Below are 57671 nucleotides of genomic sequence, written 5' to 3'. Positions count from 1 at the left end.
GCAAGCCGCGCGCGGAGTGACGAAATGAGTAAGGAACTTTTGCTGGTAGTGGATGCGGTCGCCAATGAAAAAGGCGTGCCGCGCGAAGTGATCTTCGATGCGATCGAGGCCGCGCTGGCTTCCGCAGCGAAGAAGCGCTACCCCGACCAGGACGTGCTGGCCCGCGTCACCATCGATCACAAGGACGGTACCTACGAAACCTACCGTCGTTGGGAAGTGGTTGCCGATGACGTGGTGATGGAATCCCCGGACCGCCAGGTGCGTCTGATGGATGCCATCGACGAAGCCGACGGCGTGGATGTGGGCGACTACATCGAAGAACAGATCGAAAACCCAGACTTCGGTCGTATCGCCGCGCAGGCTGCCAAGCAGGTGATCGTGCAGCGTGTGCGCGAAGCCGAGCGTCAGCAGGTGGTCGATGCGTGGAAGGATCGCGTCGGTGAGTTGATCACCGGTGTGGTCAAGCGCGCCGAGCGCGGCAATATCTTTGTCGATCTGGGCGGCAATGCCGAAGCCTTCATTCCGAAGGACAAGGGCATTCCGCGCGACGTGTTGCGTCCCGGCGACCGCGTCCGCGGTTATCTGGCCGAAGTGCGTTCCGAGCCGCGTGGCCCGCAGCTGTTCATCAGCCGCGCCGCGCCGGAATTCATGATCGAACTGTTCAAGCTTGAAGTGCCGGAAGTGGGCCAGGGCCTGGTCGAGATCAATGCCTGCGCACGCGATCCGGGCGACCGCGCCAAGATCGCCGTGATCGCGCACGACGCCCGCACCGATCCGATCGGCGCGTGCATCGGTATGCGTGGTTCGCGCGTCCAGGCGGTCTCCAACGAGCTCAATGGCGAGCGCGTGGACATCGTGTTGTGGAACGAGAATCCGGCCAACTTCGTCATCAACGCGATGGCGCCGGCCGAAGTGCAGTCGATCATCGTCGATGAAGACAAGCACTCGATGGACCTGGCCGTGGCAGAAGACCGCCTGGCGCAGGCGATCGGCAAGGGCGGCCAGAACGTGCGTCTGGCCAGCCGCCTGACCGGCTGGCAGCTCAACGTGATGACCGCTGATCAGGTGGCCGCCAAGTCCGAGGCCGAGCAGGCAGCGGCACGCAAGCTGTTCATGGATCGCCTGGAAGTGGACGAAGAAATCTCCGCGATCCTGGTGTCCGAAGGCTTCAACACGGTCGAAGAAATCGCCTACGTGCCGGTTGGCGAGTTGCTGGCGGTCGAAGGCTTCGACGAAGACATCGTCGAAGAATTGCGCGCCCGTGCCCGCGATGCGCTGCTCAACGCCGCGCTGGCAGAAGAAGAAGGCCTGGAAGGAACTCAGCCCACCGAGGACCTGCTGGCGCTGGAGGGGATGGACGAGGAGACGGCAGTTGCGCTGGCCGAGCACGGCGTGCGCACCAGCGAGGACTTGTCCGACCTGGCTGCGGACGAGATCGTCGACTTCGGCATCGAGGGTTTGACCCAGGAGCGCGCCGCGGCGCTGATCCTGGCGGCCCGCGCCGAGGAGATCGCCCGTTTGGAGCGCGGCGAATGAGCCGGCAATGAACCGCGCCCTGACCCCATCAGGGCTTAGAATCAGCGTTTCCCTTGCTGTGGGCGAGGGGGCGCCAACCAGATCATAGGATCCGAATGTCGCAGCAAACCACCATCCGCAAGCTTGCCGAACTGGTCAATACGCCGGTCGATAAACTGCTGGTTCAACTGGCCGAGGCCGGAATGAAGTTCAGCGGTCCCGACCAGGTCGTGACCAGCACCGAGAAGATGAAACTGCTTGGCTTCCTGCGTCGCACGCATGGCAAGGCCGAAACGCCCGCCGAAGCGGCGAGCGAAGCAGCCAAGAAGATCACGCTCAATCGGCGCAAGCTGCAGGAGGTCACTGTCAGCGCCGGCCGCACCAAGACCACGGTCAACGTGGAAGTGCGGCAGAAGCGTACCTACGTAAAGTCCGAGAACGAAGGCAGTGGCCGTGCCACGCCGATGACGCCGGACGAAGAGCGCGCAGACATCCTGGCCAAGCTCGCCGCTTCGCGTCAGCGCAACCTCGATGAGCAGCAGCGCCTCGCCGAAAGCGACCGCGTGCGCGACGAGGAAATCCAACGCAAGCGCGACGAAGAGCAGGCCGCCAAGGACCGCGCAGAAGCCGAGCGCAAGGCTGCCGAGGAAGCCGCTGCGGCTGCCAGTGCGCCGGCGCCGGCGCCGGTGGCTGCTGCGCCGACACCGTCTGCCGCAGCGCCTGCTGCACGCGCACCGTCGTCGCCGTCTTCCGCACCGCGTCCTTCGCGTCCGGGTGGCGCATCGCCGGCCTCGCGTCCGTCAACGCCGGCACGTCCGGACGACCGCAACAACGCCGCCAAGCACAAGACGCGCGGTTCGCACGTCATGGTGGCCGGTGTCGAAGACGACGATGCGACCAAGCGCTTCGCCGGGCAGTTGCATCTGTCCGCGGCCGATCGTGCGCGTCGTTCCAACGTGCGTGGCAAGCCGACCGGTCGTCCGGGTTCGTCGTCCTCGCGCCGTGGCAACGACAACGGTCGTGGCAGCAACCAGGCCAACAGCGGCCCGCACGGGTTCGAGCGTCCCACCGCGCCGGTGGTGCGTGAAGTGGCGATCGGTGAGACCATCACCGTTGCAGACCTGGCGCAGAAGCTCGCGCTCAAGGGCGGCGACGTGGTCAAGGCGCTGTTCAAGATGGGCGTCATGGCGACCATCACCCAAAGCATCGATCACGACACCGCCGCGCTGGTGACCGAAGAACTCGGCCACAAGGCCGTGCGTGCCGACAATGCCGATTTCGAGGACGCGCTGCTGGCGCACGCCGAAGACGCGCAGGGCGACACCACGACGCGTCCGCCGGTGGTCACCATCATGGGTCACGTCGATCATGGCAAGACCTCGCTGCTGGATTACATCCGTCGCACCAAGATCGCCTCGGGCGAAGCCGGCGGCATCACCCAGCACATCGGTGCGTACCACGTCGAAACCGATCGTGGCGTCATCAGCTTCCTGGATACGCCCGGCCATGCCGCGTTTACCTCGATGCGTGCCCGTGGTGCCAAGATCACCGACATCGTGGTGCTGGTGGTTGCGGCCGACGATGGCGTGATGCCGCAGACCAAGGAAGCGGTCGCGCATGCCAAGGCGGCAGGCGTTCCTTTGATCGTGGCGGTCAACAAGATCGACAAGGCCGGCGCGGATCCGCTGCGGGTCAAGAACGAGCTGTTGGCCGAAAACGTGGTAGCCGAAGACTTCGGTGGCGATACCCAGTTCATCGAAGTGTCGGCCAAGGTCGGTACCGGCGTGGACACGCTGCTGGACGCGATTTCGCTGCAGGCCGAAGTGCTGGAACTCAAGGCGGTGGCCGAAGGCCGCGCCAGCGGTACGGTCATCGAATCCTCGCTGGACAAGGGCCGCGGCCCGGTGGCGACGGTGCTGGTGCAGCAGGGCGCGCTGAAGCGTGGCGACTACCTGGTGTGCGGCATTCAGTACGGCCGCGTGCGTGCGCTGTTCGACGAAACCGGCCATCAGCCGGGCTCGGCGGGCCCATCGATTCCGGTGCAGGTGCTCGGCTTGTCCGGCGTGCCGGAAGCCGGCGATGACTTCGTGGTTGTCGACGACGAGCGTTTGGCCAAGGACGTGGCGCAGCAGCGCGAAACCAAGCGCCGCGAATCGCGTCTGGTGGCCTCGGCCACCAACCGCATGGAAGACATCCTGGCCCAGATGGGCAAGGGTGAAGGTCAGCAGGTGTTGAATCTGGTGATCAAGGCCGACGTGCAGGGTTCGGTGGAAGCACTCAAGCAGTCGCTGGTGGCGTTGTCCAACGAGGACATCCGCATCAACGTGATCCACTCCGGCGTGGGCGGCATCACCGAGTCGGATGCGAATTCGGCCGCGGCTTCCAAGGCCACGATCATCGGCTTCAACGTGCGTGCGGATGCGTCTGCGCGCAAGATCGTCGAGTCCAACGGTGTCGATCTGCGTTACTTCTCGATCATCTATGACGTGATCGACCAGGTGAAGCAGGTGGCATCCGGTCTGCTCGGCGTGGAAATCCGCGAAGAGATCATGGGTATTGCGCAGGTGCGCGACGTGTTCCGCAGCTCGAAGTTCGGCGCGGTTGCAGGCTGCATGATCATCGAAGGCGTGGTGAAGCGCAGCAAGCCGATCCGCGTGCTCCGCGACAGCGTCGTGGTGTTCGAAGGCGAGCTGGAATCGCTGCGTCGTTTCAAGGAAAACGTCGACGAAGTGCGCAACGGTAACGAGTGCGGTATCGGCGTGAAGGCGTACAACGACGTCAAGGCCGGCGACCAGATCGAGTGCTTCGAGCGTATCGAAGTGGCGCGTACGCTGTAATGGCGGACGGGGCCTGTGGGCCCCGGACTCCGCTCTGCGGAGTTGTCCAATGCAGGTTCTGCAAGGCGAGGGCGGCATGACCGCCCGCATTCGTTTTTGGCTTCGGTGCCGACTGGCCCTCCGAATCAACAAGGTCCACGACCATGGCAACCAAATCATTCCATCGCACCGACCGCGTGTCTGCGCAGGTGCGTCGCGACCTCGGCACGATCGTGCACGCGGCCGTGCGCGACCACGGCCTGCCGTCGGTCAGCGTCTCCGACGTCGAAATCAGCCGCGACCTGGCGCACGCCAAGGTCTTCGTGACTGCGTTGCAGCAGGAGCGTTCGGCCGAAGCGGTCAAGGGGCTCAAGGACATCGCCGGGCAGCTGCGCACGCAGTTGGCGCGCGCAATGAAGTTGCGCCATGTGCCCGAGCTGCACTTCCATTACGACGATTCGGTCGATCGCGGCGAACGCATCGACAATCTGTTGCGTGACCTGGACGACGTTGGCCCTGGGGCGACGTCCAGTGACGAAGACGCCGAACAGCGCTGAGCGCTGTTACGGCCTGCCGCCTCTGCTGCGGCCCTGATTTCCGCGGGCGCGCACAGCACCCGATTCGAGCATCGATCTTTTGAAACCCCGCATCGCTTACCGCCCGTTGCACGGCATCCTGTTGCTGGACAAGCCGGCCGGGCTCAGTTCCAACAATGCATTGCAGGCCGCGCGCCGCTTATTGCGTGCAGAGAAAGGTGGCCATACCGGTAGCCTGGACCCGCTGGCCACCGGCCTGCTACCGCTCTGCTTTGGCGAAGCCACCAAGATCGCCGGACTGCTGCTCGGGTCGGCCAAGGCGTACGACGCCGAGATCGTGCTGGGCGTCACCACCGATACCGATGATGCCGACGGCGAGCCGCTGCGCGAACGTGCGGTACCCGACGTGAGCGAGGCCGATCTGCAGGTGGCGCTGGCGGCTTTCATCGGCCGCATCCAGCAGCAGGCGCCGATCTATTCCGCACTCAAGCAAGGCGGTGAGCCGCTGTATGCCAAGGCGCGGCGTGGCGAGGTCATTGACGCGCCGGTACGTGAGGTCGAGGTGCAGGCGATCGAAGTGCTGGGCTACAGCGCGCCGCGTTTGACGCTGCGCGTGACCTGCGGTTCGGGGACGTATATCCGCAGCCTGGCGCGCGATCTCGGCGAGGTGCTGGGCTGCGGCGCGCATATCGCGTCGTTGCGTCGACTCTGGGTGGAGCCGTTTCGTGCTCCGCAAATGATCACGCTGGAGGGGTTGGCGACAGCGCTGGAAGCCGGCGCCGAGGCGCAGACGGTGTTGCTGCCGATCGAGGCCGGCCTGGCCGATTTTGCGCGGATCGTGCTCGATGCGGCTCTCGCGGCGCGTTTCCGCATGGGGCAGCGCTTGCGCGATGCCGCATTCCCGACTGGCCAGGTGGCCGTGTTCGGGCCCGACGGAAGCCCCTCGGGGCTGGGCTTGGTGGATGCGGATGGACGCTTGTCGCCACAGCGATTGTTCAATGGACTGAATGAGATTTCAGTATGTTAAGATTTTGTCAACTTGTTCCCTGGGCCGCCCAACGGTACAATTTCGCGGCTCTGATCGGGGCACCTCAGCGCAAAGCGCGCTCATCCCAAGCAAACGGCGAGTCCGGCGGTGCGTCACGCACGTTCCTGTCGACCACGCATCTATCGAGAACACATCATGTCTGTCGACACCCAGAAAGTTATTGAAGACAACAAGCGCAGCGCTCAGGACACCGGTTCGCCGGAAGTGCAGGTCGCTCTGCTGACCGCGCGTATCGAACTGCTGACCGGTCACTTCAAGACCCATAAGAAGGATCACCACAGCCGTCGTGGTCTGCTGCAGATGGTCAACCGTCGCCGCAGCCTGCTCGACTACCTGAAGAAGAAGGACAACGAGCGTTACAAGTCCTTGATCGAGAAGCTCGGCCTGCGCCGCTAATCGAGTCCTACCGCCGCGGCGCATCGATGCGCCGCGGTTTTGTTTTGGTCAATCGCACTCCGTTTTCGCAACACGCAACCTTGGGCCGGAGCCTCCCGGCCGCCCGTTTTCGGCATGGGTCGACGACGGTCCAACGCAGACAGTGACACCTAAGGAAAAACCTCCGTGGCAAAAATCACCAAAACCTTCCAGTACGGCAAGCACACCGTCACCCTTGAGACGGGCGAAATCGCTCGCCAGGCAGGCGGTGCCGTCATCGTCAAGTTCGACGACACCGTACTGCTGGTCACCGCCGTCGCCGCCAAGAGCGCGCGCGAAGGGCAGGACTTCTTTCCCCTGACGGTCGATTATCAGGAGAAGTTCTACGCCGGCGGCCGCATCCCGGGCGGCTTCTTCAAGCGCGAAGGACGTGCGACCGAGAAGGAAACGTTGATCTCGCGCCTGATCGATCGTCCGATCCGTCCGCTGTTCCCGGAGGACTACAAGAACGAAGTGCAGATCATCGCCACGGTGATGTCGATGAACCCTGACATCGACGGCGATATCGCCGCGCTGATCGGCGCATCGGCCGCGCTGTCGCTGGCCGGCACTCCGTTCAACGGCCCGATCGCTGCGGCGAAGGTCGGTTACAAGAATGGCGAATACATCCTCAACCCGACCGTGACCGATCTGAAGGATTCGCAGCTGGAGTTGGTCGTGGCCGGTACCGCCAATGCGGTGCTGATGGTCGAGTCCGAAGCCGAGTTGCTGTCGGAAGAAGTGATGCTGGGCGCGGTGACGTTCGGCCATCGCGAAATGCAGAAAGTCATCAACATCATCAACGAGCTGGCCGTCGAAGCCGGCACCAAGCCGTCCGATTGGGTGGCTCCGGCGAAGAACGACGGCATGATCGCCGCGCTGAAGGAAGCAGTGGGCGACCAGCTCGCTTCGGCTTTCCAGGTGCGCGACAAGCTGCAGCGCCGCGATGCGATTTCGGCGATCAAGAAGGACGTGCTGGGTGCGCTGGCGCCGCGCGCCACGATCGAAGGCTGGGCTGCCGGTGATCTGGCCAAGGAATTCGGCGAGCTGGAATACCAGACCATGCGTGGCTCGGTGCTCAGCACCAAGGTGCGTATCGACGGCCGTGCACTGGATACCGTGCGTCCGATCAGCGCCAAGGCCGGCGTGCTGCCGCGGACCCATGGCTCGGCGCTGTTCACCCGCGGCGAGACGCAGGCGATCGTGATCACCACGCTCGGCACCGCACGCGACGGTCAGGTCATCGACGCAGTCTCGGGCGAGTACAAGGAAAACTTCCTGTTCCATTACAACTTCCCTCCGTACTCGGTAGGCGAGTGCGGTCGTTTCGGTGCACCGAAGCGTCGCGAAATCGGTCACGGCCGTCTGGCCAAGCGCGGCGTGCTTGCCGTGATGCCGAGCCTGGAAGAATTCCCGTACACCATCCGCGTGGTTTCGGAAATTACCGAGTCCAACGGTTCGTCCTCGATGGCATCGGTGTGCGGTAGCTCGCTGGCGCTGATGGACGCCGGTGTGCCGATCAAGGCGCCGGTTGCCGGTATCGCGATGGGCCTGGTCAAGGAAGGCAACGACTTCGTCGTGCTTTCCGACATCCTGGGCGACGAAGATCACCTGGGCGACATGGACTTCAAGGTGGCCGGTACTGCCGAAGGCGTGTCCGCGCTGCAGATGGACATCAAGATCGAAGGCATCACCGAAGAGATCATGAAGCAGGCATTGCAGCAGGCCAAGGCTGGTCGTCTGCACATTCTGGGCGAGATGGCGCATGCACTGACCACACCGCGTCAGGAACTGAGCGACTACGCGCCGCGCCTGCTGACCATCAAGATTCACCCGGACAAGATCCGTGAAGTGATCGGCAAGGGCGGCTCGACCATCCAGGCGATCACCAAGGAAACCGGTACGCAGATCGACATCCAGGACGACGGCACGATCATCATTGCCTCGGTCAACGCGATTGCCGCGCAGGCTGCGAAGTCACGCATCGAGCAGATCACCTCGGACGTGGAGCCGGGCCGCATCTATGAAGGCAAGGTCGCCAAGATCATGGACTTCGGCGCGTTCGTCACCATCCTGCCGGGCAAGGACGGTCTGGTGCACGTCTCGCAGATTTCCAGCGAGCGCGTGGAGAAGGTCGGCGACAAGTTGAAGGAAGGCGATCTGGTCCGCGTCAAAGTGCTGGAAGTGGACAAGCAGGGCCGCATCCGTCTGTCGATCAAGGCAGTGGAAGAAGGCGAAGGCGTTCCGGCTTCGGCCGAGTAATCGCTGCTGTCTCATGCATCGCGTGTGATGCACGACGGAAAAGCGGGCTTCGGCCTGCTTTTTTGTTGTGTGCTTGACCCCTTCTCCTTCCGGGAGAAGGGGCACCAAAGGGGCGGATGAGGGTACGTGCAAAGCCTCGTGATATTCGGAATGTAAGTGGCTTCGCCCGCACCCTTACCCCAACCCCTCTCCTGCAGGTGAGGGGCTTGGATTGCTTCTCAGCTCGGGAGAAGGTGGCGCGCAGCGCCGGACGGGGGGGGGGCGTGCAAAGCCGCATTGGGTGAGGGCGAACAAGGGCTTCGCACCGTACCTTACCCCAATCCCTCTCCCGCAGGAGAGAGGCTTTGAATCCGTCTTTACTCAGGTTGCTGTTGTTACGTCTGCGCAGGCTGCGTCTCCGGACGCGGCGGCACAACGCGCGGGAAGCCTGGCGGCATTGCCTGATCTGTGGGCACGATGCCGGGTGTCGGCAATGGCGCACTCGGCGGCGGTGCGCTCATTGTCGCGTCAGGCCGCAGTTTCAGCAGTGCGGCCCAGTCGCGGCGATTGAAGTCGCACAGTTCTTCGTGCGCGGGCGTGCACTCGCTGGCGATGCCCACGCTGTCTTCATTCTGCTCCTGACTGCTGTCCGATTGCGGCGTTGGCAACACCACGCGACCGGCGCGATCCAGCGGCATCTTGCGCATCATCACCGTGTTGAACACATTGCCGCCGATCAGGTACAGCGTGCGGTCACCGCCGACATTGGCGGCCACCACCACGTCGCAATGCGACTGCCACGGCATCGGTGCGCTGCCGCCGAGGGCAGCCTTCAGGCCGGCATAGCCCAGTGCGGTGCTGCGCCCGCGCAGCAGGCACAGCAGATCGCCGGGCGCAGGCTTTTCGACCGCCGGATCGGTGAACCGGTACGGTCCGGTGGCGCCGTCGTCATAGGCGCTGCGGATGTAATCCAGATGGCGTACGGAGCGATGAAAACCGCTCAGCCCCGACTGTGTCATTACCCAGGAAATGAAAGCGGCCGACCACGGGTTGTCGATCAAAAACGCGCGGCAGTCGCTGGCGGTGTAGCGCGTACCATCCAGTGCCGCGCAGCTGGAAGCGCCGGGGCGGCCGCCCATCGATGCAAGTGTGCCGCTGTCGCGCCAATAGCCTGCAACGCGTTGCCAGGCGACCAGACCATGGTCGGCGAGATAACCCGACTCGGCTTCGGTGACGCCCAGACTGACCACGCGACCCTTGGCATCGATAAACGGGCGTTGCCAGAGACGATGCTCATTGCAGGCGCTGCGCACGATGGCGATCGCAGCGGGGCTGGTGCCGAACCGTGGCGGGATATCGCACACCTCCGCAGCCGCAGCGCTGCTTCCAACACCTGCCAGCAACAAGCAGAGCCACTGGCAAGGTTTTACGCTCATTGCAGATCCTGCACGAAAACAATCGCGGCAGGCTGCCAGAGCCGGCTGCGCGCACGCGTGAAATCAGCGCGTCGGTGGCGGGCCGAGTTTGAGCGACAGATCCACTGCCTGCACGTGCTTGGTGAGCCCGCCAATCGAAATGCAGTCCACCCCGTCTTCGGCAACGGCGCGAATGCCGGCAAGATCCACGCTGCCGGAGACTTCCAGCGGAATGCGTCGTTCGAGCGGCAATGCGGCAACGATACGCACCGCTTCGCGGCGCATGGCCTGGTCGAAGTCGTCGATCAAGATACGCGTGCAACCAACCTGCAGTGCCTCATGCAGTTGCTCCAGCGTTTCCACTTCGACCACCAGCGGCAGCTGCGGTTGCTGCGCGCGTGCGGCATGCACGGCAGCGCTCAACGACCCGGCGGCACGGATGTGGTTTTCCTTGAGCATCACCGTGTCGAACAGGCCGATGCGGTGATTGCCGCCACCGCCGCAGCGCACGGCGTATTTCTGCGCAGCGCGCAGGCCCGGCAGTGTCTTGCGTGTGTCCAGGATGCGCGCGCGCGTCCCGGCCACCGCAGCCACATACGCCGCGGTGGTGGTGGCCGTGGCCGACAGCGTCTGCATGAAATTGAGCGAGGTGCGTTCGGCACTGAGCAGGCTGCGGCTGCGCCCTTGTAGCAGTGCGAGCACCGTGCCGGCAGCCACGTGCTGGCCTTCGTGCACCAGCCAGTCGATGCGCACCTGCGGGTCGAGCGCGCGGTGGGTGGCATCGAACCAGGGGCGGCCGGTGATGACCGCATCCTGCTTGCACAGCAGATAGGCGCTGTCGGCCCGATCGGGCAACAGCGCAGCGGTCACATCGCCGCTGCCGATGTCTTCGGCCAGGGCGCGTGCCACATCGGCGTCGATCGATTCGGCGGGGGGCGTGACCGGCACGTCGGTGTGCACGGGTAGGCTCACTTTTCGGGGAAGTCGGCGATTTGCGTGGTGGCGATGGCCTCTTCGGCCAGCAGCACCGGGATGCCGTCATCGACGCGGAAGATCTGCTTGCGGTCGCGGGTGATCAGTGCCTCACGCAGCGGCTGGGTCTGGGCGGTGCCGTCGGCGCGTTGCAGGGTTCCGCCGGCAATGGTGGCGTTCAGTACTTCCAGGCCCTTGACGTCGAGCAGCGAAAGCGGCTGGCGGGTGTCGGGCGAGCACAGCAGGTCGAGCAATTTGCGATCCATCGAAGTCTTGTCTTGCGTGGAGATTGGCTAGAATACGTCTTTACCGCAGGGCAGGGCCATGACCTCCAACCACTCCGCGCCGCTGGTCGGCATCGTGATGGGCTCCCGTTCGGATTGGGAGACCATGCAACACGCAGCTTACAAGCTTGACGCGCTGGGCGTGCCGTACGAAGTCAAGGTGGTCTCGGCGCACCGTACCCCCGACGTATTGTTCACCTACGCCGAACAGGCTGGCGAACGCGGCCTGCGCGCGATCATTGCCGGTGCCGGCGGCGCGGCGCATCTGCCGGGCATGCTGGCTGCCAAGACCGCGGTGCCGGTACTTGGTGTGCCGGTGCAGTCCAAGGCGCTCAATGGCATGGATTCGCTGCTATCGATCGTGCAGATGCCAGCCGGCATTCCGGTGGCCACCTTTGCCATCGGCAATGCGGGTGCGGCCAATGCGGCGTTGTTTGCGGCGGCCATGCTGGCGCCCGAGCAGGCGCAGATCGGTCAAGCACTGGGGCAGTTCCGCGCCAAGCAGACCGACGATGTCATGGCCTGCGACGACCCGCGTCAATGACCACGGTCGGTATTCTCGGTGGCGGCCAGCTGGCGCGCATGTTGGTGCTGGCCGGTGCGCCGCTCGGCATACGCTTTGCGGTATTCGATCCGTCGGCCAATGCCTGCGCAGGGCAGGTTGCGCCGCTGCAGGTTGGCGCCTTCGATGACGTGGCGACCCTTGCCGCCTTCGCCGAACAGGTGGATGTGATCACCTTCGACTTCGAGAACGTGCCGGCCACCAGCGCGCAGCAACTTGCCGTCCAGGTGCCGGTGTTTCCGAGTCCGGCTGCGCTGGCGGTTGCGCAGGATCGGCTCAGCGAAAAAACCTTGTTCCGCGAGCTCGGCATTCCGGTGCCGGAGTTTGCCGCGATCGACGACCGCGCCGGCCTGGATGCAGCGCTTGCGCAGATCGGTACGCCGTGCGTGCTGAAGACGCGCCGCTTCGGCTATGACGGCAAGGGCCAGTTCCGCATCAAGACGCTCGCCGATGCCGATGCCGCGTGGGACGCACTGGGCGCACAGGCGGCACACGTTGGGTTGATCGTGGAAGCGTTCGTGCCGTTCCAGCGCGAGGTCAGCGTGGTGGCAGTGCGTGGGCGCGATGGCGCATTCCGTGCCTGGCCCCTGACTGAGAACTGGCACGTAGATGGCGTGTTGTCGGCCAGTATCGCGCCGGCGCGCGTGGATGCGGCGCTGCAGGCATCGGCCGAATCGCACGCGCGTGCCGTGTCGGAAAGGCTCGACTATGTTGGCGTGTTTGCGCTGGAACTGTTCGTGCGCGACGGTGAGTTGCTTGCCAACGAAATGGCGCCACGCGTGCACAACTCCGGGCATTGGACCATCGAAGGCGCCGAAACCTCGCAATTCGAAAATCATGTGCGTGCCGTCCTTGGCTTGCCGCTGGGCAGCACGGCGATGCGCGGCCATGCCTGCATGCTGAACTGGCTGGGTGCGATGCCGGATGCCACCGCGTTTCTGGCGGTGCCGGGTGGGCATTGGCACGATTACGGCAAACAAGCCCGCAATGGCCGCAAGGTAGGGCACGCAACACTGCGCGCGGAGACAACGCAGGCGCTTGCACTGGCAGTGCGCGATGCAGGCGCGGCGTTGCTGCGCGATGCGCAAGTTGGGCCGGTGGTTGCGCGCTTGAACGAAGGCTGATGCGCGTAGCGCATCAGCGGTGATCCAGCGCTGTGCAAATCGTTTTCCGCGACGACGCAGTGGTGCGGGTTCGAAAACGCTCGGTAACTTCGTCAGCAGATGAACCAGTGCCCATCTGCTGACGCAAGCTGAGCGGTCAGGTCAGCCCAGCCGGCTTGCGACAAAATCCCAGTTGACCAGCTTCCAGAACGCATCCAGGTAGCGCGCGCGATCCTGTTGGTAGTCCAGGTAGTACGCATGTTCCCAGATATCGCAAGCGAGGAGCGGAATGTCCGGCCCGGTGAGCGGGGTGGAGGCATTGGGTGTGGCGACCACTGCCAGCGCGCCGTCCGGGCGTTGCACCAGCCACACCCAACCCGAGCCGAAGCTGGTCAAGGCCATGCGATTGAACTCTAGTTTGAAATGCACGAAGTCGCCGAAGGATTTGGCGATGCGCTCGCCGAGCTGTCCAAGCGGCTCGCCGCCAGCACGCGTACGCAGGCACTGCCAATAGAAGTTGTGGTTCCACACCTGCGCGGCGAGATGAAACAGCGTGCCCTGCGCCTGCGCGATGATCTGTTCCAGCGTCAGCTCGGCAAACTCGCTGCCTTCGATGCGCGCGTTGAGCTGCTCCACCTCGCTGCGGTGACAGACGCCGTGGTGCGCCCCCAGTGTTGCAGAGGAAAGATGCGGCTCCAGGGCCGCGCGGGAGTAGGGCAGTGCAACGTGTTCGATCGGCATGATGTCAGTGGCAGCGAAGGGAGTGCGGCGATAGGTCGCGCTGAAGGCTTACAATGCGTGCCTTTGCGGAAGTCTATCCGACCCGGCGGTCGGGCCTGCCGCTCCCAGTCAGGAGAGTCCAATGCTGGTGATGGAACGGATCCAGGCCGAAGTCGAACAACACCCGATCGTGCTGTTCATGAAAGGTACCCCGCAATTCCCGATGTGCGAGTTTTCCAGCCGCGCCGTGCAGGCCCTGGTGGCCGCCGGTGCCGACCAGCTGCGCACCATCAACGTGCTGGAAGAACCCGAGGTGCGTGCGAATCTACCGCGCTATTCCAACTGGCCGACCTTTCCGCAATTGTTCATTCATGGCGAGCTGATTGGCGGCTGCGACATCACCCTGGAGTTGTTTGAAGTCGGCGAGCTCAAGCGCATCGTCAGCGAGGCCTATCAGCCGTGAGTTCGGTGCAGGCCCAGCCTCAAACCGCCGCCTTGGCGGGTCGCGTCGTGCTGATCACCGGCGCTGCCGGTGGCCTTGGCGCCGCCGCGGCACAGGCATGCGCGGCCGCAGGCGCCACGGTGGTCTTGCTTGGCCGCAAGCTGCGCCCGCTGGAACGCCTGTACGACGCAGTTGCAGCGCTGGGTAGCGAGCCGCTGCTGTATCCGCTGGATCTGGCCGGCGCAACACCAGACGACTACGCCACGCTCGCGCAACGGTTGCAGACTGAGCTCGGCGGCCTGCATGGCTTGCTGCAGTGCGCTGCCGACTTTGCCGGCCTGACGCCGGCCGAACTTGCCGCTCCCGCCGATTTCGCGCGCACCTTGCATGTCAACCTGACCGCGCGCGCGTGGCTGACCCAGGCATGCCTGCCTTTATTGCGTCAGCAGCACGACGCAGCCGTGGTGTTTGTGGTGGACGACCCCGCACGCGTCGGCCAGGCCTATTGGGGCGCATATGGCGCCGCTCAGCATGCGCAGCGCGGCCTCATCGCGAGCCTGCATCATGAAACCGCCGCTGGCCCGGTCCGCGTCAGCGGCCTGCAACCCGGCCCGATGCGCACCGCATTGCGCGCACGCGCTTTCACCCATCACGAAGACAGCGACGCGGTCGATGCCGTACGTTACGCGCCTGCATGCGTCAGCGTGTTGTCCGCCGCTGGGGCGACGCATCGCGGTGCGATCTGGAGTCCGTCGGTATGACCATTCTTTCAGCGGCGCTGCTGCTGTTCCTGATTCTCGACCCGCTGGGCAACATCCCGGTATTTCTCAGCGTGCTCAAGCCGCTGCCGCCCATGCGCCAGCGCTTCGTGCTTGCGCGCGAACTGCTGATCGCCCTGTGCGTGTTGATGGCGTTCCTGTGGTGCGGCAAATACGCGCTGGAGCTGATGCATCTGCGCCAGGAATCGGTGGCCATCGCCGGCGGCATCGTGCTGTTCCTGATCGGTATCCGCATGATCTTTCCGCGGCCCGAAGGCCTGATGGGCGAAATCCCCGACGGCGAGCCCTTCATCGTGCCGCTGGCCATCCCGCTGGTAGCCGGCCCATCCGGCATGGCCGCGGTCATGCTCATGGGCAGCAACGAGCCTACGCGGCTTTGGGACTGGAGCCTAGCGCTGATGATCGCCTGGATCGGCGCCTCGTCGATCCTCGCCTCCGCACCGCTGCTGTACAAACTGCTCGGACACCGCGCGCTCACGGCCATCGAGCGCCTGATGGGCATGCTGCTGGTTGCCATCTCCGTACAGATGTTCCTGGACGGCCTGGGGACGTACTTCAAGCTGCCGGCATCGATCTAGCGCGTTAGAGCCGCTAACAAAACGACTGCGTAGCCGCCAGGCGGGCGCGGCCGGCGCTCGGAATCGGCAGGCACCACCCTTGCACTGTGGTTCTGAGCGCGCCGTCCGCGCCCAGCTGACAGCTGCTCGCTCCGTGTTGTTAGCCGCTCTTAGTGGGGAAGAAATCCCTCGGGTCCCATCGCGTGTGTGCAGGAGCATGAGCAGGGGGGGCGCTCCAACCCATTTTCGCCTTGGTTCGTGTGCTCGCTGCCCATGAGCGCAGGCGGCTGACCAGCACGACATATCGCCAGAAAGGTAGCTGAGGCGTCTGTTACCGGATGTTGGTCGCCGCCCGTCACCTTTTGAAGTGCATATGCGCATTTTTGGTGATATCGCAGTTGGGTGTCATATTTCGAAGTGCAGTCGGCATATGACGTCGACATGCGCCGCGCGCAGACGATAGGCGACGGCAGCCATTTGATCGCTCAGATCTCTTCTGGTGCTTCAACGGCTGAAGAGATGAGACGCCCATCTCCATGCCGCTGCGACTTTGCGCAATCTGGCGCTTGCACCTTCACCTACGCAGTGCGTGTTGCAGAACGTGAACTTTGTCACGTCGCCGTCACAGGTAGGTCTTAGCTTGTTAATCTGTTGTTAAAAGTTGCAGAAGTAACCAGCCGCACGGCAAGGGACCCCAGATCATCGGCAGCCCACCCCCGGGAACGGTTGGGCTGACTGCGCCTTTCTGTCACTGCCAACCTGCATCGAGGCTACTGAAATGACCCACCCCCGTTGTCTCCGCATGTCCAAGCTGACGCTTGGCCTTGTCGCCGCGCTCGCCGCCGCTCCCGTGTTTGCGCAAAGTACCTCGGCTGGCGTTGCCGGCTTGGTGACCAGTAGTGGCGGCCAGCCCGTCCCGAATGCCGAAGTCACCATCACGCACGTGGAGTCCGGAACGGTCAGCCGCGCCACCACTGATGCCAGTGGACGCTATAACGCGCGCGGCTTGCGTGTGGGCGGCCCTTACACCATCACCATCACCGCCTCCGGTGCTGGCAACACCACCCGCGAAGGCGTGTATTTGAACCTGGACAAGGTCAATCAGGTCGATGCCGCCCTGGGTAGCGATCTGGCCACGCTGGGCACCGTGCAGGCGATCGCCGGCAACTACGGCTCGGACATTTTCAGCGCCAACAAGATGGGTACCGGCACCAACGTGACCCGCGAAGAAATCGAGTCGCTGCCGTCGATCAACCGTAACCTGCAGGACTATGTGCGCCTGGATCCGCGCGTTGCGCAAACCGACAAGGCCCGCAACGAAATCTCCATCGCCGGCCAAAATCCGCGCTACAACGCGATCCGCGTCGACGGCATCAGCACCAACGACGCCTTCGGTCTGGAATCCAACAGCCTGCCGACACCGCGCCAGCCGTTTTCGATGGACGTCATCGATGAAATCTCGGTAGACGTGGCGAACTACGACGTCACCATTAACGGTGGCACCGGCGGCGTGATTAATGCGGTCACCAAGTCCGGCACCAACGAGTTTCACGGGTCGGTCTATGGCACCTATCGTGACAACGATTGGTCAGGCAAGAATCAGAACGGTATTCGCCCGCAGCTGTTCGACAACGAAGCGACGTATGGTTTGACCCTGGGCGGCCCGATCGTCAAAGACAAATTGTTCTTCTTCGCGAATTACGAGAAGTACAAGGGCAAGGGCGTGTTCAACGGTAACAGCGGCTTTGGTCCAACTGGTTCTGGAGCTAGCAATACCGTGAACATCTCGCAGGCGCAGGTTGACGAGATCGTTGATATTTCGCGCAATGTGTATGGGTTCGACCCAGGGACGCTCGCGCTTCCTGCACTGGATTCTGACTCTGAGGAAAAGGGCTTCAAGCTGGATTGGAACATCAGCGATAAGCACCGTGGCTCGTTCCGCTATGGCAAGTCCGAGCAAAGCACTGCGAACCTCAATGGATTCAGCACCAGCTCGTTGGCATTGAATTCGTACCACTACGTGCGCGATTTCGAATTGGAGACCTACACCGCGCAATTGTTCAGCGATTGGACCGAGGACTTCTCTACTGAGGCCAAGGTGTCTTATCGCGACTATTCGGCGATACGTACCGCTGCCTCGCAGCTGCCGGCCATCAATGTCCGTGTCGGCGCTAACTCGGTCAACCTGGGTACCGAGGCGAATACCCAAGCCAATGAGTTGCGTACCAAAACTTGGAACGCCTTCTTCGCAGGCAACCTGTTTCTCAACGATCACACGGTGAAATTCGGGTTCGACTACGAAGATAACGATATTTTCAACCTGTATGGTCCGCGCGTGTTCGGCTCCTACAGCTTCGAATCGATCGCCGCTTACCGCGCCAACAGGCCTGTGTCTTACCGCTATTCGTCCTCGAATACCAGGAACATCGATGACATCGCAGCGAATTGGGGCTTGCGTAATCTTGGACTGTTTGTGCAGGACACTTGGGCGGTCAACAGTAATCTGACGTTGACCTTCGGTCTGCGTTATGAAAAACAGCTGGTTCCGAACAGCCCGCAGTTCAATCAGACCGCATTCGACGCATTCGGCGTGCGTAATGACGCTACGATCGATGGTAACGATCTGTGGCAGCCACGCTTCGGCTTCAACTACACATTCGATGCGGACCGTCCGACCCAGTTGCGTGGTGGCGTTGGTCTGTTCCAGGGTGCTGCTGCTTCTGTGTGGTTGTCCAATCCATTCTCCAATACCGGCTTGGCTTACACGGATTACAATTTCCGTAACGCATCCCAAATCACCCGTGGCAATATCCGTTTCACCCCGGATGTCAATAATCAGCCGACTGGGACCGGCGGCGCGACCCAGTCAGTCGACTTTGTCGACAAGGATCTCGGGCAGCCATCGGTTTGGAAAGCCAATTTGGCGTTTGATGCAGAGCTTCCGTGGCACGGCATCATTGGCTCTCTGGAAGGTGTGGTTACCAGGGTCAACGAGGCGATCTATTACCAGCAGCTCAATCTGGGTGCGCCGACTGCGGTTGGTCAGGATGGTCGCCAGATCTACTGGAACGCAGTTGGTCGCAACCGCGCTAACTGGGACAACCAGGGGCGTGTGTCCGGCAATGCGCTGGCGCGTGCAAATAGCGATCAGCGCTTCAATGACGCCATCATTGCGCGTCCGACCAGTGAGGGTGCGACGCAAAGCTTCACTGTTGGTTTGAACAAGCCCTTCAATGATAGCGACTGGTCATGGAGCTTGGCCTACACCTACTCAAACGCGAAGGAAGTCAGCGGTCTGACTAGCTCCACGTCGGGTTCGCAGCTGCTCAACACCGCAGCGTTCCAGGCGAATGAAGAAGTCAACGCGACTTCTGCGTATGAGATCAAGGATAGTTTCCTCGGCACCTTGCAGTGGAAGCACAACTTCTTTGGTGACTATGCCACCAAGTTAGGCCTGGTCTATCAGGGGCGAAGCGGCCGTCCGTACAGCTACACGTTCGACAACGATGCAAATGGCGATGGTCGAGCCAACGATCTGCTCTACATTCCAAAGGGGCGCGGCGATGTTCTGTTCGGAAGTGCGGCTGAAGAGAATGCATTCTGGAATTACGTGAACAACGACCAGTATCTCTCCACTCATCAGGGACAACTTGCCGGTCGTAACGCGGTGCGTAATTCGTGGGTGAATCAGTTCGACCTGCACATCGAGCAGGAACTTCCAGGTTTTTTCGATGGCAACAAAGCGCAGATCTGGCTTGACGTCATGAACGTGGGCAACTTTCTCAACAAGAACTGGGGCCGCGTGGACGAATATGCTTTCCCAGGCTTCAAGCGCGTTGTTGAATACGGCGGTATTGATGCTGCAACCGGCAAGTATGTGTACCGTTTCAACGAGCCGGCTCAGTCCACTGTCTACGACGACAAGGGCATCTCGCGCTGGGCGCTGCAGCTGGGCTTCCGCTACCAGTTCTAAAGCTGGCTAGCGTGTCGAAGTTTGCACAAACGGCCGGGGTCTCCCGGCCGTTTTCTTTTGTGCGGGTGAGTACGCTAAAGTTCTGTGTCGACGACAGGAGCATGCTATGGAACTCAGCAGTACAGCAGCGCGGGCGCTGCCGGTGGTGGATGCGCGGGTCTACCCGCGTGGTGGCCTGGATGTGTTGTCCAAGGCCGAAGTGGCCAGGCTGCGTGATGCATCCAGCGGTGGCATGCATGAGCTGCTGCGCCGTTGCGCGCTGGCCGTGCTGACCAGCGGCAGCGCATCGGACGACCCGCACGCCGCGCGCGATCTCTACCCGGATTTCGACATCCAGGTGAACCAGCAGGATCGCGGCATCCGCATCGATCTGAGCAACGCGCCGGCGATGGCGTTCGTCGATGGCGACATCATCCGCGGTGTGGCCGAGCTGCTGTTCGCCGTGGTGCGCGATCTTGCCTACATGGCCATCGAACTCGAAGCGCAACGCGCCGATCTCGATACCAGCGAAGGCATCACCAATGCCGTGTTCGGTCAGTTGCGCAATGCGCGCATCCTGCAGCCGTTGGACCCGAATCTGGTCGTGTGCTGGGGAGGGCATTCCATTTCGCGCGACGAATACCTGTACACCAAGCAGGTCGGCTATGAACTCGGCCTGCGCGGGCTGGATATCTGCACCGGCTGTGGCCCGGGCGCGATGAAGGGCCCCATGAAAGGTGCCACCATCGCGCATGCCAAGCAGCGCAAACACAGCACCCGCTACATCGGCGTTACCGAGCCAGGCATCATCGCCGCCGAATCGCCGAACCCGATCGTCAACCATCTGGTGATCATGCCGGACATCGAGAAGCGCCTCGAAGCCTTCGTTCGCATCGGTCATGGCATTCTGGTGTTCCCGGGCGGCGTCGGCACTGCAGAAGAAATTCTCTACCTGCTCGGCATCCTGTTGCGCGAAGAAAATGCGGACCTGCCATTCCCGCTGATCCTTACAGGCCCGACCATCGCCGCGCAGTACTTCGAGCAGATCGACCGCTTCATCCGCCTGACCCTTGGCGATGCAGCTGCCTCGCGCTACGAGATCGTCGTTGGCGACCCGGTCGCCGTGGCGCGCCGCATGGCCGAAGGGGTCCACGAGGTGCGCGCGCACCGCAAGGACCAAAAGGACTCGTACTACTTCAACTGGTCGGTGCACATTCCGCTGGAGTACCAGAAGCCGTTCGAGCCCAGCCACGCGGCGATGGCCGCGCTGGACCTGCATCACGGTCGCCCGGCAGCAGCCCTGGCCGCCGACCTGCGTCGCGCCTTCTCCGGCATTGTCGCCGGCAACGTGAAGGAAGACGGCATGCGCCGCATCGAGCAATTCGGCCCCTTCGAACTCCACGGCGATCCCGAGATCATGCAGGCCCTGGACGACCTTCTGCGTGGCTTCGTCGAGCAACGGCGGATGAAGATCTCGGGGGACTACCGGCCTTGTTATCGGGTGGCGACCTAGGGCTTGAGAATCTCCAAGCTATGGCCGAAAAGTGGTAGGGGAACGTAATTCGCCGGAAAGATCGTCTGCCGCATGCGTCGGTGACCCTGAAACAACCGTTCGTCCCCCTTGTGCTTGTTGCTAGGGGGCGGGCGTAGCATCTTGCACACGTCACGCTGGGGAGCGTTCAATGTCTTTTCGCCGATCTGCCGGCTTTACACTCGTGGAACTCATGATCACGATCGTCGTCCTGGCGATCTTGCTCACCATCGCTTTTCCCAGCTTCCGCGGAACGCTTCGCTCCAATCGAGTCGCGAGCAGCGCCAACGAGACCCTCGGTCTGCTGTCGGTGGCGCGCAGTGAGGCCATTCGCAATCGCCGTGGTGGCGGTGTCTGCGGCAGCGCATCCGGGACCGAATGCGACAACAATTGGGGGGCAGGAATGCTGGCCTGGGCCGATACGGATGGCGATGGGGCATTCAAAACTGGCGATACGGTCCTGCGCTTCGTCGCGATCGACACCTCACTGTCCAGCACCGGTCCTTCTGGCGCCGTGATTGCCTTCGATGGGCGTGGGCGCAGGGTCGCGTCCACCAACCAACAGATCACGCTGCAGCCGGTGACCTGCGATGGGCAGGCGCTGCGTCGCACCCTGTTCGTTAATGCCGCCGGCCAGATCACGTCTCAGAAGAGCTCCTGCCAATGATGCTCCGTCCCTTCGTTTCGCCCTCTCTCACCAGGGGATTCAGTCTGCTTGAGGTGTTGATAGCTATCGTCGTTCTCGCATTTGGCCTGCTCGGCTTTGCGCTGTTGCAGACGGCGAATGTGCGGTTCGTGCAGAGTTCCAACTACCGCACCCAGGCGACCAACCTGGCGTATGACTTGATGGACCAGATGCGAAGCAACCGCTTCCAGTCTGCCTGGTATACCGATGCCACCTTTTCCGCAAACACTGTGACTGCAGCCAGCTGCAGTCGGCCTCTCGGGAGCGTGGCCATCGCTGACAATATCTCGCGTTGGAAATGCCAGGTCGTGCGCGCATTGGGCGAAGGCGCCAGTGCAACCGTTCTCAATAATAACGGCCAGGTCACCGTTGGCATCAGTTGGGGGGATCAGCGTTGGGATGCCAATAATCCCAACGCCCAGACTACCTTCACCCTGGTATCGCAGCTATGACGCGGCGTTTTTCTAACCAACGCACTGCTGCCGGCATCAGCTTGGTGGAGATGATGATCGCGATGGTCATCGGCCTGGTGCTGATGCTGGGAGTCATCCAGGTCTTTTCTGCGTCGCGTACCGCGTCGATGTTGGCCGAAGGTAGTGCGCGTGCGCAGGAAAACGGACGTTTCGCGATGGATTTCCTCCAGCGCGACATTCGCATGGCCGGGCATTTCGGGTGCGTCAACGACCAGGCTCATTTTGTGCGCGGGGAAGGGGATCCGGCCATCAATACCGGTGCGGTCAGTGGTTCAGGTCATCCGCTGGATTTCAGCATTAGCGTGCAAGGCTACGAGGCGCCTAACACCAAGCCGCCCGGCACGCTGACCCTCGGAGATACCTGGGCAGTGCCGGTGAATCTGCCCGCTGCGATTACCAAACTCAATCCTCGCGGTGGCAGCGATATCTTGGTGTTGCGTTACCTGGCCCCGGAAGGCGTGCCGATCAAGGCGTTGACCACAGGCAGCGATAGCGTCGTGGGCTTTGATGCCACCGCCGGACTGCGTTTGACAGAAGGGGGGCAAGCGGCACCGAACGTGTTCGGAGTTGCGGACTGCGATCATGCCACGGTGTTCAAAGGCACCTATGTCAGCGGCAAGGTCACTGCCACCGGGACCAATTTGTCCAATTACTCCACACGCCCAAGCGGACAGACCATGCTCTACCGCGCCGAGTCGCTGGTGTATTACGTCGGCACATCTGCGACTTCAGGCGAGCCTGCACTGATGCGCGCACGGTCCAATGGCGTTGACGATTACGGCACGCCGGAAGAGCTGGTCGAAGGGATCGAGAACATGCAGTTGTTGTTCGGGCTCGATCAGACTGCAAACATATCCAATACCTCGCCACCGTTGGGAAACATCAGCACCCAGGCGATCGCGAGCGACGTCTCTATTAACACCGATTCCACCGCGGCGGGGCAGTGGAGACGGGTCGGGCAAGTTCAGGTTGGCATCCTGGCACGCAGTCCCGCACGTTCTACCGCCGAAGGCCCGGCAACTGCGTTGAGTTATCCCAGTGCGTTGGGCGTCTCGTTTGCGCCGCCCACCCAGACGGATGGCCGTTACCGAATGACGTACGAATCCACGATCGCCTTACGCAATCGCCTGTTCGGGAATTGACCAATGAATGCAGTCGCTCGCCGCCGCCCAATGCCCTCCCGCCCCCGTGGGGCAGTGCTCTATGTTGCCTTGATCATGTTGATCCTATTGGCGTTGATCGGGATCGCCGGCATGCAGGTGGCAGGGATGCAGGAGAAAATGGCGTCCAATTATCTGGTGACCAACATCGCCTTCCAGAATGCCGAGGGCGTGACGCGTAGGAGCGAGCGGGCGATTGAAGCCATCGCCAATCGCAAGAGCGCTCCCAGCGACGCAACGGTTGCGGATACTGATATCCAGCAAAACTGTGATACCGCATTCGATCCGGTGGCCTGGGCACGTAATAAGGCTGTGTCGGTGCATGAGGCGGTCAATGTGCGGCGCATCGAATCATGCATCATCGGGGGAGGCTCGCTCGCGATGGGCAATACGGTAGATCCGGTAACTCCCGTATATCAAATCACCACCTTCGCCAACGATGCGACGACGGATGCATCTTCGTCGGCGTCGATTGACTCCATCTTCAAGCTCTGAGGCCGTCTGCATGTCTCGTCGCATTCTCAAAACGGCTATTGCCTCCGTCGTCGTCCTGATTACGATGGGCGGTTACTTTGTCTACAACTTGATCGCGGCGCAGGGCCAAGAAAAGTTGGTGCAGGCCCCACTTAATAATGGCACTCCGGTCCCGCCGGCATTCATCGTGGTGGTGGATGATTCGAACTCGATGACTTTCGAGCGTATTTTCAAGGGCGGCGATGGGCGGCTTCAATGGAATACTAGTAACTCAAGTTTTTTTAAGGCTGACGGAAGTTTCTTTAATAGTGAGGATAACTGTCTTCGTGATTCTCAGGATTGTTATGTTTACTTATTTCCTTTTCCGGATTATAACTCGGCTTTTCCTATTGGCGTTGCTCTCCCTCCGCTGGATCAATTTGGTTTCGCAAGATCGCCCACATATAATGCAAATTATTTTGATCCTGCGATCCAGTACGATCCGTGGACCAAGGCTGATCGGACCTTGTGGAAGCAGGCTGATTTTACTGCCGCACGGGCGGATTCGCGCGATCCCGCTGTTTATGGCGACGCTAATGGCCAAATAAGAATGAGTAAGTATGGCACGATCGTCGGGCTTGGTCAGCCGAGGGAGGTGACTAGCGATAATTCATTCCGGTTCGTGATTGGTATGACGATTCCCTCTGGGACGCGATATCGGACGACAGAACCTTCCACTGCCAGGATTTGTAATTCCAATGGTTTCGATGGAGTGCGGGGTACTGGTGGGGCGTGGTCAACGATTACCTCCAATGCCCATGTTGGTGCCAATTGTTCTGTGCAAATCTCCTATATTCCTGCGACATTTTACTTGCCTGTTGCTGCTCCGGCACCGACAGGATACAATTCAAATGATGTTAATAGGCCGATTATTGCAAATGCTTGCGGGCCTGGTTGCAATATGCGGCGATATCAGATTTTGAAGTCAAATTACTTGACCACTACGGATTTTAATAACGCATCAAATAACTTTGCCAATTGGTTCCAATATCATCGTAATCGTATTCTTTCCATTATTGGTTCCGAGTCACGGACATTGGCCAATGTCGATAATATGCGGGTTGGTTACTTTACGATCAATAATCGTAAGCAGCCGACCATGTATGACATCGGCGACGATACTTCGCGTAAAACGTTGTTCGAGCAGATCTATCACCTCATACCACTTGGCGGTACGCCCAATCGTGTGGCTATCGAGTATTTGGGCCAGCAGTTCAGGCGAACCGATTTCGGAGCGCCGGTGTTGCGTGCATGTCAAAAAAACGGCGGCATGCTATTTACCGATGGTTATACGAATCCCAATGCCCAAGCCTCTCCCAATGTTCCTAGTGCGACGTATGGAAATGCCGACTCGACAGGGACTGTGAATTTTCCTGCGTTGCCATTTGCCGACGGCTATAGCGAAACGATCGCTGACATCGCTGCCAGCTATTATTCTGGTGTAAACACGCCTTTGGTGACTGGGCAGGGTTTCACCGGCGGCTTGGTGCCTGTTGACGAAAAGTGCGCAACCCTCGACAAGACATCCGCCGACTGGAAGCGTTTGGATTGTCAGAAAGATCTGCATATGAACTTCTATGCGATCACCTTGGGCGCACAGGGAAGTATTTACGAAGTCAATCAGGCGGCCACCAGGGACCCTTATGCCAATGCTCCCAACTGGAACGCTGATGGCGATCCACTGGTGAATGATGATGGCCGCGTGATCGATGAGCTCTGGCATGCCACCATCAATAGCCGTGGTCAGTTCATCAATGCCAAGAGCCCTAATGAAGTGACCGCTGCGATGCGTCGAGTGCTGTCGGCCGCCAGTGCTGCCAACTCGCCGTCTGGCACGCTGGCGTTGACGGGTGCGCGCATCGGTGCAGGCTCGTTGACCGTGACTCCTGAGTACCAGATCAGCAACAACGGCACGGATTGGTCCAGCAAGCTGAAGGCCAATCAGGTCTCGGTTGATCCGGATACGCGCGAAGCGCGCTTTACTCCGCTCTGGGAGGCATCTGCACAGATGCCTGCAGCCAGTGCACGCAATGTTTACTTCAACGATGGCAGTAATGTGCGAAAATTCGATGGCACGAGCATCAGCTTAAGCGGTCTATGTGGTTTGTCCGCGACGTTGTATCCCAGTCAATCGCTCTGCTCGCAGTCGGACCTGACCAGTCTTGGTGCAACCGCCGCGACTGCCGCCAATTATCTACTGGGTGACCGTAGTGGCGAAGTTCAGCAGGGTGGCAAGTTCCGCGACCGGAGCACCGTTCTCGGCGATATCGTCAATTCCACCCCGGTGATCAGTGCACCGGTCGACGACTATGGATATCGTGGCTTGGGCGGTACGCTGGGGACTAGCTATACCGACTATCTCAATAGCAAGCGCAATAAGGCCTATATGGTGTACGCAGGGGCCAATGACGGCATGCTGCATGCCGTCGATGGCGGCATCGACAGCACTGGTGCCGTCACCGGAGGTGGTGGCCGTGAGCGCTTTGCGTATGTGCCCGCGACGTCATATGGCCACATGGGAAATCTGTTGCTGCCCTACCAAGTCAATAAGTCATCTACGTTGCCCAATTTTGATCATCGTTACTTCGTCGATGGTCCGATTGCGGTAGGAGATACGTACTACAACAACGCCTGGCAGACGACGCTGGTCGGCACCACGGGTGCGGGTGGTCGCGGTGTCTTCGCATTGGACGTCACCAATCCGGCAAGCTTCGGCGCCAGTAGCCGTCTCTGGGAGATCAATGATCTCAGTGGCGATGCCACTGTGCGCGCGAACATCGGGCATGTGCTCGGCAAGCCCGTCATCGTTCCGGTGCGCGCGGCCAATGGAACGGTCAGCTGGAAGGCGATCTTCGGCAACGGCTATGCTAGCGCCAGCGGCAAGGCGGTGTTGTTCGTGGTCGATATCGGGACCAGTTCCACGCCGACGATTCATATGATCGAGGCAACGGAGCCGGCAGGCACAACAGCGGCAACCAAAATCAGTGGTAACAACGGACTCGGCAATCTCATTGTGTTGGACCGTATCGATAATCTGACGATCGACCCGACCACCAACAAGCCGGCTCGCACGCGCGATGGATATGCTGACACGGTCTATGCGGCCGATCTTCGTGGAGCGATTTGGAAGTTCGATCTCACATCAACCGCAACATCAGTGACCGTTCCCGCGTTCACGACAGGGACTTATTCCGAAGGTGGTTTGAACTACCGTCAGCCAATCACCGGTGGACTGCAGGCCGCTTCCGGAGAGAACGGTGGAGTTCTGGTCTTGTTCGGCACCGGTAGTTTTTCGTTTGATAAAGATAACCAGGCGAGTTCCGCGCTGCAGACGCAAAGCCTGTATGGTTTCACGGATAAGGTGGATGGGGTGATCTCCACAACCCTAACCAGGGCGAACCTGACGCCATTTTCTGTCAGCAGTGGTACTTCTGGTACTACTCGATCCCTGCAGCAAGGCAATGCCCCCTCGACGTCGCTTGGTTGGTACGTGGATCTGCCCGCCGGTGAACGATTTGTGGGTTATCCGGAACTCGTATCGGGAATCTTGTTCATGCCCACCTATGCGCCGCTCGCGATCAGCAGCGGGTGCAGTACCGATGGTGTGAACTGGTTGTTCGGGCTGAATCCGAGAACGGGCGTGGGCGCCCTATCTGGTGTGCGAATGGGCGGCATCGGAGGGTCTACGCTCGCTAACGGTTCAGCGGGCATCTCTCTCAACACCGGTGGCAATGCTCCGGTCAAGGACGTGGGCGTGTCGGTCGTGCCCAGGCTCGAGCCTAAGGTCAATCCCAAGGATGGTTCTGCGGCGCCCACTGTTCCTCCAGGTTCGGGCTGCTGGATGATCGTCAGCGTAGCCGGTGCCGCACCCATGTATGTTCCTTATCCTTGCGGCCGCCAGTCCTGGCGCCAGCTTCAGTAACGGAGATTGTCAATGCCCTTAGACCTCTCGCGCTCCCTGTCTAGGCAATTTCGCCAGCGTGCTGGCGCCGGTGGCTTTACCTTGATCGAGTTGATGATCGTCGTCGCGATCATCGGCATCCTGGCGGCTGTCGCCTACCCGTCTTACGCCGACCATGTTCGCAAGTCTCGCCGAGCGCAGGCCAAGGCCGACCTGGTCGAATACTCGCAGTTGTTGGAACGCTCGCATACGACTAACAACACCTATGCCAGTTTCAAGTTTGGAAACGGGTCGACGACCATCCAGTCGCCGCGCGAAGGTGGTACAGCGCAATACAACATCACGCTCGCGACCACGCAGTCGACCTTTACCTTGACCGCTGCCCCTCAGGGCAGCCAAGCCAACGACAAGTGCGGCACGCTGACGTTGAACCAGGCAGGGGTGAAGACGCCGAGCGCGACTGCCACTCCAGGCTGCTGGTAGCTTGTGCTAGGTGTTGCGCTGCTGCGAAGTTGCGTCTAGAATGCGCCTCCACGCCCGAATAGCTCAGCCGGTTAGAGCACTTGACTGTTAATCAGGGGGTCGTTGGTTCGAGTCCAACTTCGGGCGCCAAGATGAAACAAAAAAGCCGCGACGTGTCGCGGCTTTTTTGTTCGCCTGCTTATCGGGCCATGCAGCTCACAGAACTGGTGTAGCGGACGGTACGTGCTCTTCCCGAGTTGTTGACCACTACGTCAGCGAGTCGCCGAGCGTTGCTGCATAAGCTGATGGTGATGTTCGTGCCGCTGCTGCGGCCGTTCGGCAGGAAACGAACGATGGATCTTCCGACGGTGCTGGTGATGTCGAGGCCGCCGGTGGAGGAGGCATGCTCCACTCTGATGACGGATGCGGCGCTTTGCGGCTGTACGCCGCGCTCTGGATCCTTGAAGAGGATCCATCCGTGGCTCCAGTCGCGATCTGTTCGGCAACGAACCCCGTCCGTAGAGGGGCAAATGCTGACAGGCGCGCCTTGTGTCACGGCAAAACTTCTGGCCATCGCAAGATGTGCGGTCAGCACGTGCACGCGGGTGGTCGCTCGCTGCCACTCGATGAGGCTTTTGAAGCTAGGTATACCGATGGCTGCACCGATTCCGACGATCGCCATCACGATGAGCAACTGGACTGCGGTGTACCCTTTCGCGTTCGAATAGCTTGCTGCATCCATTGCGCCTCTCCTTGAAGTTGAGCAAGCAGTCTCAACATTGGTTGTCTGCCAAGTAACGCTGCCTCCACTTGCACGGCTGTCAGGGTTCTACCGATGTTGGCCTCCGTAAATTCGTGCAGCCTCCCCCGAGATCGTTCCATGACCGACCGTTTTCAGCTCGTATCCCCATACTCGCCAGCGGGCGACCAGCCTGCCGCCATCGACAAGTTGGTGGCCAACTTTGAGGCTGGGCTGGCCAAACAGACGCTGTTGGGGGTGACCGGTTCGGGCAAGACCTACACCATTGCTAACGTCGTCCAGCAGGTGCAGAAGCCGACCCTGGTAATGGCGCCGAACAAGACGCTGGCGGCGCAGTTGTATGGCGAGTTCAAGTCGTTCTTCCCGCACAACGCGGTGGAGTACTTCGTCAGCTACTACGACTATTACCAGCCAGAGGCTTACGTGCCGTCGTCGGACACCTTCATCGAGAAGGACAGTTCGATCAACGAACACATCGAGCAGATGCGTTTGTCGGCGACCAAGACCTTGCTGTCGCGGCGCGATTCGCTGGTGGTGGCGACGGTGTCGGCAATCTATGGCCTCGGCGCGCCGGAAGACTATTTGTCGCTGCGCCTGATCCTGTCGATTGGCGAACACATCGATCAGCGTCAGTTGATCCGTCATCTCACCGACCTGCAGTACACCCGTAACGAGTTCGAGCTCACGCGCGGCGCTTTTCGCGTGCGCGGCGAGGTGCTGGATGTGTTCCCTGCCGAGTCGGATACCGAGGCCCTGCGCATCGAGTTGTTCGATGGCGACATCGAGCAGCTGACGCTGTTCGATCCGCTCACCGGCGAGACCTTGCGCAAGCTGCAGCGCTATACCGTGTACCCGAAAACGCATTACGCCACGACGCGTGAGCGCACGTTGAGTGCGGTAGACACCATCAAAGAAGAGTTGAAAGAGCGGCTTGAGCAGCTCTACTCGCAGAGCAAGTTGGTCGAGGCGCAGCGTCTGGCGCAGCGCACGCAGTTCGATCTGGAAATGATGGCCGAAGTGGGTTTCTGCAACGGTATCGAAAACTACTCGCGGCATCTCACCGGCAAGGCACCCGGCGAGCCGCCGCCGACCTTGTTCGATTACCTGCCGCCGGACGCGCTACTGGTCATCGACGAATCGCACGTGACCATTCCGCAGATCGGCGCGATGTACAAAGGCGACCGCTCGCGCAAGGAAACGCTGGTGGAGTTCGGCTTCCGCTTGCCGTCTGCGCTGGATAACCGGCCGCTGCGGTTCGAAGAGTGGGAAGCGCGTTCGCCGCGCAGCATTTACGTGTCAGCGACACCGGGTCCTTACGAGTTGCGCGAGTCGGCTGGCGAGGTTACGGAGTTGGTGGTGCGCCCGACTGGCTTGATCGACCCGGTAGTGGAGATCCGTCCGGTGGGCATGCAGGTCGATGACCTCATGTCGGAGATTCACGAACGCATCAAGCTCGGCGACCGCGTGCTGGTGACCACATTGACCAAGCGCATGGCCGAAAACCTCACCGAGTACCTGGGCGAGCATGGCATTCGGGTGCGCTATCTGCACTCGGATATCGACACCGTAGAGCGTGTGGAAATCATTCGCGACCTGCGTCTGGGCAAATTCGATGTGCTCGTCGGCATCAATCTGCTGCGCGAGGGCTTGGACATGCCGGAAGTGTCGCTGGTGGCGATCCTGGATGCCGACAAGGAAGGCTTCCTGCGGTCGACCGGTTCGCTGATCCAGACCATTGGGCGCGCCGCACGCAATTTGCGCGGCAAGGCCATTTTGTATGCCGACAAGATGACCCGTTCGATGCAGGCAGCGATCGACGAGAGCGATCGCCGCCGTGAAAAGCAGGTCGAGTACAACCTGGAACATGGCATCACGCCTGAATCTGTCGAGAGGCCGATCTCCGACATCATGGAAGGTGCGCGCGAAGATGCAGCCGAGAAGAAGTCGGGCAAGGGGCGTTCCAAGTCGCGTCAGGTCGCTGAGGAGACACCCGATTACCGCGCCATGAAACCCGCGGAAATCGCCGGCAAGCTCAAGAGCCTGGAGCAGAAGATGTATCAGCACGCAAAGGATCTTGAGTTCGAGGCCGCAGCGCAAATACGCGACCAGATCCAGAAGCTCAAAACGGCAAGCCTGGCCTAGGGCAGTGGAGTATTCGGGTGCGGGTGGGGCTTGTGGTCGATGCATCCCTGCGCTAGAATGCGCGCCCTGCACAGCGCAATGCTAGCGAGGGATTCGGGCGGTTAGCTCAGCGGTAGAGCACTACCTTGACATGGTAGGGGTCACAGGTTCGAACCCTGTACCGCCCACCACTCCAAGTCCAGATGGTACTGCGGCTTGAGTGGATTCAACATCGGCAGCGATGTCTGCCACTGACCCCAACGTGACCCAACGCAGAAGTTGCTGCAGCTTTGGCATGCGTTAGGTCAGGTTTTCTGCATGCGAATCCGAGTTGTTCTGCGCTTACGCATGCCTCGTAGCGCTGCACGTTGCGTATTGAGTCGACCCTGAAAAACCCCCAGACCACATCCATTGCAAGGCTTCATCTGCGTTTTCGGTGTGCTGGAATTGCCAGTTTTCGTTACGCTACGTCCTGGTTTCTGGCAGTTTTCGCCCATGCGGACACGCCGTCCTGCCGCCGAGCAGTTGCCTGCCGATGAGCTGTTTGGTTCGCATCTGGAGAACCAGATCGACTTGCGCCATCCACTGGTCCAGCTGCGACGTTCCCCCGCCCTGAGTAGCGCCCGGGTTTAGAGTCCTGGGTTGACGATATCGGTGTTTGCCAGATATTGGGCATACGCAGCTGGTGTCATGCCGCCGATTGCGTTCTTGGGTCGGTCCTCGTTGTATTCGCGTCGCCAGCGTTCTATTTCCGTGCCTGCATGCAGTAGCGTTGGGAGCCAGTGTTCGTTGAGGCATTCGTCGCGCAGCCGGCCGTTGAACGATTCGACGTAGCCGTTCTGGTTCGGTTTGCCCGGCGGGATGAGCTTGGCTGCACACCCCGGTCATGCGCCCAGGCGACCATCGCTTTGCCGCAACACTCCTTGCCGTTGTCAGTGCGGATCATCTTCGACAGACCGCGACTGTGTGGCAACCGATCCAGCACGCGCACAATGCCGTGTCCCGAGATCGCACCCTCCACGTCGATGGCGACCGCTTCGTGGGTTGCGTCGTCCACGATCACCAGACGCCATAGCGGCGATGGCGATGCGCCAACGCACAGATGCGTTCGCGCAGTTCGCCATTGCGGTCTTCGCGCGAGCAATAGCGCAGCGCACTGGCGCTCATGCCGATCGCTGCCAACGCACGACGCTCGCTGTCACCACGCCCGATCCACTCGCGCACCAGCGTACGACGTGCCGGTGCGCTCACCACTTTTTTCGCAGCGCATCCTTGATCAGGTCGTTCTCGAACAGTTACTCGGCCAGCAACTTCTTCAGCCGCGCGTTCTCGGACTCGAGGTCCTTGAGCCGCTTGGCATCGGGCACGCTCATGCCGCCGAACTTGCTGCGCCACACATAGTACGAGGCCTCGCTGAAGCCATGCCGCCGGCACCGGTCCCTGATCGCTATGCCCGCATCGGCTTCCCGCAGGAAGCCGATGATCTGTTCTTCGGAAAAACGCTTCTTCACGTCTAATCTCCTCGGGGTAGGGAATTGGACTCCACACTGGTGTGCTACTCAAAATCGGGGGGGCGTCGCTCCCACAGCAGAACGGAATGGTGGAACAGGTGATCCGGACGCTGAAGGAGCAGTGCGTGCACCGGCATCGCTTGGAGAGCCAAACTCACGCACTGCGCGTGATTGCTGACTGGATCGCCTTCTACAACCCACAGCGCCCTCATCAAGCGCTGAAGATGATGACCCCAAACGCGGCCTACGCCGCTACATTAACCGCATGACCTGTGCAGAAACCGCTGGGTCATTACAGCCGCAGCGGCGAGGGGTTCTTGTCCACCTTGTAGTTCAGCTCGTGCGCGATGCGCAGGATGCGCTTGCGGGTTTCCTCGTTGACCATTGGGGTGCCGCCAGCGCGCGCGATACCTTCGGCTGCGACACGCCGGCCAGGTAGGCGATATCCAGCGAGGTGGCTTTACCCTTGATGGCCATGGTCGGCAACGGCAGGACAAGTGGCCGGCATCATGCCATGCACCCGCCGGCGCCGTGCAGCCGTACGCAGCGGCCGGCTGATTGGTTTACCATTCACGCCCAAGACCCCTTGCGAGAAGGTGGCCCGCGCCCAGCGCCGGCCCAGCGTGCGACATGAGCACTACCACCGCCCACCGCTGATCCTTCAGTCTGCGCCAGCGCGCAGAGCGCTGCATGGCGCTGTCTCGACTCACTTCCCGCATTCCCCTCCGAGCCTGTCCAGCAATGGCCAGATCTCCCATGGCAGCCGACCGCTGCAGCCAGACCAGACCTCAATTCTTGCCCATGATCAACATCACGCTCCCCGACGGCAGCCGCCGTGAATTCGAATCCCCCGTCTCGGTGATGCAGGTCGCCCAGTCGATCGGCGCCGGTCTGGCCAAGGCCACCATCGCCGGCCGGGTCGACGGCCAGCTGGTCGATGCCAGCGACGTCATCGACCATGACGCCAGCCTGCGCATCATCACCGCCAAGGACGCCGAAGGCGTCGAAATCATTCGCCACTCCTGCGCACATCTGGTCGGGCATGCGGTCAAGCAGCTGTATCCCGAGGTCAAGATGGTGATCGGCCCGGTCATCGCCGAAGGCTTCTATTACGACATCTATAGCGAGCGCCCGTTCACGCCGGAAGACATGGCCGCGATCGAGCAGCGCATGCAGGCGCTGATCGCGCAGGACTACGACGTGATCAAGAAGGTTACTCCGCGCGCCGAGGTGATCGAAGTCTTCGCCCAGCGCGGCGAAGAGTACAAGCTGCGCCTGATCGACGACATGTCCGACGACATCACCGCGATGGGCCTGTACTACCACCAGGAATACGTGGACATGTGCCGCGGCCCGCACGTGCCCAATACGCGCTTCCTCAAGGCGTTCAAGCTGACCCGCATTTCCGGCGCCTACTGGCGCGGCGATGCCAAGAACGAGCAGTTGCAGCGCATCTATGGCACCGCCTGGGCCGACAAGAAGCAGCTGGATGCCTACATCCTGCGCATGGAAGAAGCCGACAAGCGCGACCATCGCCGCATCGGCAAGGCACAGGACCTGTTCCACCTGCAGGAAGAGGCGCCCGGCCTGGTGTTCTGGCACCCCAAGGGCTGGTCGCTGTGGCAGGTGGTCGAGCAGTACATGCGCAAGGTCTACCGCGACAGCGGCTATGGCGAAGTGCGCTGCCCGCAGATCCTGGACGTGTCGCTGTGGCAGAAATCCGGCCACTGGGACAACTACCAGGACGCGATGTTCTTCACCGAATCGGAGAAGCGCACCTACGCGGTCAAGCCGATGAATTGCCCTGGCCACGTGCAGGTATTCAACCAGGGCCTGCACAGCTATCGTGACCTGCCGATCCGCTACGGTGAATTCGGCGCCTGCCACCGCAACGAGCCGTCCGGCGCGCTGCACGGCATCCTGCGCGTGCGCGGTTTCACCCAGGACGACGGACATGTCTTCTGTCTTGAATCGCAGATCGAGTCCGAAGTCACCGCCTTCCATCAGCAGGCGCTGGCGGTCTACACCGCGTTCGGGTTCGACGACATCCAGATCAAGATCGCGCTGCGTCCGGAAAAGCGGCTGGGCGACGATGCCACCTGGGACAAGGCCGAAGCCGCGCTACGCAGCGCGCTGGGCGTGTGCGGGGTGGAATGGCAGGAACTGCCGGGCGAGGGCGCCTTCTATGGCCCGAAGATCGAATACCACCTCAAGGACGCCATCGGCCGCACCTGGCAGCTGGGCACCATGCAGGTCGACTTCATGATGCCGGGCCGCCTTGGCGCCGAGTACGTGGATGAGAACAGCCAGAAGAAGCATCCGGTCATGCTGCACCGGGCCATCGTGGGTTCGATGGAGCGTTTCATCGGCATCTTGATCGAACACCACGCAGGCGCGTTCCCGTCCTGGCTGGCGCCGGTCCAGGTCGTTGTCGCAAATATCACCGATGCGCAGGCAGACTATGTCGATGCGGTACGGAAAACCCTTGCAAATCAAGGCTTCCGTGTCAGCGCCGATTTGCGTAACGAGAAGATCGGTTATAAGATTCGCGAGCATACGCTGCAACGGGTGCCATATCTGCTCGTGGTCGGTGACCGTGAGAAGGAAAATGGCGCGGTCGCCGTGCGGACGCGTTCGGGGGAGGACCTCGGGACCATGACGGTCTCAGCCTTCATCGAACGCCTGCAGGCAGAGCAGGCAGCGTGAGCCAACCCCGGCCGGTCTGGATGATCCGGATGCGCCGGTTCGATTCCCCTGGGAGATTGCAATATCAGTACCCCTGACAACAAACAGAACCGCAAGAACCAAGAAATCCGTGTGCCGCGCGTTCGCGTGATCGGTAGCGACGGTGAGATGGTCGGCGTGTTGTCGCGCGACGAAGCGCTCGCCAAGGCCGAAGAAGAAGGCCTGGATCTGGTCGAAATCCAGCCGCAGGCCGATCCGCCGGTCTGCAAGATCATGGATTTCGGCAAGTTCAAGTTCGAGCAGCAGAAAAAGGCCAACGAGGCCAAGAAGAAGACCAAGCAGGTCGAGATCAAGGAACTCAAGTTCCGTCCGGTCACCGACGAGGGCGACTACCAGATCAAGTTGCGCAACATGCGCCGCTTCCTTGAAGAGGGCGACAAGGTCAAGGTCAACATCCGCTTCCGTGGCCGTGAAATGAGCCATCAGGAGCTGGGCCGCGAGATGGCGGCGCGGATCGAGGCCGATCTGGGCGATGAGATCGTCATCGAATCCCGTCCGCGCCTGGAAGGGCGTCAGATGGTGATGATGATCGCGCCCAAGAAGAAGATCTGAGGATTTGCTTCTGCGCTCCGACGGGCCCCGACGGGGTCCGTTGTGTTTGCAAGATCAATCAGTTGCAACAATTCCCGGCAACGGGTAGACTGCGCGGCCGGGTTTTATCGGGCGCCGTGCAAGCGGCATCAGGACCTGTCCGGATCGTGTTCGATCAAGGGCTTACAAGCAGGCAAGGGCAAGGATGGAAAGCGTAGTCGCAAGACTGCCGCCCGTGTCAGTGACAAAACACTATCAAGGACATTGCAATGCCCAAGATCAAGACCAACCGGGCGGCGGCCAAGCGTTTCCGCAAGACCGCCTCCGGCAAGTACAAGTGCGGCCACGCCAACCGTAGCCACATCCTCACGAAGAAAGCGACCAAGCGGAAGCGCAACCTGCGGCAGACGAATCACGTCCGTGCCGAGGATGCTGGCCGTCTCGATCGTATGCTTCCCTACCTCTGAGGACTGACCCATGGCACGAGTAAAGCGTGGCGTACAGGCGCGTCGCCGCCACAAGAAAATTCTGACCCTGGCGAAGGGCTACTACAACGCTCGCCGCAAGGTCTTCCGCGTTGCCAAGCAGGCAGTCATCAAGGCACAGCAGTACGCCTACATTGGCCGCAAGCAGAAGAAGCGTAATTTCCGTTCGCTGTGGATCACCCGCATCAATGCGGCTGCCCGCATCAACGGCTTGAGTTACAGCCGTTTCATGAATGGCCTGCTCAAGGCGGGTATCACCCTGGACCGTAAGGTGCTGGCCGATATCGCCGTGCACGACGCCGCCGGTTTTGCCGCGCTGGCCGAGAAGGCAAAGGGCGCGCTGGCTGCGTAAGTGCGAGTCCCTCGCAGGAGCCTGCACACCCATGTGCGGACTGCTGAAAGAAGCGAGTCATCGCGAGCGGTCGCACTGAGGTGTTACATGCTTTCGGTGAGGTGAAACGCAGAGATGCAGGGGGAAGGGCGCGAGTCCTTCCCCTTTTGCGTTTTTGCGAAGTCGCCAAGTGGGCGATGACAGAGTAATGCAGTGACAATGCGTTCCGGTGTATCCGGAAACACCGTTCGGCTAGCAGTTGAGGCGCAAGTGCAATGAGTGAGATTCAATCCCTGACCGAGCGCGCGCTGGCCGATGTTGCCGCGGCGCAGACGCCGGACCAACTGGAAGCCTTGCGTGTCGCGTTGCTGGGCAAGAGCGGCAGCATTACCGCTCAGCTGAAGCAGCTCGGTACGTTGCCGGCCGATCAACGCAAGGCTGCTGGCGAGGCGATCAATCTGTTGCGCGACGCGCTGACTGCGGCGTTGGCCGAACGCAAGAACACGCTGGAAACCGCCGCGCTGGATGCACGCCTGGCTGGCGAACGCATCGATGTCACCTTGCCCGGCCGCCGCAGCGAGCGCGGTGGTCTGCACCCGGTGACGCGCACGCTCGAGCGCATCGTCGAAATCTTCGCGCGGCTCGGCTACGAGCTGTCGGACGGCCCGGAAATCGAGGACGACTGGCACAACTTCGAAGCGCTGAATTTCCCGCCGCACCACCCGGCGCGCGCGATGCACGACACGTTCTATTTCGGCGACGGTCGCCTGTTGCGCACCCACACTTCAGGTGTGCAGGTGCGTTACATGGATGCGCACAAACCGCCGCTGCACATGATCGCGGCCGGCAAGGTGTACCGCTCCGATTCGGATCAGACCCACTCGCCGATGTTCCATCAGCTCGAAGGTCTGTTGGTGGATGAGCATTCCACTTTCGCCGATCTCAAGGGCACCTTGTCCGAGTTCGTGCGCGCGTTTTTCGAGCGCGACTTCGAAATGCGTTTCCGCCCCAGCTATTTCCCGTTCGTGGAGCCGGGTGCGGAAGTGGATATCGCCTGGCAGCAGCCCGACGGCAGCACGCGCTGGCTGGAAGTGCTGGGCTGCGGCATGGTGCACCCGAACGTGCTGCGCAACGTCGGTATCGACCCCGAGCGCTACACCGGCTTCGCCTTCGGCCTGGGCGTGGAGCGCTTTGCGATGCTGCGCTACGGCGTCAACGATCTGCGCGCGTTCTTCGAGAACGATGTGCGTTTTCTTCGGCAGTTTGCTTGACGGCGGGGATTCGGGATTGGGGATTCGCAACCGTGCCCCGGTCCGCCCCGGACTCCGTCGACGCGTTCTAGCTAATCCCCAATCCCGAATCCCGAATCCCGGCTCTCCATGAAATTCTCTGAAAATTGGCTGCGCAGCCACGTTCCGATCCAGGCCACGCGCGACGAACTGGCCGCGACGCTGACGGCTATTGGTCTGGAAGTCGAAGAAGTCATACCGTTGGGTGAGTCGCTGGGCCAGGTGGTGGTGGCACGTATCGTCGAGGCGATGCGTCATCCGGAAGCTGATCGTCTGCAGGTCTGCAGCGTCGATGCAGGGCAGGGTGAGTTGCTGCAGATCGTGTGTGGCGCGCCGAACGCGCGTCCGGGTCTGGTGGCGCCGCTGGCGCTGGTCGGTGCGAAGATCGGTGAGCTGACCATTACCGCTGCCAAGCTGCGTGGTGTGGCGTCCAATGGCATGTTGTGTTCGGCCAAGGAGCTTGGTCTGGATAGCGACGCTGCCGGCCTGTTCGAGTTGCCGGACGATGCGCCGGTGGGGCAGGCGCTTGCCGAGTATCTTGGGCTGCCCGATGCCAGCATCGAGATCAAGCTCACCCCGAACCGCGCCGATTGCTTCAGCGTGCGCGGCATCGCCTTCGACGTGGCCGCCGCGTGCGCCAGCGAAGTGGTGGCATTCGACGCCGGTGCCGTGGCGCCGGTGTCCACGCGTACGCTGGCAGTGGAACTGGATGCCGGCAAGGATGCGCCGCGGTATTGCGGCCGTGTCATCGAGGGGATCGACCCCGCTGCGAAAACGCCGGTATGGCTTGCCGAACGCCTGCGCCGCAGTGGCGTGCGCCCGGTGTCGTTGCTGGTGGATATCACCCAGTACGTGATGCTGGAACTGGGGCAGCCGATGCATGCGTTCGATCTGGATACCTTGCACGGCCCGATCGGCGTGCGCCGTTCGTGTGCCGGCGAGCAGCTGGCCTTGCTGGATGGGCGCCAGGTCACGCTGGACGACAGCTTCCTGACCATTGCCGATGCCGGGCGGCCTGTGGCGCTGGCCGGCTTGATGGGCGGGCTGGACACGCGCGTCACCGAGACCACACGCAATGTGTTTTTAGAGTCGGCATATTTCGACCCGGCCGCCATCATGGGCCGTGGCCGCAAACTCGGTCTGCATACCGATGCCGGGCATCGCTTCGAGCGGGGCGTGGATCCGGCATTGCCGCCACAAGCGATCGAAGTGGCGACACGCCTGGTGCTGGAACTGGCCGGCGGGACGCCTGGTCCGGTGGTGCATGCGCAACTGCCGCAGCATCTGCCGCAGCCGGCGCGCATTCTGTTGCGTCGCGCGCGTATTGCACGCGTGCTCGGCATCCAGATCGACGACGTCGACGTCGTGCGCATGTTGCGCGCGCTTGGCATGCAACTCGACGCCGTTGCCGAAGGCTGGGAAGTGATGGCGCCGAGCCGTCGCTTCGACATCGCCATCGAAGAAGATCTCATTGAAGATCTGGCGCGTATCCACGGTTACGACCGGGTGCCGACCACGCTGCCCGGTGGCGCCAGTCGCATCGCGATGCCGAGCGAAACCCAACTGGACGAGCTCAGCGTGCGCCGCCAGCTGGTGGCACGCGAACTGCAGGAAACCATCAACTACGCCTTCGTCGATGCTGCCTTGCTGGAGCGCTGGCAGCTCACCAATGGCCTGGTGCCGTTGGCCAATCCGCTCAGTGCCGAGCTGGCGATCATGCGTCCATGCCTGTTGCCGGGCCTGGTGGCCACATTGGGCCGCAACGCTGCCCGTCAGGCCGGGCGGGTGCGCCTGTTCGAACTGGGCAAGGTGTTCGCCGCGGCCGCCGATGCCGGCGCAGCACCGCAGGAGTCGCAGCACGTTGCCGCAGCGGTGTGCGGCGATGCGCTGGCGCTGCAATGGGGCGAGGCCGCGCGCAAGGTGGATTTCCACGATGTGAAGGGCGACCTGATGGCACTGGCTGCGGCCAGCGGCGCGCAGCTGGAGTTTCAGCCGTCGACGCAGCCGTTCGGGCATCCGGGCCGGTCGGCCGATATCTATCGCGACGGCGTCTGCATCGGCTGGATCGGGCAGGTGCATCCGCGCCTGGCCAAGGCACTGGATATCGACGTAGACGTGATCGCATTCGAGCTGCAGCTGGGGCCATTGGTGCAGCGGACGCTGCCGTGTGCCGGCGAGCTGTCGCGCTTCCCCTCGGTGCGCCGCGATCTGGCCTTCCTGGTGCCGGACGAGGTGAGCTGGGCGGCAGTGTCGGCCAGTGTGCGAACCACGGTCGGGCCGTTGTTGCGCGAGGTGCAGTTGTTCGACCGCTATGTCGGGCAGGGGGTCGCGCCAGGTTTCAAGAGTCTGGCTATGGGCTTGATTTTGCAGGATAACTCGCGCACTCTCACCGACCGGGACGTCGATGCAGTCGTCACCGATGTGGTGGCCGTGATCGAGCGTGAGCATCGCGCCCGGATCCGGAGTTGAGGCGGTAACCAGGGGATTGGTATGGCATTGACGAAAGCGGAGATGGCCGAACGTCTGTTCGATGAGGTCGGTTTGAACAAGCGTGAGGCAAAGGAATTTGTCGACGCGTTCTTCGATGTGCTGCGCGATGCGCTGGAGCAGGGGCGTCAGGTGAAGTTGTCCGGTTTCGGTAACTTCGATCTGCGGCGCAAGAACCAACGACCCGGTCGCAATCCCAAAACCGGCGAAGAAATTCCGATCTCGGCACGGACGGTGGTGACGTTCCGCCCCGGGCAGAAACTCAAGGAACGGGTGGAGGCTTATGCTGGATCCGGGCAGTAATCGCGAGCTACCGCCGATTCCGGCCAAGCGCTACTTCACCATCGGTGAGGTGAGCGAGCTATGCGACGTCAAACCGCATGTGCTGCGCTACTGGGAAACCGAATTCCCCAGCCTGGAGCCGGTCAAACGGCGCGGCAACCGGCGCTACTACCAGCGCCACGATGTGCTGATGGTGCGTCAGATCCGCGGGCTGTTGTACGAGCAGGGCTACACCATCGGCGGTGCGCGCTTGCGTCTGGAAGGCGATGGTGCCAAAAGCGAGTCGGCGCTGAGCAATCAGATCATCAAGCAAGTGCGGATGGAGCTGGAAGAAGTCCTGCAACTGCTGCGCCGCTAGGAAAAAGTTTCACAAAGCCGCTATAATCGCAGGACTCCCTACGGCGGAGCGCAGCATCTTCGGGGTATAGCGCAGCCTGGTAGCGCACTAGTCTGGGGGACTAGTGGTCGTCGGTTCGAATCCGGCTACCCCGACCAAAACATCAAGCCCATGACGGTCTGTCATGGGCTTTTTTGTTGCGGCGCAATATTGCATCTTCGTGACTACGTCTGCTGCCCGGCAGATGTAGATCGGCATATCGCGCCGCAGCATGAACGCTAGGCTGGCGCTCGGTCGTTGCGGCCCAGCTCGCTATGGACTTGGGTTGCGGAATGATGCCAAGTGTCCGAAAACGCTCCAAAACCTAAAAGCCAGACCATAACGTGGATCACGGTTCGTTAACGCGTGATAGACGAACTTGAATCAATAGGCCAACGCCGTCAAAAAAATGGCGTGTGGTGTCTTGCAGCGCAATCGTTCTGTGCCATAGTGCAGTGCAACACGCATTACCTGTCGTGATCCCAATGTCTTGAGATGAACTCTGTGTCGTGCGTTCGTGCTGGCGTGTTTGGCCCGTTGAATGCTGCGCGATCTCCTGTCCCACCCAACCGAGGCAGCCAGCCACACGCATGAAGAAACTGATCGGACGATTTTGCCAAGCGCTGAGCCTGGCCTTGATCTGCTCGATGACACTGGGCGCTTGCAGCACCGGGAAAGACATGGCGACGTCGTTGCCGCTTCCCGATCCGCTCGCAATGTCTGCGGTGCAACCCGAGTATCGACTCTCTCCAGGCGATCTGCTGCTGTTCAAGGTGTTCCAGATCGACGATCTGGAACGACAGGTACGTATCGATCAGAACGGCCATATTTCGTTGCCGCTTATCGGCGATGTCAACGCAGCTGGCATGAGCGTTGGTGAGCTGGAGAAAATGGTGGCCGACCGGTATCGCAACGGCTATTTGCAAAATCCGCAGGTGTCGGTGTTCGTGCAGGAATCCAACGGTCGCCGCGTCACCGTGACCGGCGCGGTGACAGAGCCCGGCATCTATCCGGTCGTCGGCGCCAATCTGACCCTCCAGCAGGCCGTGGCGCAGGCGAAGGGCGTCAGCACCGTGGCCAGCCGCGGCAATGTCATCGTGTTCCGCATGGTCAATGGGCAAAAGATGATTGCGCGGTTCGACCTGGCCGAGATTGAGAAGGGCACCAATCCGGATCCTGAGATTTACGGCGGCGATATCGTCGTTGTGTACCGCTCGGATGCGCGCGTTTGGTTGCGCACCATGCTGGAAATGACTCCTCTTGTGATGGTGTGGCGCGCATACCGATGAGTATGAATTCCGACAATCGTCCCTCTTCGTCTCATCGTCACTGGCATCTCGAACTTGCCGATGTGGGCTTGCTCGATTACTGGCGCGCCCTGGTGTCGCAGCGCTGGTTGATCTTCGGCATCGCGCTGGCGGGACTGTTGCTGGCGCTGGTCATCACGCTGCTGATGCCGGAGAAGTACCGCGCGACCAGCACGCTGCAGATCGAGCGCGATTCGCTCAACGTGGTGAATGTCGACAATCTGATGCCGGTGGAATCACCGCAGGATCGCGACTTCTATCAAACGCAGTATCAATTGCTGCAGAGCCGTTCGCTGGCGCGCGCGGTGATCCGCGAAGCAAAGCTCGACAAGGAGCCGGCGTTCAAGGATCAGGTCGACGAGGCGTTGGAGAAAGCCGCCGCGAAGAATCCCGAGGCCGGTAAATCGGTGGATTCGCGTCAGGCGATCATCGAGCGCAGCCTCACCGATACGTTGCTGGACGGTCTGGTGGTCGAGCCGATCCTCAATTCGCGCCTGGTCTACGTCCATTACGATTCGCAGGATCCGGTGCTGTCGGCAAAGATCGCCAACACGTACGCAAAGATGTTCATCATCAGCACGCAGGAGCGGCGCATGAAAGCGTCCTCTTTTGCGACCACGTTCCTCGCTGAGCGATTGGAGCAGTTGCGCGGCAAGGTGGAGGACTCGGAAAAGTCGCTGGTTGCGTACTCGACCGATGAGCAGATCGTTTCGGTGGGCGACGACAAACCTTCTTTGCCTGCCCAGAACTTGACCGATCTCAATGCGTTGCTGGCTTCAGCGCAAGATGTCCGAATCAAGGCCGAGGCTGCCTGGCGCCAAGCAGAAAGCGGCGATGTTATGTCGCTGCCGCAGGTGCTCAGCAGCCCGCTGATCCAGAGCCTGCGCGCCCAGCAAGTGCAGCTGACCAGCGAATACCAGCAGAAGCTGTCGACCTTCAAGCCGGACTACCCGGAGATGCAGCGCCTGAATGCGCAGATCGAAGAGTCGCGTCGGCAGATCAATGGCGAGGTCATCAATGTTCGCCAGTCGTTGAAGGCGACCTACGACGCATCGGTGCATCAGGAGCAGTTGCTCAACGAACGCATCGCCGGTTTGCGGAACAACGAGCTTGATCTGCAGGGCCGCAGCATTCGTTACAACATGCTCAAGCGCGACGTCGACACGAACCGTCAGCTCTACGATGCGCTTCTTCAACGCTATAAAGAAATCGGTGTTGCAGGCAATATCGGCGCCAACAACGTGACCATCGTCGATACCGCAGATGTGCCTACGTCGAAGACTTCGCCGAAACTGAAATTGAACCTCGCGTTGGGACTCATCTTTGGCGTATTCCTAGGTTTGGCTGTGGCTCTGGTGCGGTACTTCCTGCGCGTCAATGGGCAGGAAACGCGGTTCAACTGACATCGTGATGTTGCAAAACGATGGTTAATTAAAGTGACAACTGATTCAGCGTGGAAAAGGTGGGATCCCGTATGTTTCGGGCTCCCGAGTTTGAAAGTTTGTCTCTGTTAAAACAAAGGGCTGTCGAGTGATCTGGGGTCGGTAGGTTTTACCGCGGTGATTGCTTGACGGAGATGATTGAAAGCTCGCGTGCGATTCGTATGTTTCCCCGCATGCGTCGTATCGAGTTTGGAGGACATCCCCATGCTTTTGGCAGACTTGAGTAGCGAGACTTACACAGCTTCCTCGCCGCGATTGTTGTCCAAATATTCGGCTGCGGCCGATCTGGTTCTGCGCGTCTTCGACCTGACCATGGTTGTGGTGTGCGGTCTGGTCGCTTACCGAATCGTGTTCGGTTCCTGGGTGCCGGCAGCGCCGTATCGGCTGGCGATTGCCACCACGCTGCTGTATTCGGTGATCTGCTTTGCGCTGTTCCCGTTGTACCGCAGCTGGCGCGGCCGTTGCCTGTTGAGCGAACTGATGGTGCTGGGCGGTGCGTTCGGCGGTGTCTTCGCGCTGTTTGCGGTCCATGCGTTGATCGTGAAGGTAGGCGAGCAGGTGTCGCGCGGTTGGATCGGTCTGTGGTTCGTCGGTGGCCTGGCATCGCTGGTCGCCGCGCGCACGGCGCTGCGTGGCTTTTTGAACCATCTGCGTACTCAGGGTGTGGACGTCCAGCGTGTGGTGGTGGTGGGTCTGCGTCACCCGGTGATGAAGATCAACCACTACCTGAGCCGCAACTCGTGGGTTGGTATGAATCTGGTCGGTTATTTCCGCACCCCCTACGACATCGCCGTGACCGAACAGCGCCAGTCGCTGCCGTGCCTGGGCGAGCCGGACGCGTTGATCGACTATCTGAAGGAAAACCAGGTCGAGCAGGTGTGGATCTCGCTGCCGCTGGGTGAGCGCGACCATATCAAGCAGCTGCTGCAGCGCCTGGATCGTTACCCGATCAACGTCAAGCTGGTGCCGGACCTGTTCGATTTCGGTCTGTTGAATCAGTCTGGCGAGCAGATCGGCAACGTGCCGGTGATCAACCTGCGCCAGGGCGGCGTGGACCGCGACAATTACTTCGTGGTGGCCAAGGCGTTGCAGGACAAGATTCTGGCTGTCATCGCGCTGCTGGGCCTGTGGCCGCTGATGGCCGCCATTGCAGTCGGCGTCAAGTTGAGCTCGCCTGGCCCGGTGTTCTTCCGCCAGCGCCGTCATGGCTTGGGCGGCCGCGAGTTCTACATGTTCAAGTTCCGCTCGATGCGGGTGCATGACGACCATGGCACCACGATCCAGCAGGCGACCAAGAACGACGCACGCATCACGCGTTTCGGTGCATTCCTGCGCCGCAGCAGCCTGGACGAGTTGCCGCAGATCTTCAACGTGCTGGGCGGCAGCATGTCGATTGTTGGCCCGCGTCCGCACGCCGCGCAGCACAACACGCACTATGAAAAGCTGATCAACCACTACATGCAGCGTCACTACGTCAAGCCGGGTATCACCGGTTGGGCGCAGGTGAACGGCTTCCGTGGCGAAACTCCGGAACTGCGCACCATGAAGAAGCGTATCCAGTACGATCTCGATTACATCCGTCGTTGGTCGCTGTGGCTGGATATCCGCATCATCGTGCTGACCGCAGTGCGCGTGCTCGGACAGAAGACCGCGTACTGATGATGGTGGGGAGCGTGCGACCTGGCGCGTTCGGCGCCACGGGCGGCTGCATCGCAGCCGCCTCTTTCAAGCAGGCGGCTGCATGCTGATTCGAATGAGAGAGGAAACTCGCGTCCGCTGGCACAACCTGCTGATTGAGCTGACGTTGCTGGTAGGCGTGGGTTACAACCTGGTACTGGCGTTCGTCAACGCGAACGTGTTCACCGTGCGACCGGTGATCACCTACGCTGTCGAGGTCATGGTTTACGCGGCCTGCTTTTTGCTTGGTCTGGGCTCGCTGAGCCGTAAACGCATTGCCTTGATCGTCAGTGGACTCGGCTTCATCGTCGCGCTGATGTTCGTGCGTTTTTTGGTGAACTGGCAGATCGACCCCAAGTTTTTCCGCGACGCGCTGGTGGTTTTCGCCTTCGTCGTGCTTGGCTCGGCTTACACCGGTTCGGTGCCCAAGCTCTTCATCCGCATGACCATCATTGTCTCGCTGGTTGCCGCCTTCGAATTGGCGATGCCAGTGAAATACGGCGATCTGATCAACCCCAAGAGCTTCTTCGTCAATGCGCGTGGCATGAGCGCCGAAGGTTTCTGGAACGAAGACAGCAACCTGTTCGTCAGCGCCACGCGGCCGGGCGAGCGCAACTTCCTGCCGGGTTCCAATCTGCCGCGTGCCTCCTCGATGTTCATCGAGCCTGTGACGATGGGCAACTACATCTGCTTCTTTACCGCAATCGTGCTGGTGTTCTGGCGTTGGATGCGGCCGGCGGCGCTGATTCTGTCTGTGGGGTTGATCGGCTTCATGATCGTGGCCTCCGACGGACGATTGGCGGCGGGCACCTGTGTCTTGATGGTGTTGCTGTCGCCGCTGTTGAAACGGCTGGATCAACGACTGGCCTTTTTGGTGTTCCTGTTGGTGATCATGAGCGCGTGGTTGCTGGTCTGGGTCACGGGCATCACTGCCTACCAGGACACCACGATGGGGCGGGTATTCTTCACCGTGTATTCGATGAATAACCTGTCGTTCGAGTCCTGGATGGGCCTGGATTTTGACCAGGCGTACCGTTACTTCGATAGCGGAATCTCGTATTTCATTGCGTCGCAGTCGATCGTCGGCGTGCTGGCGTTCCTGCTGTCGTATTCCTTCCTGCTGTTGATGCCCAGTAAGGAAGGGCAGCTGTTCAAGAATCTGGCGATCTTCGCGTTCGCCTTGAGCCTGTTGGTCTCCAACGGCTACTTCTCGATCAAGACCTCGGCGTTGTGGTGGTTTGTCTGCGGTTGCATGTGGCATATGTTGCCGCCCTGGTCTGCGTCCGGCACGCAGACTGCCTTGATCAAGGATGATCCAACGGCAGATGGCGCGCAGTTGCTATTGCCTGCGGGAGCGGCACGATGAGTGTGTCGGCAACGCCGGCATCCCCGTCGTCTTTGCCGGCCGCCGGGTCGCAGGTTGCATCCACTGGTCGCGCCCGCGATCCGCGCATCGATGCCACCAAGGCCATTGCGATCCTGTTGGTGGTGTTCTGCCATGCCAAGGGCGTCCCACATGGCATGACTTTGTTTGCCTATAGCTTCCACGTGCCGCTGTTTTTCCTGGTGTCGGGTTGGTTGGCAGCGGGCTATGCCTCGCGCGATACCGGCCTGACGCAGACGATCGCCAAGCAGGCACGTAGCTTGCTGCTGCCATACGTCACCTTTTATCTCCTGGGCTACGCATACTGGTTGCTGACCCGTAATGTCGGTGAGAAGGCTGCGCGCTGGGGAAGTCACCCCTGGTGGGAGCCGATGGTGGCGATGTTTACCGGTATTGGTCCGGACCTGTATGTGCAGCCACCGCTGTGGTTTTTGCCCGTCATGTTGGTGACCTTGGTGAGCTACATGGTCTTGCGCCGCCGGATGTCGCCGATATTGATCGCAGTGCTGGCATTGATCGTGGCGTGGTTGTGGATGAACTGGTTCCCAGTCCAGCACGTGCGGATTTTTTTCGGCCTGGACGTGCTACCGGTGTCGCTGTGTTTCTACGCATTGGGCGCCTTGCTGATCTACGTGTCGCCACGCCTGCCGACATCCTTGGCTGGCAGCGCCCTGGCGACGGTCGTGTTGGCATTAGCGGTAGCCTGGCTGGCCGAAGCAAACGGGCGAATCGACGTCAACATGCTCGAATTCGGACACAATCACGCGCTGTTCCTGGTGAGCGCATTGCTCGGTGCGTTGATGGTGATCTGCGCGGCGCGGCTGGTACAAAGCTGGGCGTGGCTGCAGTGGATCGGCCGTAATACCTTGCTGATTCTTTGCACGCATATGTTGGTGTTCTTTGTATTGTCCGGTGTTGCGGCATTGGCTGGTGGTTTCGGCAGTGCGCGTCCGGGGCTCGGTTGGGCAGTGTTCGTCACGTTGTTTGCATTGGCCGCCTGCGTGCCGCTGCGTTGGATCTTGATGCGCTTCGCGCCATGGACGCTGGGTGCGCGCCGGGTGGTGGCATGAACGGCGTTTTTTTGGCATGACAAGCGAACTCTCTCCAACGCATGGTGCGCGTGTGCACAGTTCGGCAGACGCCAGGCCGACGCGCGATTGGCAGATCGATGCTGCGAAGGCGGTGGCCATCGCGTTGGTGGTGCTGGGCCATGCCAGCGGCATGCCGCCCGCATACAAGCTGTTCGCGTACAGCTTCCATGTGCCGCTGTTTTTCGTGTTGTCGGGCTGGGTCGGCGAACGGTTTGGGCAGCGCGCATTGACGGGCGCAACGGTTGCGAAGCTGGGGCGCACCTTGCTGGTTCCGTATCTTGCATTTTTTATGGTGGCCTATGCGCTGTGGTTGCTGAGCGCTGCGATGGATGGGCATGCGGGGCATCCACAGACGCGACCGTTGTGGCACCCGCTCACCGGATTGCTGTGGGCCAATGGTTCACGTCTGTATGTGCTTCCGGCGCTGTGGTTTCTCCCCGCCTTGTTTGTCACAATGCTTGCTTACATTGCCTTGCGTGCGCGATTGAGTGCGGCCGCGGTAGCGGCGATCAGCTTGACACTGGCGCTGGCATGGGCAGGCTGGTTCCCGTCGCTGCAATTGCGTTTACCGCTCGCACTGGATGTGCTGCCGGTCGCGTTGTTCTTCATCGCCATAGGCGGCTGGCTGTCGCGCTTTGCCGAAGCGCTGCGATCGCTGGGCGCGCAGGTGTGGGCGCTGGCGTTGTTGCCGTTGGCCGCAGTGTGGTGGTGGCTGGCCGGGTGGAACGGGCAGGTGGACGTGAACAATTTGCAGTTCGGGCAGTCGGCGGCCGTGTTTCTGCTGGTCAGCTTGCTAGGAACGGCGATGACGTTTTGCGTCGCCTATTTCATTCGGGGAATGCGCTGGGTGCAGTGGATCGGTACCAATACGCTGCTGATTTTATGCACGCATACGTTGGTCTTCCTGGTGGCCACCAGCGTGGTGGCACGGACGGGCCTGATCGCACGCAGCGCAATCGGTACGCCCGCCTGGGCGTTGGGGCTAAGCGCCTTCGCGATCACGATGAGCGTGCCGATGCGCGCGGTGCTGGTGCGTGGGGCGCCATGGATGTTGGGATTGAAACGTAAATGACGAGTTTTCAGAATCATCAGCCGTCGCAGCAACTCGATGCGCGTCGCTGGCAAAGGAGATTGGCGTAATGAAAGTGGTGCATGTCGTTCGCCAATTCCATCCTTCGATCGGAGGCATGGAAGAGGTCGTTCTCAATGTTGCCCGCCAACATCAAGCCACTAGCGCCGATACGGTTGAGGTCGTGACGCTGGACCGTGTGTTCACCGATCCCAGTGGGCGGCTGTCGGCGCACGACACGCATCAAGGGCTGCCGATCCGGCGGATTGGCTATCGCGGATCGTCGCGCTATCCGTTGGCGCCGTCGGTACTCGATGCGATTCGTTCGGCCGATGTTGTCCATCTGCACGGTATCGACTTTTTTTACGACTATCTGGCATTGACCAAGCCGCTGCACGGCAAGCCGATGGTGGTGTCCACGCATGGCGGGTTTTTCCACACCGCTTACGCATCGTGCATGAAGCAGCTGTGGTTCCAGACGCTGACGCGCATCTCGGCCTTGGCCTATGCGCGCGTGATCGCGACCAGCGAAAACGATGGCGATCTGTTTGCCGAGGTGGTGGCGCCATCGCGACTACGCGTGATCGAAAACGGTGTGGATGTACAGAAATATGCAGGGCAGGGTGCGACCACACCCGGCCGAACGATGCTGTATTTCGGGCGTTGGTCGGTCAACAAGGGGCTGATCGAAACGCTGGCGTTGCTGCAAGCCGCGCTCAAGCGCGACCCGCAATGGCGGCTGATCATCGCCGGTCGCGAGTACGATCTGAACGAGTCCGATTTGCGCAAGGCGATTGCCGAGCGTGGGCTGCAGGACAAGGTGCAGCTGAGCATGTCGCCCTCGCAGGAGCAACTGCGTGCACTGATGCAGCAAGCGCAGTTTTTCGTTTGCTTGTCGCGGCATGAGGGTTTCGGTATTGCAGCGGTTGAGGCGATGAGTGCGGGCTTGATTCCGATCCTCAGCGATATTCCGCCGTTCGTGCGGCTTGCCAGCGAATCGGGCCAGGGCGTGATCGTCAATCGCGACAAGATCGAGGCGGCAGCCGATCAAGTGCAGGCGCTTGCGCTGCATGCCGACAACGATTTCGACACGCGCCGTACCGCGTCCATGGCTTATGTCAGTCGCTACGACTGGAAGCACGTGGTCGGGCGCTACATCGACGAATATCACGACGCGTTGGGCATCCCGCGCGTGCAGGAGGCGGTGCGATGAGCGCGCTGGCCTCTCCGTCGATGACCCGTGCGGCAACCCAGCCGCAGGTCACGGTGCTGTTTTCCACCGAAAAACCCACCGCCAACACCAACCCGTACCTGACCCAGCTCTACGACGCGTTGCCCGCCGCAGTGCATCCGCGTTTTTTTTCGATGCGCGATGCTTTGTTGTCGCGCTACGACGTGTTGCACCTGCATTGGCCCGAATACTTGCTGCGCCATCCAACTGCTGCAGGCACCTTGGCCAAGCAGGTCTGTGCTGCATTGTTGTTGTTCAAGCTGCAGCTGACCGGCACGCCGGTGGTGCGCACCCTGCACAATCTTGCACCGCATGAAGACCGCGGTTGGCGCGAACGGAGCCTGCTGCGCGGGATCGACCGGCTGACACGTCGCTGGATCCGCATCAATGCGACTACGCCGCCGCGTCCGCCGTTCACCGATACGATTCTGCACGGCCACTATCGCGACTGGTTCGCAACGATGGAGCAGAGCAGCACGGTGCCGGGGCGGTTGCTGCACTTCGGCCTGATTCGCCCGTATAAAGGCGTCGAAACGCTGCTGGAGGTCATGCACAAGGTCGACGATGCGCGCGTGACTCTACGCATCGTCGGCAACCCGGCCACGCCGCAGATGCGCAGCTTGGTGGAGGACGCCTGCACGCAGGATCCGCGCATCAGCGCTTTGCTGGCCTATGTGGAAGAGCCGGTGCTGGCACGCGAAGTCAGCGAGGCTGAGCTGGTGGTGTTGCCGTATCGGCAGATGCATAACTCCGGCACCTTGCTGCTGGCGTTGTCGCTGGCGCGCCCGGTGCTGGCGCCGTGGAGCGAATCGAATGCATCCATCGCCGAGGAAGTCGGACCTGGGTGGGTGTTCCTGTATGAAGGCGAGTTCGATGCGCCGCTGCTGACCGGCATGCTCGACAAGGTGCGCGCCGCACCGCGCGGGCCGGTACCGGATCTTTCGCAGCGCGACTGGCCACGGATCGGGCAGTTGCATTACCGCACCTATCTGGAAGCGCTGGGCAAGGACGGAGACGCCGCGCTGTGACCGCAGAGACACCTACGATGACATCTCCCACACCACCACCGCCGCCTCCGCAACGCAGCCTGGGCTCGCGCGCTGCTGGCGGCGCAGCATTGACCATGCTTGGCCAGTCGGTCAAGATGGTGGTGCAGTTCGGCGGCATCATTCTGTTGGCGCGATTGCTGAGGCCTTACGACTACGGCCTGATGGCGATGGTCACCGCGATTGTGGGGGCTGCCGAGATCCTGCGCGATTTCGGCCTGTCGGCAGCGGCGGTGCAAGCCAAACATGTCAGCCGCGAGCAACGCGATAACCTGTTCTGGATCAACAGCGGCATCGGTTTGCTGCTATCGCTGGTGGTGTTCGCGTCGGCGCATCTGATTGCGAACTTCTACAAAGAGCCGGCCCTGGTGACGATTTCCCAGGCACTGGCGGTCACCTTCCTGATCAATGGCATGACCACGCAGTATCGCGCGCACCTGAGCCGTGGGTTGCGCTTTGGGCAGGTAGCGCTCAGTGATGCGGGCTCGCAGGTGCTTGGCTTGGGCGCCGCGGTTGCTGCTGCGTTGCTCGGCTGGGGCTACTGGGCGTTGGTGGTCCAGCAGGTGGTGCAGGCCATCGTCAATTTCGTCATCGCCGCGAGCTGCGCGCGCTGGTTGCCGGGTGGCTACCAGCGTTCGGCCCCGATGCGCGATTTCATCAATTTCGGCTGGAACCTGATGGCTGCCCAGTTGCTGGGCTATGCAAGTCGCAATGTGGGGCAGGTGATCATCGGGTGGCGGACCGGGCCGGACGCGCTCGGCTTGTACAACCGCGCATTCCAATTGTTGATGATGCCGTTGAACCAGATCAATGCGCCGGCCACCAGCGTGGCATTGCCGGTGTTGTCTCAGCTGCAGGACGACCGCGAACGCTTCAGTGCGTTCCTGTTGCGCGGACAGACCGTGATGGTGCATCTGATCTTCGCGCTGTTCTCGTTCGCTTGCGCATTGGCGATGCCGTTGATCGTGCTGGTACTGGGCGAGCAATGGCGCGAGGCCGTACCGCTGTTCCAGGCACTGACACTGGGCGGTATCTTCCAGACGGCCGCCTATGCGACGTATTGGGTGTTTCTTGCGCGGGGATTGATGCGCGCGCAGCTGGTGTATTCGCTGGTCACCCGCATCCTGCTGATCGCCTGCATCTTCGTCGGCTCGCGTTGGGGCGCGATGGGCGTGGCGATCGGCTATTCGTTCGGTTTGTTGCTGACTTGGCCGCTGTCGCTGATATGGATCGGCAAGATTTCCGATGCGCCGGTCGGAGCGCTCTTCACCGATGCGCTGCGTACCATGGCCGCTTATGGCATTGCGGGCGGATGCGCGTATTACGCATCCATCACGGTTGGCGGCTCGCTCTGGGAGCAGCTGGCCGTCGGCGCAGCGGCGATGCTTGCGGTTTGCCTGCTTGCGCTGGCGATCTGGCCTGCATTCCGTCGCGATGTGATTGCCATCATCAGCATTCGCAAGTTGCTGACGCAGGCCAAGGCGCGTCGATGAGTCGACATCGTCTTCGCCTGCAATCAGTCATGCTTTCACTCACGCATTCATTAGGACACGGCCCATGAGCGACACACCCGCCGCCGCTTCCGGCATCCGCCGGCCTTGCTATCTGGTCTTGTCCGCCCACGATTACCGCACGCCGCGGCGCGCCAATATCCATTTCATCACCGATCAACTGGCGCTGCGTGGAACCACGCGGTTTTTCTCGCTGCGCTATAGCCGGTTGTCGCGCATGAAGGGGGATATGCGGTTGCCGCTCGACGAGACTGCCAACACGGTTGTCTCGCATAAGGGCGTCGACTGCTACCTGTGGCGTACGACGGTGCATCCGTTCAATACGCGCCGTCCGTGGCTGCGTGCGCTCGAGGATGCGATGTTCCGCTGGTACGCTGCGCACCCGCCACGCCAACTGCTCGACTGGATGCGCGAGTCGGATGTGATCGTCTTCGAAAGTGGCATCGCGGTTGCTTTCATCGAGCTGGCAAAACGCGTCAATCCGGCGGCGAAGCTGGTCTATCGCGCCTCTGACGGGCTGAGCACGATCAATGTGGCGTCCTACATCGAACGCGAGTTCGACCGCGTCGCGCCCACGCTCGATGTGATCGCACTGGTGTCGCCGGCAATGGCAGAAGAGATCGCCAGCCGCGACAACGTCTACCACGTCGGGCATGGCGTGGATCACAACCTGGACCAACTTGGCGATCCCTCGCCGTACGGCGAGGGAATCCATGCAGTCGCGGTCGGTTCGATGCTGTTCGACCCGGAGTTCTTCGTGGTTGCCAGCAAGGCTTTTCCGCAGGTGACGTTTCACGTGATCGGCTCGGGCATGGGCCGGCATCCCCGCTATGGCGATAACGTCGTGGTCTATGGCGAAATGAAGCACGCCGAGACGATTGGTTACATCAAACACGCACGTTTCGGAATTGCGCCGTACGCGTCCGAGCAGGTGCCGGTGTACTTGGCTGATAGTTCGATGAAGTTGTTGCAATACGATTTCTTCGGATTGCCTGCGGTATGTCCGAATGCGGTGGTCGGGCCGTATCAATCGCGTTTCGGCTACACCCCAGGCAACGCTGATTCCGTTATTGCGGCAATTGGCCGCGCATTGGAAGCACCGCGCGTACGTTATCGCCAGTGCCTGAATTGGTCCGACACCACCGATCGCGTGCTGACTCCCAGCGCGTATCCGGAAACCCGTCTGTATCCACAGCAAGGCGCAGCAGTGCACGCCTCGTCAGAGGCTGTGCTCTCGCATTGATGCGGCGCACATTTTTCTTTAAGAGACTCCAACCTTATGGCCAACGCCTTGCTGCAGAAATGGATAGAACATGCAGAACGTCGTGCACTGTTCTGGTGGCAGCCCAAAAACGCTGGTGTGAATATGGGAGATCACCTGTCAAAGGTGATCGTCTCCTGCGTGTTGTCTTTGCAGGACAAGACGCTGATCGAGAAGCAGGATCTGAGCAAGAAGCTGATCGCGATCGGCTCGGTGCTGCATTTCGCCAAAGATGGTGACACCGTCTGGGGCAGTGGCATCAACGGCAAGATTCCTGCCGAACGCAACACCTTCAGTACGCTCGATGTGCGTGCAGTGCGTGGTCCGAAGACGCGCAAGTTTCTGCTCGATCGCGGTATCGCGGTGCCGGAGGTGTATGGCGATCCCGGGCTGCTGACGCCGATGTTCTTCCCGGCCGACGCGCTGGGCCCGATCAACAAGCGGCCGTTCGCCATCGTGCCGCACTTCAATGAGCCGGTCGAAAAGTACAGTGCGTATAAGGAACATTTGGTGTTCCCCAACGTGAAGCCTGCGACCTTCATGAGCGCGTTGCTTGGCGTCGAGTTGGTGGTCAGCAGCTCATTGCATGGCTTGATTCTCGCCGAAGCCTATGGGATACCCGCGGTGTATCTGGATTGGGGCAACGGCGAAGATCGCTTCAAGTACGACGACTACTACAACGGTACCGGACGCATGCAGTGGCATTCCGGTAACAGCGTGGAAGAGTGTCTTCAGTTGGGCGGCAACGGCGATTTCGATTTGGAAAAACTGCAGGCCGGACTGTTGTCTGTATTCCCTTACGACCTTTGGTGATGCGATGATGCAGGGCCAGCGCGTTGATGTTGAGACGACGGGAATTGCCAGCGGGAACACGCCGCCCGGTGTGGTGATTGCGTTAGGTGGCTTTCCGGTGTTGTCCACAACCCAGGAAGCCTTCGCGCTGGATCTATTCCATGCGTTGGCAGCACGTCAGCCGCGTCGGGTGTTCTTCGCCAATACCAATTTCATCGTGCAATGCCAAGCGCTGCGCATGCGTATGCGCGAGCCCAGCGTGCGCATCGTCAATGACGGGATCGGCATGGATCTGGCCGCGCGGCTGATCCACGGCCGCCGCTTCGCCGGCAACCTCAATGGCACCGACCTGATTCCGTATCTGTGCCGTGAGAGTGCGCAGCCGCTCAAATTCTTCCTGCTGGGCGGTCGTCCCGGCGTCGGCAAGACCGCTGCAGCCACGCTGACCGGGACGTTGGGTCAGCAGGTGGTCGGTATGTGCGATGGCTACGGCGAATTCGCGGCGGCCGGCGAGGGTCTGACCGAGCGCATCAATCGCTCCGGTGCCGATGTGCTGCTGGTGGCGTTCGGCAACCCGCTGCAGGAGCGCTGGATCCTGGATCACAGCCATGCGCTGGGCGTGCCGCTGGTCTTCGGCGTGGGCGCGTTGCTCGATTTCTTGTCGGGTACCGCCAAGCGTGCGCCCGAGTGGGTGCGGCGCCTGCATCTGGAATGGATGTATCGGCTGCTCAACGAGCCGCGCCGTTTGCTCAAGCGCTATAGCTGGGATCTGCTGGTGTTCTTCCGCACCTGTTTGCGCGCGGGCAAACAGCTGCCCTGATGCAGCGGTGGCGCGTCTGGCCTAGCATGCATGCACGCATGCATCCGACCGCCGCCGCCCTGATCCACGCGCTGGACCTCGCTCCGCATCCGGAAGGCGGGCACTACCGCCGCGTCTATGCCTCCGCACACCAGGTGACCGACAACGGTAAGACCCGCCCGGCATTGACCGCTATTCGTTTTCTGCTGAGCGCAGGCCAATGCAGTGCGTGGCACTGTGTGGATGCCGAAGAGACGTGGCATTGGCAGCAAGGCGATGCGCTGGAACTACTGATCTACGACGCCTCCAGCGCGCGATTGCAGCGTGTGGTTGTGGATGCCGCCGAGCGCGGCGAACCGATGCATGTGGTGCCCGCAGGCTGCTGGCAAGCGGCACGTTCGCTCGGTGACTTCACCCTGGTGGGCTGCACGGTGTCGCCGGGATTCGTCTGGGAAGGCTTTGCGCTGCTCAACGAGGCCTCACCGCTAGCTGCGCACCTGGCGACGTTGCTCCCAGGCTAGGCATCGACGACGAGGACGGCCGAACCCTTCCCTGACGCGGCCGCTGCCGGCTTGCGTACTGTCCGTCTCAAACAGGGGGCCACATCCGATGCAACGCAAGGTAGAGGGATGGGGAGCGGGCTTGATGCTGAGTCGCTATTGGCGACCGCCAGCGAGACGGTGCCGCCACCGCCGCCGGTGGTGGATCTGGAGGCCATGGTCGTGCGCGGCGTGCAGCCCGGACCGGGCTTGTGGAAGGTCAGCAAGGGCGAGCACGTGTTGTGGATACTGGGCACGCAGTCGCCGCTGCGCAAACGCCTGCAATGGCAATCGACCGAAGTGGAAACCAGCATCGGCCAGTCCCAGCAGGTATTGATGGCGCCGAGCATAGCGCTCGATGTCGGCATGGGGGTCTTCGGCAGGCTGACCTTGTTGCCATCGGCGATGAAGGCGATGAAGAACGAAGATGGCCGCGAACTGCGCGAGGTGCTGCCGCCCGATCTGTATGCGCGCTGGAGCGTGGCCAAAGCCCGCTATCTCGGCAGCGACCAAGGCGTCGAGCGCAAGCGTCCGATGCTGGCAGCCGGCGAGTTGTATCAGGCGGCGCTGAAGCGCGCGGGCCTGACCCGCGCGCCGGTGATCTGGTCGGTCGTGGAGCGCGCCGCCAAGCGCGCAGGCATCAAGCCGACGCCCACGGTGCTGGACCACAAGATCGCGGACCCGCGACAGGCGCTCAAGGAATTCCGTGCCGGTGGCATGAACGATATCGAATGTTTTCGCCGCATTCTGGTGACGGTGGAACGCGATTTGCCTACGATGGTGGAGCGTGCCAATGCCTGGTCGGTAGGCGATCTAGAGGTCTTGCGTCAGCTACCGCACCAAGATCGGCAGGCCGCCTGCATGAGTGCGGTGGCTAGCTCCGGTGCTGCGAAGACGCGTGGCATCGACGATCTGGAACGGCGCATGCGTGACCATTGGTTGAGCATCGCCACCGCCGCCTTGCAGCGTAATCGCAGCACCTTCGCTGTGCTGTCGATCAGCCGGCTGACGGCGCCGGATGGCTATCTGGCGCGCCTGCAGGTGCCAGGCTATGAGGTGGAAGCGCCTTGACCGGTTTCGGTAGCTGCGTGTGCCGCGTCATGCTGAGCGCGAGCACAGAGGCAGGTACGGGTCGGTCGCTGCATCATGCGGCCGCTGCGCGTCCGGCACGCGTCGGTGGCATGCATTCTAGTGTGGCGTTCCGTTGATAACTTTGCAGAGCCGTTCGATCTTGGCGAGGATCGAGTCAGCGGTCGCAGTCCATTTGAACGGTCGCGGATTTTGATTGTAGTGCTCCACGAAGGCGTTGATCTTGCGCTTTAGATCGGCCACCGAGTCGAAGGAGCTGCGCCTGATCGCCCGTTGGGTGATCAGGCCGAACCAGCGCTCGACCTGATTGAGCCAGGAGCTGTAGGTCGGCGTGTAATGCATGTGGTAGCGTGGCCGTTTGGCCAGCCATGCCTTGATCCTGGCGTGCTTGTGGGTGGCGTCGTTGTCGCAGATCAGATGCACGTCCAGATCCT

49 protein-coding genes, 3 tRNA genes, 1 other RNA gene and 3 pseudogenes (1 of these 56 running past the window's edge) are annotated in these 57671 nt (G+C 61.3%); 48 read left to right on the top strand and 8 right to left on the bottom strand.

The annotated features are described in order from the left end of the window. The 7 genes from rimP to pnp form a co-directional block, all read left to right on the top strand. Positions 1–20 carry the final stretch of a ribosome maturation factor RimP gene (rimP, locus tag WJW29_RS02445; protein WP_011259738.1) on the top strand. Its footprint begins 571 nt before the window's first position, so only the last 20 of its 591 coding nucleotides appear in the window; the start codon falls outside the window, past its left edge; the stop codon is at positions 18–20. 4 nt (positions 21–24) lie between these two features. Further along, a complete protein-coding gene (gene nusA, locus WJW29_RS02440; protein WP_011259737.1) occupies positions 25–1536 on the top strand; it encodes a transcription termination factor NusA in 1512 nt (503 codons plus the stop codon). 95 nt (positions 1537–1631) lie between these two features. After that, entirely contained in the window at positions 1632–4352 is a 2721-nt protein-coding gene (gene infB, locus WJW29_RS02435; RefSeq protein ID WP_011409053.1) for a translation initiation factor IF-2, read from the top strand. A 143-nt stretch (positions 4353–4495) separates the two neighbouring features. Next, on the top strand, positions 4496–4888 hold the full coding sequence (gene rbfA / locus WJW29_RS02430) for a 30S ribosome-binding factor RbfA (RefSeq protein ID WP_011259735.1): 393 nt from the start codon (positions 4496–4498) through the stop codon (positions 4886–4888). Between the two features lie 79 nt (positions 4889–4967). After that, a complete protein-coding gene (truB, locus tag WJW29_RS02425; RefSeq protein ID WP_011259734.1) occupies positions 4968–5894 on the top strand; it encodes a tRNA pseudouridine(55) synthase TruB in 927 nt (308 codons plus the stop codon). A gap of 156 nt (positions 5895–6050) precedes the next feature. Further along, positions 6051–6311 (top strand): 30S ribosomal protein S15, encoded by a 261-nt coding sequence (gene rpsO / locus WJW29_RS02420; protein ID WP_003485583.1) that lies wholly within the window; start codon positions 6051–6053, stop codon positions 6309–6311. A 165-nt stretch (positions 6312–6476) separates the two neighbouring features. Then, a complete protein-coding gene (gene pnp, locus WJW29_RS02415; protein ID WP_011259733.1) occupies positions 6477–8591 on the top strand; it encodes a polyribonucleotide nucleotidyltransferase in 2115 nt (704 codons plus the stop codon). 374 nt (positions 8592–8965) lie between these two features. Here the strand turns inward: pnp and WJW29_RS02410 are convergent, their stop codons facing one another. From WJW29_RS02410 to WJW29_RS02400, 3 genes are all read right to left on the bottom strand, one after another. After that, complete coding sequence (locus WJW29_RS02410) at positions 8966–10006, bottom strand: DUF2272 domain-containing protein (RefSeq protein ID WP_011409052.1); 1041 nt, start codon at positions 10004–10006, stop codon at positions 8966–8968. A gap of 63 nt (positions 10007–10069) precedes the next feature. Beyond that, entirely contained in the window at positions 10070–10957 is an 888-nt protein-coding gene (gene nadC / locus WJW29_RS02405; protein WP_011259731.1) for a carboxylating nicotinate-nucleotide diphosphorylase, read from the bottom strand. Continuing rightward, on the bottom strand, positions 10954–11223 hold the full coding sequence (locus tag WJW29_RS02400) for a Trm112 family protein (RefSeq protein WP_011259730.1): 270 nt from the start codon (positions 11221–11223) through the stop codon (positions 10954–10956). The genes nadC and WJW29_RS02400 overlap by 4 nt, the downstream gene beginning before the upstream one ends. A 58-nt stretch (positions 11224–11281) precedes the next feature. Here WJW29_RS02400 and purE point away from each other — a divergent pair, with 58 nt between their 5' ends. Both purE and WJW29_RS02390 read left to right on the top strand, forming a co-directional pair. After that, positions 11282–11785 (top strand): 5-(carboxyamino)imidazole ribonucleotide mutase, encoded by a 504-nt coding sequence (purE, locus tag WJW29_RS02395; RefSeq protein ID WP_011259729.1) that lies wholly within the window; start codon positions 11282–11284, stop codon positions 11783–11785. After that, entirely contained in the window at positions 11782–12927 is a 1146-nt protein-coding gene (locus tag WJW29_RS02390; RefSeq protein WP_011259728.1) for a 5-(carboxyamino)imidazole ribonucleotide synthase, read from the top strand. Before purE ends, WJW29_RS02390 begins: the two co-directional genes overlap by 4 nt. 141 nt (positions 12928–13068) lie before the next feature. On the opposite strand, the gene WJW29_RS02385 is transcribed toward WJW29_RS02390, so the two are convergent. Next, positions 13069–13647 carry a Fe-Mn family superoxide dismutase gene (locus WJW29_RS02385; RefSeq protein ID WP_011409050.1) on the bottom strand — a complete coding sequence of 193 codons (579 nt, stop codon included), beginning with the start codon at positions 13645–13647 and terminating at the stop codon, positions 13069–13071. Positions 13648–13768: 121 nt separating this feature from the next. Between WJW29_RS02385 and grxD the strand changes: the two genes are divergently transcribed. The 13 genes from grxD (at position 13769) to WJW29_RS02320 (ending at position 28231) form a co-directional block, all read left to right on the top strand. Then, a complete protein-coding gene (grxD, locus tag WJW29_RS02380; RefSeq protein ID WP_011259726.1) occupies positions 13769–14089 on the top strand; it encodes a Grx4 family monothiol glutaredoxin in 321 nt (106 codons plus the stop codon). Further along, positions 14086–14829, top strand: a complete 744-nt coding sequence (locus WJW29_RS02375) for an SDR family NAD(P)-dependent oxidoreductase (protein ID WP_011259725.1) — start codon at positions 14086–14088, stop codon at positions 14827–14829. Before grxD ends, WJW29_RS02375 begins: the two co-directional genes overlap by 4 nt. After that, complete coding sequence (locus tag WJW29_RS02370; protein ID WP_011409048.1) at positions 14826–15425, top strand: YhgN family NAAT transporter; 600 nt, start codon at positions 14826–14828, stop codon at positions 15423–15425. Before WJW29_RS02375 ends, WJW29_RS02370 begins: the two co-directional genes overlap by 4 nt. Positions 15426–15493: 68 nt before the next feature. After that, positions 15494–15570: non-coding RNA, sX9 sRNA (locus WJW29_RS02365), on the top strand. Between the two features lie 612 nt (positions 15571–16182). Further along, complete coding sequence (locus WJW29_RS02360; RefSeq protein ID WP_011259723.1) at positions 16183–19377, top strand: TonB-dependent receptor; 3195 nt, start codon at positions 16183–16185, stop codon at positions 19375–19377. A 106-nt stretch (positions 19378–19483) separates the two neighbouring features. Then, positions 19484–20869 carry a nucleotide 5'-monophosphate nucleosidase PpnN gene (ppnN, locus tag WJW29_RS02355; protein ID WP_011259722.1) on the top strand — a complete coding sequence of 462 codons (1386 nt, stop codon included), beginning with the start codon at positions 19484–19486 and terminating at the stop codon, positions 20867–20869. A gap of 169 nt (positions 20870–21038) precedes the next feature. Beyond that, positions 21039–21554, top strand: coding sequence for a Tfp pilus assembly protein FimT/FimU (locus tag WJW29_RS02350; protein WP_011259721.1), 516 nt, complete (start codon positions 21039–21041; stop codon positions 21552–21554). Continuing rightward, positions 21551–22024: a type IV pilus modification protein PilV gene (gene pilV / locus WJW29_RS02345; RefSeq protein ID WP_011259720.1), complete on the top strand. Its 474-nt coding sequence runs from the start codon at positions 21551–21553 to the stop codon at positions 22022–22024. Before WJW29_RS02350 ends, pilV begins: the two co-directional genes overlap by 4 nt. Continuing rightward, the gene (locus tag WJW29_RS02340) at positions 22021–23187 is read left to right on the top strand and encodes a PilW family protein (RefSeq protein ID WP_011259719.1); all 1167 of its coding nucleotides are present in this window, start codon (positions 22021–22023) and stop codon (positions 23185–23187) included. Before pilV ends, WJW29_RS02340 begins: the two co-directional genes overlap by 4 nt. Positions 23188–23190: 3 nt before the next feature. Beyond that, entirely contained in the window at positions 23191–23700 is a 510-nt protein-coding gene (locus WJW29_RS02335) for a PilX N-terminal domain-containing pilus assembly protein (protein ID WP_011259718.1), read from the top strand. Between the two features lie 10 nt (positions 23701–23710). After that, positions 23711–27640, top strand: a complete 3930-nt coding sequence (locus WJW29_RS02330; protein ID WP_229002612.1) for a PilC/PilY family type IV pilus protein — start codon at positions 23711–23713, stop codon at positions 27638–27640. Between the two features lie 12 nt (positions 27641–27652). Then, the gene (locus tag WJW29_RS02325; protein ID WP_042465105.1) at positions 27653–28102 is read left to right on the top strand and encodes a type IV pilin protein; all 450 of its coding nucleotides are present in this window, start codon (positions 27653–27655) and stop codon (positions 28100–28102) included. A 52-nt stretch (positions 28103–28154) separates the two neighbouring features. Then, positions 28155–28231 (top strand) — tRNA-Asn (locus tag WJW29_RS02320). Positions 28232–28280: 49 nt separating this feature from the next. On the opposite strand, the gene WJW29_RS02315 is transcribed toward WJW29_RS02320, so the two are convergent. After that, positions 28281–28823, bottom strand: a complete 543-nt coding sequence (locus WJW29_RS02315) for a GspH/FimT family pseudopilin (protein ID WP_011259713.1) — start codon at positions 28821–28823, stop codon at positions 28281–28283. A gap of 138 nt (positions 28824–28961) precedes the next feature. Between WJW29_RS02315 and uvrB the strand changes: the two genes are divergently transcribed. After that, the gene (gene uvrB, locus WJW29_RS02310; protein ID WP_011409045.1) at positions 28962–30983 is read left to right on the top strand and encodes an excinuclease ABC subunit UvrB; all 2022 of its coding nucleotides are present in this window, start codon (positions 28962–28964) and stop codon (positions 30981–30983) included. 95 nt (positions 30984–31078) lie between these two features. Then, a tRNA-Val gene (locus tag WJW29_RS02305) sits at positions 31079–31153 on the top strand. A gap of 438 nt (positions 31154–31591) precedes the next feature. On the opposite strand, the pseudogene WJW29_RS02300 reads toward WJW29_RS02305, so the two are convergent. Next, positions 31592–32473 (bottom strand): annotated as a pseudogene (locus WJW29_RS02300) (integrase core domain-containing protein). 41 nt (positions 32474–32514) lie between these two features. Between WJW29_RS02300 and WJW29_RS02295 the strand changes: the two are divergent. Continuing rightward, on the top strand, positions 32515–32742 hold the full coding sequence (locus tag WJW29_RS02295; protein ID WP_042465101.1) for an integrase core domain-containing protein: 228 nt from the start codon (positions 32515–32517) through the stop codon (positions 32740–32742). Between the two features lie 26 nt (positions 32743–32768). Here WJW29_RS02295 and WJW29_RS02290 read toward each other — a convergent pair. Beyond that, positions 32769–32950, bottom strand: a pseudogene (locus tag WJW29_RS02290) (LacI family DNA-binding transcriptional regulator); the annotation flags it as partial. A 324-nt stretch (positions 32951–33274) separates the two neighbouring features. On the opposite strand from WJW29_RS02290, the gene thrS reads away from it, so the two are divergent. The 23 genes and pseudogenes from thrS to WJW29_RS02175 all read left to right on the top strand — a co-directional run bounded on the left by thrS (position 33275) and on the right by WJW29_RS02175 (position 57219). Continuing rightward, positions 33275–35179, top strand: coding sequence for a threonine--tRNA ligase (gene thrS / locus WJW29_RS02285; protein ID WP_011409044.1), 1905 nt, complete (start codon positions 33275–33277; stop codon positions 35177–35179). Positions 35180–35242: 63 nt separating this feature from the next. After that, on the top strand, positions 35243–35770 hold the full coding sequence (infC, locus tag WJW29_RS02280; protein ID WP_075239419.1) for a translation initiation factor IF-3: 528 nt from the start codon (positions 35243–35245) through the stop codon (positions 35768–35770). 248 nt (positions 35771–36018) lie between these two features. After that, a complete protein-coding gene (gene rpmI / locus WJW29_RS02275; protein WP_002811096.1) occupies positions 36019–36216 on the top strand; it encodes a 50S ribosomal protein L35 in 198 nt (65 codons plus the stop codon). A 10-nt stretch (positions 36217–36226) separates the two neighbouring features. Then, complete coding sequence (rplT, locus tag WJW29_RS02270) at positions 36227–36586, top strand: 50S ribosomal protein L20 (RefSeq protein ID WP_003484828.1); 360 nt, start codon at positions 36227–36229, stop codon at positions 36584–36586. 254 nt (positions 36587–36840) lie between these two features. Then, entirely contained in the window at positions 36841–37836 is a 996-nt protein-coding gene (locus WJW29_RS02265; protein WP_011259704.1) for a phenylalanine--tRNA ligase subunit alpha, read from the top strand. 108 nt (positions 37837–37944) lie between these two features. Beyond that, positions 37945–40323 carry a phenylalanine--tRNA ligase subunit beta gene (gene pheT / locus WJW29_RS02260; protein ID WP_011259703.1) on the top strand — a complete coding sequence of 793 codons (2379 nt, stop codon included), beginning with the start codon at positions 37945–37947 and terminating at the stop codon, positions 40321–40323. Between the two features lie 21 nt (positions 40324–40344). After that, on the top strand, positions 40345–40644 hold the full coding sequence (locus WJW29_RS02255) for an integration host factor subunit alpha (RefSeq protein ID WP_002811076.1): 300 nt from the start codon (positions 40345–40347) through the stop codon (positions 40642–40644). Beyond that, positions 40625–40981: a MerR family transcriptional regulator gene (locus WJW29_RS02250; RefSeq protein ID WP_005995911.1), complete on the top strand. Its 357-nt coding sequence runs from the start codon at positions 40625–40627 to the stop codon at positions 40979–40981. Before WJW29_RS02255 ends, WJW29_RS02250 begins: the two co-directional genes overlap by 20 nt. Positions 40982–41041: 60 nt before the next feature. Beyond that, positions 41042–41118: transfer RNA gene (locus tag WJW29_RS02245), tRNA-Pro, on the top strand. 471 nt (positions 41119–41589) lie between these two features. Then, entirely contained in the window at positions 41590–42288 is a 699-nt protein-coding gene (locus tag WJW29_RS02240; RefSeq protein WP_011259702.1) for a polysaccharide biosynthesis/export family protein, read from the top strand. After that, a complete protein-coding gene (locus WJW29_RS02235) occupies positions 42270–43709 on the top strand; it encodes a GumC family protein (RefSeq protein ID WP_027704192.1) in 1440 nt (479 codons plus the stop codon). Before WJW29_RS02240 ends, WJW29_RS02235 begins: the two co-directional genes overlap by 19 nt. A 243-nt stretch (positions 43710–43952) precedes the next feature. Beyond that, complete coding sequence (locus WJW29_RS02230) at positions 43953–45407, top strand: undecaprenyl-phosphate glucose phosphotransferase (RefSeq protein ID WP_011409041.1); 1455 nt, start codon at positions 43953–43955, stop codon at positions 45405–45407. A gap of 94 nt (positions 45408–45501) precedes the next feature. Continuing rightward, a complete protein-coding gene (locus WJW29_RS02225) occupies positions 45502–46791 on the top strand; it encodes a hypothetical protein (RefSeq protein WP_049756340.1) in 1290 nt (429 codons plus the stop codon). Beyond that, a complete protein-coding gene (locus WJW29_RS02220; protein WP_011259698.1) occupies positions 46788–47879 on the top strand; it encodes an acyltransferase family protein in 1092 nt (363 codons plus the stop codon). The genes WJW29_RS02225 and WJW29_RS02220 overlap by 4 nt, the downstream gene beginning before the upstream one ends. Before the next feature lie 16 nt (positions 47880–47895). Continuing rightward, positions 47896–48972 (top strand): acyltransferase family protein, encoded by a 1077-nt coding sequence (locus WJW29_RS02215; RefSeq protein ID WP_011409040.1) that lies wholly within the window; start codon positions 47896–47898, stop codon positions 48970–48972. 67 nt (positions 48973–49039) lie between these two features. Continuing rightward, positions 49040–50182 carry a GDP-mannose:cellobiosyl-diphosphopolyprenol alpha-mannosyltransferase gene (gene gumH / locus WJW29_RS02210; protein ID WP_011259696.1) on the top strand — a complete coding sequence of 381 codons (1143 nt, stop codon included), beginning with the start codon at positions 49040–49042 and terminating at the stop codon, positions 50180–50182. After that, positions 50179–51228, top strand: a complete 1050-nt coding sequence (locus tag WJW29_RS02205) for a glycosyltransferase (RefSeq protein WP_011409039.1) — start codon at positions 50179–50181, stop codon at positions 51226–51228. The genes gumH and WJW29_RS02205 overlap by 4 nt, the downstream gene beginning before the upstream one ends. Before the next feature lie 17 nt (positions 51229–51245). Continuing rightward, entirely contained in the window at positions 51246–52739 is a 1494-nt protein-coding gene (locus WJW29_RS02200; RefSeq protein WP_011409038.1) for a lipopolysaccharide biosynthesis protein, read from the top strand. A 64-nt stretch (positions 52740–52803) separates the two neighbouring features. Continuing rightward, positions 52804–54000, top strand: coding sequence for a glycosyltransferase (locus tag WJW29_RS02195; RefSeq protein WP_011409037.1), 1197 nt, complete (start codon positions 52804–52806; stop codon positions 53998–54000). Positions 54001–54036: 36 nt separating this feature from the next. Continuing rightward, entirely contained in the window at positions 54037–54831 is a 795-nt protein-coding gene (locus tag WJW29_RS02190) for a polysaccharide pyruvyl transferase family protein (protein ID WP_011259692.1), read from the top strand. A gap of 4 nt (positions 54832–54835) precedes the next feature. Then, the gene (locus WJW29_RS02185) at positions 54836–55630 is read left to right on the top strand and encodes a WecB/TagA/CpsF family glycosyltransferase (RefSeq protein ID WP_042465094.1); all 795 of its coding nucleotides are present in this window, start codon (positions 54836–54838) and stop codon (positions 55628–55630) included. A gap of 38 nt (positions 55631–55668) precedes the next feature. After that, positions 55669–56130 (top strand): cupin domain-containing protein, encoded by a 462-nt coding sequence (locus WJW29_RS02180; protein WP_011409035.1) that lies wholly within the window; start codon positions 55669–55671, stop codon positions 56128–56130. Positions 56131–56218: 88 nt separating this feature from the next. Continuing rightward, positions 56219–57219 (top strand): annotated as a pseudogene (locus WJW29_RS02175) (TraB/GumN family protein). A 117-nt stretch (positions 57220–57336) separates the two neighbouring features. On the opposite strand, the gene WJW29_RS02170 reads toward WJW29_RS02175, so the two are convergent. Then, positions 57337–57671, bottom strand: a 335-nt coding sequence (locus tag WJW29_RS02170) for a transposase (protein ID WP_181689868.1), incomplete at its 5' end; no start/stop codon positions are given.

Source organism: Xanthomonas sp. JL1, assembly GCF_038405005.1.
The sequence above is the reverse complement of the archived record's forward strand: the minus strand, read 5'-3'. Positions and strand labels throughout refer to the sequence as shown.

Bases quoted from the DNA above. Each gene is read 5' to 3' on its own strand.
- WJW29_RS02200 (WP_011409038.1), top strand. From the start codon at position 51,246: ATGACATCTCCCACACCACCACCGCCGCCTCCGCAACGCAGCCTGGGC.
- pheT (WP_011259703.1), top strand. From the start codon at position 37,945: ATGAAATTCTCTGAAAATTGGCTGCGCAGCCACGTTCCGATCCAGGCC.
- WJW29_RS02185 (WP_042465094.1), top strand. From the start codon at position 54,836: ATGATGCAGGGCCAGCGCGTTGATGTTGAGACGACGGGAATTGCCAGC.
- rpsO (WP_003485583.1), top strand. From the start codon at position 6,051: ATGTCTGTCGACACCCAGAAAGTTATTGAAGACAACAAGCGCAGCGCT.
- WJW29_RS02335 (WP_011259718.1), top strand. From the start codon at position 23,191: ATGAATGCAGTCGCTCGCCGCCGCCCAATGCCCTCCCGCCCCCGTGGG.
- ppnN (WP_011259722.1), top strand. From the start codon at position 19,484: ATGGAACTCAGCAGTACAGCAGCGCGGGCGCTGCCGGTGGTGGATGCG.
- WJW29_RS02190 (WP_011259692.1), top strand. From the start codon at position 54,037: ATGGCCAACGCCTTGCTGCAGAAATGGATAGAACATGCAGAACGTCGT.
- thrS (WP_011409044.1), top strand. From the start codon at position 33,275: ATGATCAACATCACGCTCCCCGACGGCAGCCGCCGTGAATTCGAATCC.
- purE (WP_011259729.1), top strand. From the start codon at position 11,282: ATGACCTCCAACCACTCCGCGCCGCTGGTCGGCATCGTGATGGGCTCC.
- WJW29_RS02330 (WP_229002612.1), top strand. From the start codon at position 23,711: ATGTCTCGTCGCATTCTCAAAACGGCTATTGCCTCCGTCGTCGTCCTG.
- WJW29_RS02350 (WP_011259721.1), top strand. From the start codon at position 21,039: ATGTCTTTTCGCCGATCTGCCGGCTTTACACTCGTGGAACTCATGATC.
- WJW29_RS02410 (WP_011409052.1), bottom strand. From the start codon at position 10,006: ATGAGCGTAAAACCTTGCCAGTGGCTCTGCTTGTTGCTGGCAGGTGTT.
- WJW29_RS02265 (WP_011259704.1), top strand. From the start codon at position 36,841: ATGAGTGAGATTCAATCCCTGACCGAGCGCGCGCTGGCCGATGTTGCC.
- WJW29_RS02390 (WP_011259728.1), top strand. From the start codon at position 11,782: ATGACCACGGTCGGTATTCTCGGTGGCGGCCAGCTGGCGCGCATGTTG.
- WJW29_RS02180 (WP_011409035.1), top strand. From the start codon at position 55,669: ATGCATCCGACCGCCGCCGCCCTGATCCACGCGCTGGACCTCGCTCCG.
- rpmI (WP_002811096.1), top strand. From the start codon at position 36,019: ATGCCCAAGATCAAGACCAACCGGGCGGCGGCCAAGCGTTTCCGCAAG.
- gumH (WP_011259696.1), top strand. From the start codon at position 49,040: ATGAAAGTGGTGCATGTCGTTCGCCAATTCCATCCTTCGATCGGAGGC.
- WJW29_RS02240 (WP_011259702.1), top strand. From the start codon at position 41,590: ATGAAGAAACTGATCGGACGATTTTGCCAAGCGCTGAGCCTGGCCTTG.
- WJW29_RS02250 (WP_005995911.1), top strand. From the start codon at position 40,625: ATGCTGGATCCGGGCAGTAATCGCGAGCTACCGCCGATTCCGGCCAAG.
- pilV (WP_011259720.1), top strand. From the start codon at position 21,551: ATGATGCTCCGTCCCTTCGTTTCGCCCTCTCTCACCAGGGGATTCAGT.
- WJW29_RS02370 (WP_011409048.1), top strand. From the start codon at position 14,826: ATGACCATTCTTTCAGCGGCGCTGCTGCTGTTCCTGATTCTCGACCCG.
- rbfA (WP_011259735.1), top strand. From the start codon at position 4,496: ATGGCAACCAAATCATTCCATCGCACCGACCGCGTGTCTGCGCAGGTG.
- WJW29_RS02230 (WP_011409041.1), top strand. From the start codon at position 43,953: ATGCTTTTGGCAGACTTGAGTAGCGAGACTTACACAGCTTCCTCGCCG.
- nusA (WP_011259737.1), top strand. From the start codon at position 25: ATGAGTAAGGAACTTTTGCTGGTAGTGGATGCGGTCGCCAATGAAAAA.
- WJW29_RS02195 (WP_011409037.1), top strand. From the start codon at position 52,804: ATGAGCGACACACCCGCCGCCGCTTCCGGCATCCGCCGGCCTTGCTAT.
- WJW29_RS02385 (WP_011409050.1), bottom strand. From the start codon at position 13,647: ATGCCGATCGAACACGTTGCACTGCCCTACTCCCGCGCGGCCCTGGAG.
- WJW29_RS02315 (WP_011259713.1), bottom strand. From the start codon at position 28,823: ATGGATGCAGCAAGCTATTCGAACGCGAAAGGGTACACCGCAGTCCAG.
- grxD (WP_011259726.1), top strand. From the start codon at position 13,769: ATGCTGGTGATGGAACGGATCCAGGCCGAAGTCGAACAACACCCGATC.
- WJW29_RS02255 (WP_002811076.1), top strand. From the start codon at position 40,345: ATGGCATTGACGAAAGCGGAGATGGCCGAACGTCTGTTCGATGAGGTC.
- WJW29_RS02220 (WP_011259698.1), top strand. From the start codon at position 46,788: ATGAGTGTGTCGGCAACGCCGGCATCCCCGTCGTCTTTGCCGGCCGCC.
- infB (WP_011409053.1), top strand. From the start codon at position 1,632: ATGTCGCAGCAAACCACCATCCGCAAGCTTGCCGAACTGGTCAATACG.
- WJW29_RS02360 (WP_011259723.1), top strand. From the start codon at position 16,183: ATGACCCACCCCCGTTGTCTCCGCATGTCCAAGCTGACGCTTGGCCTT.
- WJW29_RS02325 (WP_042465105.1), top strand. From the start codon at position 27,653: ATGCCCTTAGACCTCTCGCGCTCCCTGTCTAGGCAATTTCGCCAGCGT.
- WJW29_RS02225 (WP_049756340.1), top strand. From the start codon at position 45,502: ATGAGAGAGGAAACTCGCGTCCGCTGGCACAACCTGCTGATTGAGCTG.
- WJW29_RS02205 (WP_011409039.1), top strand. From the start codon at position 50,179: ATGAGCGCGCTGGCCTCTCCGTCGATGACCCGTGCGGCAACCCAGCCG.
- WJW29_RS02340 (WP_011259719.1), top strand. From the start codon at position 22,021: ATGACGCGGCGTTTTTCTAACCAACGCACTGCTGCCGGCATCAGCTTG.
- WJW29_RS02215 (WP_011409040.1), top strand. From the start codon at position 47,896: ATGACAAGCGAACTCTCTCCAACGCATGGTGCGCGTGTGCACAGTTCG.
- WJW29_RS02400 (WP_011259730.1), bottom strand. From the start codon at position 11,223: ATGGATCGCAAATTGCTCGACCTGCTGTGCTCGCCCGACACCCGCCAG.
- rplT (WP_003484828.1), top strand. From the start codon at position 36,227: ATGGCACGAGTAAAGCGTGGCGTACAGGCGCGTCGCCGCCACAAGAAA.
- uvrB (WP_011409045.1), top strand. From the start codon at position 28,962: ATGACCGACCGTTTTCAGCTCGTATCCCCATACTCGCCAGCGGGCGAC.